Origin of the sequence: Amycolatopsis sp. CA-126428 (assembly GCF_002904335.1) — a bacterium.
Taxonomy (GTDB): Bacteria; Actinomycetota; Actinomycetes; order Mycobacteriales; family Pseudonocardiaceae; genus Amycolatopsis.
On sequence record NZ_PPHF01000019.1, the window covers coordinates 56140 to 113810 of the forward strand.

Genomic DNA, 57671 nt, shown 5'->3' on the forward strand with positions numbered 1-57671 from the left:
CGGAGCAGTTGAAGCCCTGGTAGTCGCGCCCGGGCGTGTTGACGTACACCTGGGCGCCCCAGGAGACGGTGGGCGCGGTGCTGCCGCCGACGATGTTCGGCTGGACGCCCGCGGTGGCGACCGCGCCGCCCGCGAGGGTGAGGGCGACGGCGGCCGCGGAGACGGCGCCGAGGGAGCGGAGGAAGCTCACGACGGTGATCCTTTCGGTGGGGGACCGGATCGCCGTCGGAAAGTAACCACCGGGTCACGGGTGCGGACACCGACGAAGGTCGGAAGCGGACGAACACCCTACTTCCGGCGGGCCAACCGGTCGTGAGTGTTCAGGGCGGTTCTAACCCCCCAAAACACTCACGACCGGCCGCGGCAGACCCGGGGGCGTGCGAGAACTGTCGGTGTCGCCAAATAGTCCATCCATGCCCCCGCCACCACCCTCAGCGGAGGCGCTTCGCGCCGCTGCATAGTCTGGGGGAGTGGCTGACCCGACCACCTACCGTCCCTCGCCGGGGAGCATCCCGGATGCCCCTGGCGTGTACAAATTCCGCGACGCGACCAAGCGGGTCATCTACGTCGGCAAGGCGAAAAGCCTCCGGAGCCGGCTGAACTCCTACTTCGCCGACCTCTCCGGCCTGCACCCGCGCACCCGGCAGATGGTCACCACGGCCGCGAGCGTCGAGTGGACCGTCGTCACCACCGAGGTCGAGGCGCTCCAGCTCGAGTACAACTGGATCAAGGAGTTCGACCCGCGGTTCAACGTCCGCTACCGCGACGACAAGAGCTACCCGATGCTCGCGGTGACGCTGAACGAACAGTTCCCGCGCCTGCACGTCTACCGCGGCGCGCGCAAGAAGGGCGTCCGGTACTTCGGCCCGTACGCGCACGCGTGGGCCATCCGCGAGACGCTCGACCTGCTGCTGCGCGTCTTCCCGGCCCGCACCTGCTCGGCCGGGGTGTTCCGGCGCCACGGCCAGATCGGCCGGCCCTGCCTGCTCGGCTACATCGACAAGTGCTCCGCGCCGTGCGTGGGCCGCGTCTCCGCCGGCGAGCACCGCGACATCGTCGAGGACTTCTGCGACTTCCTGGCGGGCAAGACCGACGTCATGATCAGGCGCCTCGAAGCCGAGATGGCCACCGCGTCCGAAGAGCTCGAGTTCGAGCGGGCCGCCCGGCTGCGCGACGACCTCGGCGCGCTGCGCCGCGCCATGGAGAAGCAGGCCGTGGTGCTCGGCGACGGCACGGACGCCGACGTCGTGGCGTTCGCCCACGACGATCTCGAGGCCGCGGTCCAGGTCTTCCACGTGCGCGGCGGGCGCGTCCGCGGCCAGCGCGGCTGGGTGATCGACAAGGCCGAGGAGATGGACGTCCCGGCGCTGGTCGACCACTTCCTCACCCAGTTCTACGGCGACGAGGCCGAACTCGACGCCCGCGACGACGTCGACGCGGGGCCGGTCGTCCCGCGCGAGGTGCTGGTCCCGGAGCTGCCCGCGGACGCCGAGGCGGTCGCGGAGTGGCTCACCGGGCTGCGCGGCTCGCGGGTCCAGCTGCGGGTGCCCCAGCGCGGCGACAAGAAGGCCCTCGCCGAGACCGTGCAGCGCAACGCGGGGGAGGCGTTCACCCAGCACAAGCTGCGCCGCGCCGGCGACCTCACGGCCCGCTCGGCGGCCCTCACCGAGCTGCAGGAGTTCCTCGCCCTCGACACCGCGCCGCTGCGCATCGAGTGCATCGACATCAGCCACATCCAGGGCAGCGACGTCGTCGCGTCGCTCGTCGTGTTCGAGGACGGGCTCGCGCGCAAGTCCGAGTACCGGCGCTTCGCGCTGCGGGAGGCGGCCACGGAGGGTGACGTCGCCTCGATCGCCGAGGTCGTCCGGCGCCGGTTCCACCGCTACCTCAAGGAAACCGCGGAAGAGTCGAGCACCCCCGGCCTCGACCCGGAGACCGGGCGGCCGAAGAAGTTCGCCTACCCGCCGAACCTGCTGGTCGTCGACGGCGCGGGCCCGCAGGCCACCGCGGCCGCCGACGTGCTGGCCGAGCTCGGCATCACCGACATCGCCGTGATCGGGCTGGCCAAGCGGCTCGAAGAGGTCTGGCTGCCCGCCGACCCCGATCCGGTCATCCTGCCCCGGACGTCGGAGGGGCTGTACCTGCTGCAGCGGCTGCGTGACGAAGCCCACCGCTTCGCCATCGCCTACCACCGCGAGAAGCGGTCCAAGCGGCTCGTGACGTCCGAATTGGACAGTGTGCCCGGGCTGGGGCAGGCTCGCCGCACCGCGCTGATCAAGCACTTCGGCTCGGTGAAGAAGCTCAAGCAGGCCAGGATCGAAGAGATCGAGGCGGTGCCCGGCTTCGGCAGGCGCACCGCGGAAGCCGTGGTCGCCGCGCTGGCCGGGGAGTCCGGCGCCGGCCACGGCACAGAAGCAGGGGAGTAGGGAAACACAGTGAGTGCGCAAGAGGAGATCCGCGGCTCCGGCATGGAGGTCGCGGTCGTGTCCGGGTTGTCGGGGGCGGGCCGCAGCACGGCGGCCAAGTGCCTGGAGGACCTGGGCTGGTTCGTCGTCGACAACCTGCCACCGGAGCTGATCGCCACCATGGTCGAGCTGGGCGCGCAGGCGCGCGGCGCGATCACGAAGGTGGCGGTGGTGATGGACGTGCGCTCGCGCGCGTTCACCGACGACCTGGCCTCGGTGATCAAGGACCTCGACGCCCGGGGCTACAAGCCGCGGGTGCTGTTCCTGGAGGCGACCGACGCGGTGCTGGTGCGGCGGTTCGAGGCCGTCCGCCGGGGCCACCCGATGCAGGGCGACGGCCGCCTGGCCGACGGCATCACGGCGGAGCGGACGCTGCTGGAGCCGCTGCGCGAAGAAGCCGACCTGGTGCTCGACACGTCGTCGCTGTCGGTGCACGACCTGCGCGCCAAGATCGAAGACGCGTTCGGCTCCGAGGCCAGCACCCAGACCCGCGTCACCGTGCTGTCCTTCGGCTACAAGTACGGCCTGCCGATGGACGCCGACCTGGTGATGGACGTCCGGTTCCTGCCGAACCCGTTCTGGATCCCGGAGCTGCGCGAGCACACCGGCCTCGACGGCGAGGTCCGCAACTACGTCCTCTCGCAGGAGGGCGCCGAGGAGTTCCTCGACCGCTACCACCAGCTGCTGCGGCTGATCGGCGCCGGCTACAAGCGCGAAGGCAAGCGGTACCTGACGCTGGCCGTCGGCTGCACCGGCGGCAAGCACCGCAGCGTGGCGCTGTCCGTCGAGCTCGCCGAGCGTCTGTCCAAAGAGGACGGGATGGCCGTGAAGGTGGTGCACCGCGACCTTGGTCGTGAATAACGTGCGCGCGGTCGCCCTCGGGGGCGGCCACGGACTGCACGCCACGTTGTCCGCGGTGCGGCGGGTGACCCCCGACGTGACCGCGGTCGTGACCGTGGCCGACGACGGCGGATCCTCCGGCCGGTTGCGGCGCGAACTCGGCCTGCTGCCGCCGGGCGACCTGCGGCAGGCGTTCGCCGCCTTCGCCGCCGAAGACGGCGGCACGCTGTGGGCCGAGGTCTTCCAGCACCGCTTCGGCGGCGACGGCGCACTGGCCGGGCACGCGGTGGGGAACCTGCTGCTGGCCGGGCTGTTCGAGGTGCTCGGCGATCCGGTCGCCGCGCTCGACGAGGCCTGCCGCCTGATGGGCGTCTCGGGCCGCGTGCTGCCGATGTCGCCGGAGCCGCTGGAAATCGAGGGGCGGGTCAGCGGCCTCGACAGCGAGGACCCGGCCGCGGTGCGCACGATCCGCGGCCAGGTCGCGGTGGCCTCGACGCCGGGGCAGGTGCAGCGCGTCAGCCTGCACACGCCGGGCCGGTCGGGGCGGCCGCCGCAGGCGTGCGCGGAGGCCGTCGAGGCGGTGCTCGCCGCCGACGTCGTGTTCCTCGGGCCGGGGTCGTGGTTCACGAGCGTTCTCCCGCACCTGCTCGTGCCGGGACTGCACGACGCGCTCGTGCACACGGCCGCGACGAAGGTGCTCGTGCTCAACCTTGTCCCCCAGCCGGGGGAAACCGCGGGATTCTCGCCGGAGCGTCACCTCGACGTACTCTTCGAACACGCCCCCGATCTGCGGGTCGACGCGGTGATCGCGGACCGCGATTCCGTCCCCGACCCGGCGAATCTCCGCCGCGCGGCGGAACGGCTGGGCGGCCGGGCGCACCTGGGGGCGGTGGCCGACCCCGGAGTGCCGGGACGGCATGATCCTGATGCGCTCGCGCGAACGATGCGGGAGGCTCTCGGTCTCGTCGGGGACGGGGAGCACGGGGGAGGAGCGAAAGGCAGGGAGGGGCAGTAATGGCGATGACCGCCGCGGTGAAGGACGAGCTGAGCCGGCTGGAGATCACGAAGATCGGGCCGCGCCGGGCGGAGGTCGCGTCGCTGCTTCGCTTCGCCGGCGGGCTGCACATCGTGGCCGGCCGGGTGGTCGTCGAGGCGGAGCTGGACACGGGCTCGGTCGCGCGACGGCTGCGCAAGGAGATCCACGAGCTGTACGGCCACCATTCGGACGTCCACGTCATCACCGCCAGCGGCGGGCTGCGCAAGGGCACCCGGTACGTCGTGCGCGTGGTGAAGGACGGCGAGGGCCTGGCCCGGCAGACCGGGCTGATCGACCAGCGCGGCCGCCCGGTGCGCGGGCTGCCCGCGGCCGTGGTGTCCGGGGGAGTGGCCGACGCGGAAGCGGCGTGGCGGGGCGCGTTCCTCGCCCACGGCTCGCTGACCGAACCGGGCCGCTCCTCGTCGCTCGAGGTGACCTGCCCGGGCCCGGAGGCGGCGCTCGCCCTGGTGGGCGCGGCGCGCCGGATGGGCATCCAGGCGAAGTCCCGCGAAGTCCGCGGAGCCGACCGCGTGGTGGTCCGCGACGGCGACGCGATCGGGGCGCTGCTGACCCGCCTGGGCGCGCACGCGAGCGTCCTGCAGTGGGAAGAGCGCCGGATGCGCCGCGAGGTCCGCGCGACGGCGAACCGCCTGGCCAACTTCGACGACGCGAACCTGCGGCGCTCGGCCCGCGCGGCGGTGGCGGCGGCGGCCCGGGTGGAGCGGGCGCTGGAGATCCTCGGCGAGACGGCCCCGGACCACCTGCTGGCGGCCGGCCGGCTCCGGCTGTCCAACCGCCAGGCGTCCCTGGAGGAGCTGGGTCAGCTGTCGGAGCCGCAGATGACGAAGGACGCGGTGGCGGGCCGGATCCGGCGGCTGCTGGCGATGGCGGACAAGCGGGCCAAGGACCTCGACATCCCGGACACCGAGTCGGCGGTCACGCCCGAGATGCTCGAGGAAGAAGAGGCCTGACCAGCTCGCACGGCCGGCGGTCGCCCGTTCGTGGTGCCGCCGGAGGTTAACGGGATCGGTGCCGTCCGGGCCATCTCGTAACACCCCGGTAGCACTCCGAAGAAGCCGAGGAAACGCGCAGCCCCCAGCCTCGGAGACGACCGAGGGAAGGGGAAGATCATGCGCAACGCACACCTGCAGGTGACGCCCGCGGTCGGCACCTGGCTGGCCCGGCGCAGCAGCAAGGCCGAGGACTGGACCACCGAAGAACTCGTCGCGGCCAAGCGCGGCACCACGGTCTCGGTCGTCATCCCGGCGCGCAACGAGGAAGCGACCGTCGGCGCGATCGTCGCCGCCATCCGCGAAGAACTGCAGGAACACCACGCACTCGTCGACGAGATCCTCGTCGTCGACAGCCACTCCACCGACGCCACCGCCGAGGTCGCGGCGGCCGCGGGGGCGGACGTCGTCGCGCAGGACGCCGTCTTCCCCGCCCTCGAAGGCCTGGCCGGGAAGGGCGAGGCGCTGTGGAAGGGCGTCGCGGCGACGACCGGTGACCTCGTCGTCTTCGTCGACGGCGACCTCCACGACTTCACCACGAGCTACGTCACCGGCCTGCTCGGCCCGCTGCTCACCGATCCGTCGGTGGCCTACGTCAAGGGCTTCTACCACCGGCCGCTCGGCGACCAGGCCGACGGCGGCGGCCGCGTCACCGAGCTCGTCGCACGGCCGCTGCTCAACATGTTCTGGCCGGAACTGTCGGGGTTCGTGCAGCCGCTGGCCGGCGAGTACGCGGGCCGCCGGGAAGTGCTGGAGAGCATCCCGTTCGTCGTCAACTACGGCGTCGAGATCGGGCACCTGATCGACCTCACCGAGCTGCGCGGTCTCGACGCGCTGGCCCAGGTCGACCTCGGCCACCGCGTCCACCGGCACCAGAGCACGCAGGCGCTGGGGCGGATGGCCGGGCAGATCATGCTGACGCTGTTCGACCGCCTGGAGCGCTACGACCGGCTGGTCACGGCGGTGCCGCCGGCGACGCTGCTCGCCCAGTTCCAGCGGGGCACGTCGGCCGACGGCGTCGAGCGCGAACTGGTGCTGACCGACCTGACCTCGCCGCAGCGCCCGCCGCTCGAGAGCCTGCCGGCGTCGATCCGGCCGGAGAACGCCCTGCAGGAAACGGCGTAGGTCTCACGCGGGCACGTGTTCGGGCTGCCAGCCGGGCGGCCCGAACACGTAGCCCGCGCGCTCTCGCCACGTCCGGGCCGTGCGGAGGTCGCGCAGGATCGAGCCGTACTCGTGGAAGCCGACGCTGAGCAGGTGGTACGTCCCGATGTTCTTCGTCAGCCCGTACGTCGGCCGCCGGCCCTCGGGGACGAAGCTGCCGAACATCCGATCCCAGATGATCAGGATGCCGCCGTAGTTCGCGTCGAGGTATTCGGCGTCGCTGCCGTGGTGGACGCGGTGGTGGGACGGGGTGTTGAAGACGTACTCGAACCAGCGCGGCAGCTTGCCGACCTTCTCGGTGTGCACGAAGAACTGGTAGACGAGGTCGATCGACAGGCCGGTCAGGATCAGCCACGGCGGGATGCCGGCCAGCGCCAGCACCGACCAGAACGGCAGCTGGAAGTACGGCGTCCACTTCTGGCGCAGCGCGGTCGAGAAGTTGTAGTGCTCGCTGGAGTGGTGCACCTGGTGCCCGGCCCAGAGCAGCCGCACGCGGTGGCTGGCCCGGTGGTAGGCGTAGAACACGAGTTCCTGGCCGAGCAGCATGAGCACCCACGTCCACCAGTCGCGCGGGTCGAACTTCACCGGCGCCAGCTCGAACAGCGCCGCGAACACGACCAGCATCACCAGCCGGAACAGGGCGTTGACGCCGACTGCGACCGTGCCCATCAGCATGCTCGTCCGGGTGTCGGCGACGCTGTAGCCGATGACGCCGTCGTCGTGGCCGAGCACGTGCACCGCGACGATTTCGATCGTGACGAACAGCAGGAACACCGGAATCGCGAACAGCACGGGGTCGCGCAGGTGCACCAGGAACTCGGCCACGTCGCCTCCTCTCATCTGACCATGCGGTAACTTACCCTTGGGTCACTTTACGCACGGTAGGCTCTGGCCTGTGACGGAGTCAAGGGCGGTCGGGACCAAGGGGATGCCCCGCGAAGAGCGCGAGGCCCAGCTCGTCGTGGCCGGCACCGAAGAGTTCGGCCGGGCGGGGTACGCGGGCGCGTCGATGGTCGAGATCGCGCGCCGGGTCGGGGTCACGAAACCGTTGCTGTACCAGTACTTCGGCTCGAAGGACGGCCTGTACCTGGCCTGCCTGCACCGCGCGGGCGGCCGCCTCACCGACGGCGTGGCGACCACCATGGCGGCCGGCGGCGAGCCCGACCAGATGCCGCTGAAGGTGCTCGCGGCGATCTTCACGACGTTCGACCACGACCGTTACGCGTGGCGCCTCCTGCGCGACGCGACGGTCCCGTCGAGGGGCGACATCGCCGCCGCGGCCGCGGACTACCGCCGCCGGCTGGACGCGTTCGCCGTGCTCGGCGCCACGCAGCTGCTGACCTCCCGCGGACTGGCCGACCCGGCGGACATCGAGGCCGTGGCGCAGGTGTGGACCGGGGTGGTCGACTCGTTGATCAGCTGGTGGATCGACCGGCCGGAGGAAGACGCCGACGCGATGACGGCCCGCTGCGCCCGCATCATGGGCGGCCTGTTCGGCTGGTGAGGTCCGGCTGCGGCCAGGGCGCCGATCGGGTCAGCCGCTCCCGCTCCCGCTCAGCTCGGCCAAGGCGGCACGTACCTCTGCGGCCGGTCGGCGGCGTGGGCAGATCCTGCGCGAAACCGTGCCAGTAAGCCGCGATCGCGCTCGATTCGCGGACGACGACGTCCGGAGCCGCCGGCGCGGGCCAGAACCGCACAGCCCGGTGATGAGGAACGAATGTCCGGGCAAGGCGGCGCCGCACAGCCTGTTGCGCTGGCCGGCGAAGCACGCCGCCAGGTCACCCTCGACCGGCTCCGCCTCGTCGTCGTGGACGTAGATCTGTCCATAGTGGACGTGAACGTCGCCGTGGACCACGGTTCGCATGGCGGCCAGCTTCGGGTGCGAAGCCCCAGAAGATACTGCCAGTTTCGGTTTGCCGCTTTTGCCCGCTTTTGTCGACACGGAGAGTGCTCTTCGAGAATTCGTTGCTCGAATGGCGTAGCGAAACCGCCCCGGTTCGCGATTAATCTGGGAAGCCGTCCCGTCGAGAGGTTGCCCCATGCCCGAACCAGCCGCATCCATCCCGGCCGATCCCCGGCTCGCCGCGCGGTTCACCGAGGACCTGCTCGACGGCTGCCGGGTGCTGGCCAAGGATTACGGCTACCGGCCCGCCCAGTTCGAACGCATGGTCCGCGAGCACGGCGGCGTCGAGGCGGCGCGGCTGCTGCTGCGCGGGGCCGGCACCGCGGGCGGGTTCACCGTGCTCTGGGAGAAGAACCAGCTCGGCCGCAGTTCCGAGGCGGTCATGCTCCGCGAGGAGTACGCCGAGCTGTTCACCCCCGACGAACTCCTGCTGGCCCGCCGCCGGCTGGAGGAACACGGCTTCGACGTCGACGCCCACCTGCGCCGGATTTCCGAGCCGGGCTGAGCGGGCGCGGCAGGGGTGACCGGCGCCGCTCCGGTCACCCCTGCCGCGGCTTCTAGGCGGCGGCGCTGGACTTGCCGCGCAGCACCACGTTCGCCGTCGACGCGCCCTTGATCGCCGTTTCGATCTGGGCCATCGTCGAGGACGACGTCAGGCCGGGGACCGTGGCGGTGTTCAGGGCGTAGAGCGTGAACGTGTACGGGTGGCTCGAGCCGCCCGGGCAGGGGCCGAAGAACTTCTGCGCGTTCGCCCCGCTGCCCATCGCCTTCTGTTTCGCGCCACCCTGGTCCGGCACGGTGTAGCCCGCGCCGAGGCCTTCCGGCAGCGACTTCGTGGCCGCCGGGACGTCCCAGATCGCCCAGTGCAGCTTGGTGCCGCTGTTGGCGACGTCGGCGAACACGACGGCGTAGCCCTTCGCACCCGTGGACTCGCCCCACGCGAGCGGCGGCGACGGGTCCTGGCCCGCCGTGCCGTCCCCGGCGCAGGTGTACTTGTCCGGGATGGTGGCGTTGTCGGCGAAGGCCGAGCTGGTCAGCTTGAAGCCGCCGGGGGTGCTGCCGCCCGGGAACTTCAACCGGACGATCACGTTGTCCAGCACCGACGGCGTGCCGCCGTTCTTGTCGTTGTTCGTCGAGGTCAGCCAGAGCCCGCCGTCCGGGGTCTTGGTGACCGAGCGCAGCCGGCCCCAGCGGCCCGAGAACAGCGTCGACACCGTGCCGACGCCGGTGCCCGCGGCGTTGATCTGCGTGGCGAACAGCTGCTCACCGGTGACGCCGGCGATGTAGATCCAGTCGTTGACGATCTCCACGCCGCTCGGCCCGGCCTGCGACGTCGACCAGGTCTTCTTCGGGGCGATGTAGCCGCTGCAGCTGCCCTGCGTGCCCTCGCAGCTGGGCCAGCCGAAGTTGCCGCCCTTCTGGATCAGGTTGAGCTCGTCCTGGCTGCTCTCGCCGAACTCCGCCGCCCACAGCTGGCCGCGGGAGTCCCAGGCCAGGCCCTGCGGGTTGCGGTGGCCGTAGCTCCAGACGTACCGGGCGTTGCCGCCGGTCGCGTAGAACGGGTTGTCGCTCGGGGCCGAGCCGTCGGGGTTGAGCCGCAGGATCTTCCCGTTGAGCGAGCTCTTGTTCTGCGCGTTGTCGCTGTTCTTGGCGTCGCCGACGGTGGCGTACAGCTTGCCGTCGGGACCGAACTTGATCCGGCCGCCGTTGTGGTAGCGGTTCTTCGCGATCCCGGTCAGCACCGGCGTCGACGTCGACGACAGCGTGCTGCCGTCGTAGGTCATCTTCACGATCCGGTTGTCGCCGGAAGCGGTGTGGTAGAGGTAGATCGCGTGGTCGGACGCCCAGTTCGGCGAGATCGCGAGGCCGAGGAGGCCGCCTTCGCCGTTGGTGCCGACCGCGCCCGGCACCTTGCCCAGGGTGGTCTTCTGGCCGGACGGCGTCACCAGCAGGACCTCGAAGCGGTCCCGCTCGGTCACCAGCGCGTTGCCGTTCGGGAGGAAGTCCACCGCCCAGCCGAGGTCGACCTTCGCGATGTCCTTGTCGTACTCCGGGATGCCCCCGGCGCCGCCCGGAGCGCTGGTCTTCGCCGTGACGGCGTTGCTGGCGGCCGAGGTGTTGCCGTCGGGGTCGCGGGCCTTGACGGTGAAGGTGTAGGACGTGCTGGGGTTGAGGTTCGTGATCGTCGTGCTCAGCGACGTCGTCGTGGCCACCTTGGTGGCGCCCTGGTAGACGTCGTAGCCCGAGATGGTGCCGCTGTTGTCCGTGGAAGCGTTCCACGCCAGGGAGACGCTGTTCGCGGTGACGCCGGTGGAGCGCAGGTTGCCCGGCACGCTGGGTGGGGTCGTGTCGTTGCTCGGCGGCGTGGTGAAGGTGACCACGTTGCTCTGCTGCGACGGGTTGCCGGCCGCGTCGTACGCGCCGACGGAGATGTCGTAGGCCGTGTTCGGGGTCAGGTTGTCCACGGTCGCGCTCGTGGTGTTCCCGTCGACGGTCTTGAGGATGTTGCCGCCGCGGTTGATCTCGTAGCGGACGACGCCGACGTTGTCCGTCGCGGCGGTCCAGGAGAAGGTGGCCGCGGTGGGGAGGATGTTGCTCGCCTTGAGGTTCGTCGGCGGCGTCGGCGGCTCGGGGTCGACCGGCGCGGTGAAGGTGTCGGTGAGCTTGTCGGCGTTCGGGCCGCCGTTGGCGGTGGTCGCGGTGGTCCGGACCTTGTTCACGCCCGCGGTGAGCTGCACGGTCGCGGTGACGGTCTTCCAGGTCGTCCACGCGCCGGTGGCGGGGAAGTCGACGGTGCCCTTGTCGCCGCCGTCGACGGTCAGCTTGACCGGCCGGTTGTCGGCGGTTCCGTTGGCGTAGCGGAAGGTCAGCGTGTGCGTGCCCGCCTGGGCCGCGTTCACGGAGTATTCGACGTAGCTGCCTACGACGTTGTCGAAGTTGACGAACCCGGTGCCTGAGTAGCCGGCGTGGTTCGATTCGACCGCGCCCTGGACGATGGTGGCGTTCTCGGACTCGTACTCGGTGTCCGCGGCGAAAGCGTTTACCGGGGTGAGCGCGGTGAGGCCGAGCGCCGCGACCGCGGTACCGGCCAGTACCGCACGCCACGGTGGACGGGGTGCCACTGGGAGCCTCCTGCGTTGTCGGGGGACAGGGGGTGACCGGGGCGGAATGGTCGGCGGACCACCGGCGGTAATAGTTAGGAAAGTTTCCTATCTATGGGTCAGATCACACACCCTCCGAGCGGGCCCTGTCAATACTCGACACGATGGGTTACCCACCGTGCCAATGGTTTCCCGCTGAGCGGGGCGTCCCCGGTTGCCTACCACCGAAGCCCACTCAGGGCCCACCACCCCGAAGCCCGATTGTCACTACGGACGGTGGTACCGCGTCAAGGCGGGAAAGATGCCTTGACCCGGCACCACCGTCCGCGTGCAGGCTTCGGATCGGGGTGGGGGAGGGGGTCTGGGTGGGGTGCCGGTTATGCGGCCGCCTGCCGTTTACGGGCGGTGAGGTACCTGGGGCGCTACTCCTTTGCCGGATCCCCGAGCTCAGCGGGGCGCCCCCCGTTTTCGACTCTACCGACGGGCACCGACAGTTTCGGCCGCCCAATCGCGCGGAACCAGGAACGACGCCAGTTCCGCCTCCGCGCTCCCCGGCTCGGGCGTGAACCCCGCTTCCCACCGCGCCAGCGGCGGCAGCGCCGAGAGGATCGCCTCGGCGTCGGCCTGCACCGCGGTCGCCGCGTCGTGGACCAGCGTGAACTCCACGTACCGGCCGCGGCGGTAGAGCTGCCACTGCCGCTCGCGCTCGCCGTGCGGCAGGTCCTTGCGCCGTCGCACGATCGGGACGTACGCCGGGACGATCGCGGCGATGCCCGCCGCCGTGAACGCCGCCGAGCGCCGCCAGCCGTCCGGGCCCGGCAGGTGCAGGTGGTCGAAGAGGATGCCGCCGATGCCGCGGGCTTCGTCGCGGTGCGGGAGCCGGAAACGGTCGTCGCACGCCCGCTTCGCCTGCGCGTGGAACGCCGGGTCGAGCGTGTCGCAGTGGTTCTTCAGCACCCGGTGGAAGTGCGTCGCGTCCGAGGCGAAGCCGTAGCAGGGGAGCAGGTCGACGCTGCCGCCGAACCACCACGCGTCCGCGGTTTCGCGGTAGCGGAAGTGGGCCTGGAACGCCGGGACGTACGGGTTGCGCGGGTGGAGCACGACCGACAGCCCGGCCGCGAAGAACTCGTCCGAGAAGGCCGCGCTGACGACGGCCCGTTCGAAGACGTCACCGTTCTCCAGCCGCCGCGTGCGGCCCGAGCGGCCGAAGCGCCCGCCGCCGTCGAGGCGTTCCAGCTCGGCCACCAGCTCCCGCTGGCCCGCGTTGACGATCGCCTGGACGGCGTCGCGTCTGTCCCCTGACGGCATACCCCCCACCCCCGGGGGCAGATTACCAGCGAACCGGGGTCAGCCGGCGATGTCGGCTCGCGCGATCACCCGGGTGATCTTCGCCCGGACGAGGGATTCCTCCGGGACGGCGTTGCGCTTGCCGTAGGCCTCGGCCTGCTCGTCACCCATGTACCGGCCGCCCAGCTTCGTCGCCCACTCGAGCATGTCGTCGTAGTCGTGGGTCAGCCGCGCCTCGGCGGTGAACTGGACGTAGGAGAACGGCGGCTTCTGGTCGTCGACGGCGAGCGAGATGCGCCCGTCGCGGGCGATGGCCTTGCCCTTGAGCGTCTCGGTGCCGGTGGTGAAGATCAGCTCGTCACCGTCCGGGCCCTCGTTCAGCAGGAACCAGATCGGCGTCACGATCGGGGCGCCGTTGGCCCTGACCAGGCCCAACATGCCGGTCCGGGTGCCTTCGGACGCGAACTTCCACCACTCGTCACGGCTCATCTCACGCATGAGGGGGACGTTAATACAAGCACTGCGGCGCGTCAGCGCCACCGTTGAGGGTGGTGGTGGGGGCATGGATGGAGTCACCCGCGCGTGCGCAGAGGGTGGCCGACTAGCCTGGCCTGCTGTGCGAGACGACGACAGGGCCGCGATGGGACTGGCCGACGAGGGGCTGACGCGCCGCCTCAAGGCGCTGGCCTGCACGGCGCCGCTGCACGACCTGGACGCGCGCAAGGCGAAGCTCGACTGGGCCGACGCCACGATCTACCAGATGGCCGAGATCGCGCTGCACACGATCGACCAGGTCACCATCGCGATGGACTTCGACACCGGCGCCGGCCACGACGAGGTCATCGACCGGCTGCTGCCGTTCATCGCCCAGCAGGCGCCGTCACGGATGCCCGAGGAACACGTCCGGGTGGCCAAGTGGGTCCTGGACAACCTGATCAACGTCGGCACCACCGAGCGCGGCTTCCGGCGCGTCTACGGCTCCGTGGGGCCGGGCGGCTACCAGCGCCGCCAGTTCGACTTCAAGCTGCTCGTCGAGCTGGCCGCCCGCGACGGCGAGGTCTACCTGCGTGCCACCGACGAGGCCATCAACGTCCTGGTCGGCGCCCTCGACACCGACGTCGAATCCGCGCAGATCGCCGCCGAGGTCAAGCTGGAGAACCTGATCGCGCGGGGTCGGTTGGCCGACGCGAAGCTGGCCGCCGAGCAGGCCCGCTACCGGACCGTCCAGTACGGCGAGACCCTGCGCGCGAAACTCGACGCCACCCGCCGCGACGTCCGCTCGGTCGACTGGGAACGCGAGGTCCCCGAGCTGCTGGACAGCGCGCTCAGCCACATCGAAGCCCGCTTCCGCGCCGAGAACGCCATCCTCAAGAACATCACCACCGCCCGCGACGAGACCGAGGACCTCGACCGCAAGCGCCGCGCCGCCGAGCTCGTCGACATCGTCGGCGACTGCATCCGGCGGCACACGCGCCTGCAGTCCCGGCTGGCCGACGCGGGCGCGGTCTTCCGCGCCGAGCAGGACCGCCAGCAGTTCTCCGGCCCGCCCCAGCGCGCGACCCTGGATCTCTTCGGCCAGCTCCTCGTGCCCACCCTGGGCCTTCCATTGGCCGACGCCGTCGCGCCGGCCGAGCACTTCTTCCACGCCGTCGCGGGCATCTCCGCCCCGGTCGTGCCGTCCCTGTCGTCGCTGGTCTCGCTGCTGCTGCGGCCGGCCCCGGAACGCGACCAGCTCGTCGGGGAGATCCCCGAAGCCGAGCTGATGCCCGCCGAGGTCACCGACAAGTTCGGCGACGACGTCTGGCGCGCCGCCGACGAACTCCTCGACCTTCCGGAGGTGCCGCGGCGGCTGTCGGGCCTGCTCGAAGAAGCCCGCCGCAGCCGCCAGCCCGGCCTCCCGGCCCTGGTCGCGCTGCGCGCGGTGCACGCCTACAGTCCCGGGGTCGGCGCCGCGCGGCGCCAGGGCGACCGGCAGGTGCTGGTGGCCGTCGACGACGGCACGCTCCTGGACGACCCGGACTTCGGCGGCGCCGACCTGCTGCTGTCCACCGCCGCCGTCGAGCGCGCCGACGAAGAAGAGAACGAGGAGGTCGCGTAATGGCGCTGTCCCACAGCAGCGTGGACGCCGAGGCCGCGGCCCGGCTGGTCGCCTTCGGCATGCGGCCGAAGCAGCTGCCCGCGCGTGACGTCGTCTACGGCGACCTCGTCCGCCGCTACGGCGAGGACAACGCGTTCAAGGCGCTCACCCACGCCGTCGCCGCCGGGCTCGGCCTGATGGTGCTCGAGGTCAACCAGCAGGCCGGCGCGGTCCTCGCGGCCACCGACGAATCCGTCTTCGAGATCAAGATGGACTCCTACGCCCGCCAGGCCAAGATCCGCGAGCGCCGCGAGACCGAGAAGGTGCTGCACGGCCTGATCCACCTGGCCACCGCGGCGCTCGGCTACCCGCGCCCGGACGACCTCGCCAACGACACCTACATCGGCCGCGTCAGCGTCGAGCAGGTCGACGCGATGGTCCGCGAAGCCGCCCGGATGCTCGACGAACGTGCGGCGGCGGCCGAGGCCAACAACGACCCGCTGGCCGACGCGCCCGAGCTGGAACAGGCCTGGCGCGCCTACACCCGGCGTCCGGCGGCGGCGGCCACCAAGGACGGCCGTCTCGCCGCCGACACCACCCGCGGCATGGTCAGCCGCGCCCTGCGCTTCCTCGCCGACCAGGGTTTCCTGGTCCCGGTGAGCGACGAGCAGGGCGGCACCTACCGGACCACGCCGCGCTACCAGATCCAGGTCCGCGAACTCGCCGCGGACGCCGCCTTCGACGACCTGCTCGCGCTCGACGTCGTGGCCGTCGCGACCGCCGGCGGCACGCTGCGCGCCGCGGCGTCCGACACGCTGTAGAGACACGCTGTAGAGGGGAATCGATGTACGAGCTTTCGCGGGTCCGCCTGCATTCGGTGGGCCCGGCGGGTGCCCGCTACCAGGACGTCGTGCTCGACTTCAGCGGCGTCGGCGCCAAGATCACCGCGCCCCAGCAGGACGCGCTGTTCAGCGCGGGCATCCACGCGACCGGCCCGGCCGAGCTGCGCCGCCCGTCCCCGGCGAGCGTGCTGTTCCTCGAGAACGGCGGCGGCAAGTCCGTGCTCATCAAGCTGATCTTCTCGGTGATGCTGCCCGGCCGCCGCCAGGTCGTCGGCACGACCAGCACCAAGGTGCTGGAGAAGTTCGTCGCCGCCAAGGACGTCTCGCACGTCGTGCTGGAGTGGCTGCACGTCGAGAGCGGGCACCGGATCATCACCGGCAAGGTCTCCGAATGGCGCGGGCACGTCGTGTCCGCCGACTCCGAGAACCTCGTCGACTCCTGGTACTGCTTCCGCCCGACCGCCGCGCTGGGGCTCGATGCCCTGCCGATGACGCAGGACGGCCGGCTGCTGACGATGTCCGGCTTCCACGACAAGCTCACCGCGGCCCAGCTGGCCGAGCCCGAGCTGGAGCTCTCCTGGACCCGCCGCCACCACGAGTGGACCGGCCGGCTCGACTCCCTCGGCCTCGACACCGAGCTGTTCCGCTACCAGCGCGCGATGAACGCGGGCGAAGGCGAAGCGGCGGACGCGTTCGCCTTCGGCACCGACGACGCGTTCGTCGAGTTCCTGTTGAAGGCGGTGATCTCCGAGGACGAGCCGAAGGACCTCGCCGAGGTCGTTTCGACGTATGCGCACAACCTCGCGCAGCGCGGGGACCTGCTGTCGGAACGCGATTTCGTCGCGGGTGCGCTCGACCTGCTGGGGCCGCTGGCCGCCGAAGAGGGTGTCGCCGCGGAGTCGCGGAAGATCGCGGAGTCGGCCAAGGCCGACATGGCCGGGCTGGCCGGCCGCGTCGTCGCGCGCAACGAACTCGAGAACGCGCGGCTGTCCGGCCTCGAAGACCACGTCACCGAGGTCAAGTCCGCGGAGAAGCTCGCCGAGGGCGACCACCGGCGGCTCGCCGCGGCCGTCACGGAACTGCGCCGCCTGGTCGCGGTGCTGCGCCTGGACGAGGCCCAGGAGGGCCGCAAGCGCGTCGACGCCGAGCTGGCCGAGGCGAAAACCGAGGCGGAGGCCTGGCGGGAGACGGCGACGGTCCTCAACCAGCTGAACGCCGCGCGCAAGGCGAAGGACCTGCGCGAACTCGTCGGCAGCCGGGAGGAAAAGGCACGGCCGGCCCTGAAGGCGCGCAACGACGCCGCTTCGGCGCTCGCCCGCGGGTTGCACGCGCTGGCGCAGGACGCCCAGCGCCAGGCGGACAAGGCCGAAGCGCACGCGGGCGCGTTGCGTGCCGAAGCCGAGAAGGCGCAGACCGAGCGCGACGAAGCCGCGAACCTCGCGGCCGCGCGCCGGGCCGAGGCGCGCGGGCTGACCACGCGGATCACCGAGCTGCGCGAAGAAGTCCAGGCCGCCGTCCGCGCGGGGTTGCTGCCTTCGGGCGCCGACGTCGCCGAAGCTTCGCGGGCCGCGCGTGCGGCCGCCGAGCAGGCCGCTGCGGAGCTGACCCGCCGTGAGCAGGAACTCGACCGCGTCGGCGCGGAGCTCCAGGCGGCGCAACGGGCCGTGAACGAGGCGCACCAGCTCGCGGGCACCACGCAGGACCGCCTCGAACGCGCCGCCGAGGACCTCGACCGCGCACACCGCCGGACCGACGCCCTCGCCGCCGAAAGCCGGCTGGTCGAGCTGCTCGGCGCCGACGACGTCAACCTGGAGAGCGACCTCCCGGTGCTGCTGGAACGGCTGCGCGAGGCGAGCGCGGCCGTCGAGAAGGAGCAGACCGCGCTGCGGATGGAGGAGTCCGCCGACGAGCGGGCGCTGGCCGCGCTGGGGTCCGGCGGGCTGCTGCCGCCCCCCGAGGACGTCCAGGCCGCGCTGGACGCTCTCGAAGAGGCCGGGATCACCGCGTGGTCCGGCTGGCGCTACCTGTCCAAACTGGACGCTGCCCGGCGCGCCGAGGTCCTGGAAAGCCTGCCGCAGCTGGTGTCCGGCGTGCTGCTGAACGACGCCGCGCACGCCGACCGCGCCCGCGAGGTGCTGACGACGCGGCGGCTGCTGCCGAGCGCGATCATCGCCGTCGGCACGACCGAGGCACTGCAGGCGCCGGCGCCTGCCGCGCCCGGTGTCGAGTTCCTCGTGCCGCCGAACCCGGCGATGTACGACGAAGAAGCCGCCGACGCCGAGCGGGAAGCCGTGGCGCGGCGGCACACCGAGCGGCAGCGGCGCCTCGAAGCGTTGTCCGCCAAGCTGGCCGCGGACGGCGCGTTGACGTGGAAGCTCACGACGTGGCGTGAGGACTACCCGGCCGGGGCGGTCGCCACCCTGGCCGAGCAGGCCCAGGCGGCCCGGACCGCGCGGGAGACCGCGCGGACCGCGCTGGTGCAGGCCGATGCGGAGTTCGCGCGGTTGAGCGAAAAGGCGGTCTCGCTGCGCGAGCGCGTCCCCGAGCTGAGGGCGGCCGCCGCCGAGGCGGAGGAGAAGGCGCGGCGGCTCGGTGAGCTGGGCGTCCGCAGCGCCCGGATCGCCCAGTGGTCCGAAGAGGCCGAGCGCGCCACCGAGATCGCCGAGCGCGCCGACCTCCAGGCGTCCGACGCGGCGGGCAAGGCCGCGCGGCTGCGCGAGCAGGCGGGGGAGGAGCAGCGCACCGCCGACGGGCACCGCCGGACCGCGAGCACGGCGCGCGCCGAACTGGCCGAGGTGCCCGGGGCGGCCGACGCCGCGGACGGCCCGGCGCCGGCCGAGCCGGTGGACGCGCTGCGGCGGACCTACCTGTCGGCGTCCGAGTCGTACGCGAAGGTCGAGGTCGGCAGCGACCTGCGCGGCGAGCTGGAGCAGGCGGAGTCCGCCGAAGCCGCCGCGGCCTCGGCGGTCGAGTCCATGGACGAGGCCGTCCGCGCCCGCGCGGCCGAGCTCCTGGAGACGCCCGACGGCTCCGACGCGTCGGCCAGGGCGGCCGCGCTGGCCCGCGCCCGCCGGGTCGTCGACGGCCTCGAAGACGAGCGCACCGAAGCGATCGGGCTCGTCTCGACGCGGCGCGCCGAGCTGGACGCGCTGCCGCTGCAGAACGGCGTCAACGGGGAGAAACCGCGGGACATCGAGCACGGCCTGGAGCTGATCGACGCGGCCGGGCTGGAGGCGTCGGCCGCCGCGCGCAAGTGGGAAGAGCTGCAGGAACGCCGGGCGGCCGCGGAAGCGACGCTGGACTCGGCGCGGACTTCGGCCTCGGGCTTCGCGCTGCTCGCCGAGTCGATGGGCCACCTGGTGACCGACACCGAGAAGGACACAGCCGCTGCCTACGACGGCGACGTCGACACCGCGCGCGCCCAGCACGCGCGGCTGAACGCCACCTTCAACCAGGCCCAGGACGCCGCCGACGCCGGCGACCGGCGGGTGCGCGCGGCCGCGGACCAGCTCGCGCAGTACGCGACCGAGAAGCGCTTCGAGAAGCTGAGCACCCCGGTGCGGCAGCAGGTCATCTCGGTCAAGCGCGACCAGCTCCCGGCGCACGCCGCCGAGTGGGCCGAAGCGCTGCGGCCGCGGCTGCGGTCGCTCACCGACGACCTCGCCCAGATCGACCGGCACCGCGGCGGCATCATCACGCGCCTGCAGGGCATGGTCGACGGCGCGCTGCGGACGTTGCGCTCGGCCCAACGCGTGTCCCGGCTGCCGGACGGCCTCGGCGACTGGTCCGGGCAGGAGTTCCTCCGCATCCGCTTCACCGAGCTGGAGGACAACGCGCTCACCGAGAAGCTCGGCGAGGTCGTCGACGAGGCCGCCGTCGGCAAGACGGCCGACGGCCGGGACGTCAAGCGCGACGGGCTTTCCCTGGTGCTGCGCGGCGTCCGGGCCGCGGCGCCCAAGGGGTTCCGCGTCGACATGCTGAAGCCGGACTCGGTGCTGCGGACCGAACGCCAGCGCGTCTCGGAGATCCGCGACGTGTTTTCGGGCGGCCAGCAGCTGACCGCGGCGATCATCCTGTACTGCACCCTGGCGGCGCTGCGGGCCAACAACCGCGGCAAGGTCCGCAACCGGCACTCGGGGGTGCTGTTCCTGGACAACCCGATCGGCCGCGCGTCGGCCGGCTACCTGCTGGAGCTGCAGCGGGCGGTGGCCGAAGCGCTCGGCGTGCAGCTGATCTACACGACGGGCCTGTTCGACGCGGGCGCGCTGTCGGAGTTCCCGCTCATCGTGCGGCTGCGCAACGACGCCGACCTGCGGGCGGGCCGCAAGTACCTGTCGGTGGACTCGACGATCCGCAACTCCCTGGACGACCTGGGCGAGCCGGACGGCGTCGCGCGGCTGTCGGCGACCCGGATGTTCACGCGAGCGGCTCTCGATGCCGCTGCCGATTCCGACGCCGATTCCGCCGAGGACGAACAAACGGCCTGACGGGAACAACGCCGCTTGCTTCCGGGTTCCTCCGCGCATGACGAAGCCGGGGCCGCTGGGCGCAACGCTGAACACGACCGGAGCGGAGGCCGTCGCGGCCGCCGCCGAACTCGAGGAACTGGGCTACGCCACGCTGTGGCTGCCGGGCGGCCAGGGGAACAACCTCCCGCTGATCGCCGAGGTGGTCCACGGGACCGCGACGATCCCGGTGGCCAGCGGGATCCTGCCGGTCGACCGCGTACCGGCGGCCGAGGTGGCGCGCGCGTACGCGGACCTGCCCGCCGGGCGGTTCGTCGTCGGCCTGGGCGGGGCGCACGGCCCGCGGCCGCTGGCGACGCTGAACGACTACCTCGACGAGATCGACGACACCGTGCCCGCGTCCGCGCGGATCCTTTCGGCACTCGGCCCGAGGATGCTGGAGCTGGCGCGGGACCGCGCGGCGGGCGCCTACCCGTACCTGGTGACGACGGACTACGTCGCTTCGGCACGCGAGATCCTGGGCGCCGACCGGCAGCTCGTGGTGCTGATGAACGTCGTCGCGGCGACCGACCAGGCCGAGGTGCGCGAAGTCGCGCGAGGTGGCTCGCTGAAGTTCCTGGCCGGGATGCCGGGCTACGCGGCCAACTTCCGGCGGATGGGCTTCACCGACGCGGACATCGCGGACCTGTCGGACCGGCTGGTCGACGGCCTGACCGTGGGGGGCGACCTCGATGCGGTCGTCGCGCGCCTGCGGGAGTACCGGGCCGCGGGAGCCGACCAGGTCGTCGTCCCGCTCGGCGCCCTCCCGCGCGAGTGGTGGCCGGAGCTGGTGAAGGCACTGGACTAGCCGCGGATCGCGGCCTGGTAGGCGGCGAGCGCCTCGGCGTCGTCGATGCTGCCGTGGTGGTGGACCTGCACCCAGCGGCCGTTCCCGTAGGCGAAGATCCGCGTCGTGCGGATGCTCAAGGGGACGGTTTCGGTCACGCGGTACTCGCCGGTTTCGCGACCGGCGAAAACCGCGTGGCCTTCGCCGGAGTACTCGACGATGTCGCCGAACTCGACGGTGACCCGGGCCGGGCCGTGGAACACCCGGCCGTACAACGCGGTGATCGCTTCGCCGCCGCGCAGGATGCCGCCCAGCGGGTTGTTCAGCTGGGCCAGCGGATCGGTCGTCCAGACGCGGCGCAACGCGTCGAGATCGCGCTGGTTGAAGGCGTAGTAGAACGATTCCAACGCGGCCAGGGCGCCTTCGCGGCCGGGGTCCGTGGCGGCGTCCAGGCGGTTCCGGGCGCCGGTGCCGAAGGTCGTGTCGAGGTGTGGCGGCACGGCTGCTCCTCAGTAGAGTGTTCGATGGAGGTCGACCAGATGAGTGTACGACAATCATCGAACACTGCGCGGGCGCGCGGGCTCACGCACGCGCTCCCGGCGGCGGTTTCGCTGCAGGACGCCCTGGCCGCGGTCGCCGACCCGGTGCGCCGCAGCATCCTGCGCGAGCTGGCCGCCGTGCCGGAATGGACGAAGGCGTGCGGCACGTTCGACCTGCCGGTGGCCAAGGCGACCCGCAGCCACCACTTCGCCGTGCTGCGCGCGGCGGGCCTGATCGAACAGCGCGACGAAGGCCCGCGGCGGCTGAACCGCTTGCGGCGCCCCGAATTCGACGCGGCTTTCCCGGGCCTGCTCGACCTGGTGCTCAGTCACCCCGGCCCGTGAAGGCGAGGGTGGTGCCCAGGCCGATCATGACGAGGCCGCCGGTGCCGCCGACCAGCTCCAGGCGCTTCGGCGAGCGGGCGAACCACGTGCGGGCGGTGCCGGCGACCAGCGCCCACGCGCTGTCGGTGGCCAGCGCGATCGCCGGCAGGCACAGCCCGAGGACCAGCATCTGCCCCGGCACCGACCCGGCGCCGGGGTCGACGAACTGGGGCAGCAGGGCCGCCAGGAACACGATCGACTTCGGGTTCGCGAAACCGACGACGAAGCCGTCGCGCAGCACGGTCCGGACCCGGCCGGGTGCGGCACGCACCTTCGCGGCCATCGCGTCGGTCAGCCTGCGGCGGTGGCGCAGAGCCTGGATCCCCAGGTACACCAGGTAGCACGCGCCGGCGATCTTGATCGCGGTGAACACGGCCGCGGACGTCGTCACCAGCGCGCCGAGACCGAACGCGACCGCGACCACCTGCGTGTACACGCCCACGGAGTTGCCCGCGACGGTGAGCAGCGCGTCACGCCGCCCGACGGTGAGCGCGCGGCTGATCGTGAACAGCACGCTCGGCCCGGGGACCACGACCATGAGGAACGTCAGCGCGGCGAAGGCCGCCAAGTGCGTGCCAGAGACCATCTCGCGAGGCTATCGCCTGGTCACCCGGCACGACCAGGAGTTTTTGTCGGTGCCGGGTGGTAGGAAAAACGGGTGCCTCCGAAGATCAGCACCCAGCAGCGCCGGGCCCGGCTCGCGGTCCGCCACCACCTCGCCGCGCCCGCGGCCTCGGTGGCGGACGCCGTCGCCGGGGTCGTCGCGCTGCACGCCACCGACCCGGCGACCGTCCACCTGTCCGCGTCCGCCCGCCTCGCGTCCCCGGCGGTCTCCGAGGTCGAGCGGGCGCTCTACGAAGAGCGTTCACTGCTGAGGCTGCTGGGCATGCGGCGCACGGTGTTCGTGACGGACCTGGACACGGCGGCGCTCGTGCAGGCGGGCTGCTCGGCGGACATCCTGGTGAAGCAGCGGAAACTCCTCGAGCAGCACCTCGGGCAGCAGGGGCACCCGGAGAACGTGCCGGAGCCGGCGAAGTGGCTGGCCGACGTCGAGATGTCGGTCGAGGCGGCCCTGCGCGCCCGCGGTTCGGCGACGGCGCAGCAGCTGAGCGAGGACGAACCCCGGCTGCGCCAGCAGCTGCTGATGGCGGCGGGCAAGCCGTACGAGGCGATCGGCAACGTGACGAGCCGGGTGCTGTTCCTGCTGGCGGCGGGCGGCCGGATCGTCCGCGGCCGGCCGCGCGGCAGCTGGCTCAGCACCCAGTACGTCTGGCACCCGCTGGACGAGTGGGTCCCGGGCGGGCTGCCGCCGTGGAGCGCGGACGAGGCCCGGGCGGAGCTGGCCCGGAGGTGGCTGCGCGCGTACGGCCCGGCCCCGGTGTCCGACCTGAGGTGGTGGACGGGCTGGACGGCGGGCCAGGCGAAGAAGGCGCTGGCGGCGGTGTCCCCGGTGGAGGTGGACCTCGGCGGCGTGCCCGGGGTGGTGCTGGCGGACGACGTGGCCCCGGTGCCGGAGCCGCCCCCGTGGGTGGCGTTCCTGCCGGCGCTGGACCCGACCCCGATGGGCTGGCAGGACCGCGACTGGTTCCTCGGCCCGCACCGCGCGGCCCTGTTCGACCGCAGCGGCAACGTCGGCCCGACGGTGTGGGCGTCCGGGCGGGTGGTCGGGGGCTGGGCCCAGCGAGCGTCGGGGGAGGTGGTGGTCAGGCTGCTGGAAGACGTGGGCGCGGAGACGCGCGCGAGGGTGGAAGCGGAGGCGGCGAAGTGCGCGGAGTGGTTCGGTGAGGTTCGTGCGGTGCCGCGGTTCCGAACTCCGCTGGAACGGGAGCTGACGGGCTGAGGGTGCGCAGGTGGCCGCTGAACCTCCGGCCGGAGGTTCCCGCCGTCTTCGTGGCGGCGATCCCCGCGGCCGGGCGGCCCACAGGGCGTCGCTGGATCGGTCGAGTCATCGACCTCACGTGCCGACCCGCGGACCGCTGCCGCGCCCGGCTGGAGACCACTTCGGGCTGAATCGGTCAAGCGGCGGTCTTCGGCTCGGCACCGGCGTTCGGCCCGGCTGTCGCACACCCGGCGCGATCAGCCGGAACCGGTCCCGGCGCCCGGATTTCCCGCCGCCGGTGGTCCGCCGTGGTCCGCTTCGGGACACCCGAGGTGACGCCCGCGCTTCTTAATCGATTCTTGACCCGTTCGCCAAGTGGTGGAAGTCTCGTCAGGGCAGTCAGGGACGCGCATGCCCGCACGCTAGGGTGGCCGCGAGCCCGCAAGTCACGGCCGGGGGTCCCGGCCGATCCTCAGAGGAGTGGCAGCAGTGACCGTTCGCGTAGGTGTCAACGGCTTCGGCCGCATCGGCCGCAACTTCTTCCGCGCCGTGCAGGCCAGCGGCCACGACATCGAGGTCGTCGCCTTCAACGACCTCGGCGACGTCGCCACCATGGCCCACCTGCTGAAGTACGACTCCATCCTGGGCCGGTTCCCGGGTGAGGTCAGCGTCAGCGACGAGGGCATCGTCGTCGACGGCAAGACCATCAAGGCCCTCGCCGAGCGCGACCCGGCCAACCTGCCCTGGGGCGACCTGGGCGTGGACGTCGTGGTCGAGTCGACCGGCTTCTTCACCAACGCCGACGCCGCCAAGGCGCACATCGCCGGCGGTGCCAAGAAGGTCATCATCTCCGCGCCCGCCAAGGGCGAGGACCTGACCATCGTGCTGGGCGTCAACGACGACAAGTACGACGGCTCGCAGAACATCATCTCGAACGCCTCCTGCACCACCAACTGCCTCGGCCCGCTGGCCAAGGTCCTGCAGGACGCCTTCGGCATCGAGCAGGGCCTGATGACCACGATCCACGCGTACACGCAGGACCAGAACCTGCAGGACGCGCCGCACAAGGACATGCGCCGCGCCCGCGCCGCCGCGCTGAACATCGTGCCGACCTCGACCGGCGCCGCGAAGGCCATCGGCCTGGTCCTGCCGGAGCTGCAGGGCAAGCTGGACGGTTACGCGCTGCGCGTCCCGGTGCCGACAGGCTCGGCCACCGACCTCACGGTCACCCTGACCAAGGCCGCGACCCTCGAAGAGGTCAACGCCGCGTACAAGGCCGCCGCCGAGGGCGCGCTGTCGGGCTACCTGCGCTACAACGAGGACCCGATCGTCTCCTCGGACATCGTCACCGACCCGGCGTCCTGCATCTACGACGCGCCGCTGACCAAGGTCATCGGCAACCAGGTCAAGGTCGTCGGCTGGTACGACAACGAGTGGGGCTACTCCAACCGCCTCGCGGACCTGGTCAAGCTCGTCGGTTCGAAGCTCTCCTGAACCGATGACCGTCAAGAACCTCGACGACCTGCTGGGCGAAGGCGTTCAGGGCCGCTACGTACTCGTGCGCAGCGACCTGAACGTCCCGCTCGACTCCGGTCGCATCACCGACGACGGCCGGGTCCGCGCCGCGCTGCCGACGATCAAGAAGCTCGCCGACGCGGGCGCGAAGGTCGTCGTCACCGCGCACCTCGGCCGCCCGAAGGGCGAGCCGGACCCGAAGTACACCCTCGCGCCCGTCGCGAAGCGGCTCTCGGAGCTGCTCGGCGCCGAGGTCGCGCTGGCCGGTGACGTGGTCGGCGAGTCCGCCAAGGCGCTGACCGCCGGCCTGGCCGACGGCGGCGTCGTCCTGCTGGAGAACGTGCGCTTCGACGCGCGCGAGACCAGCAAGGACGCCGTGGACCGCTCCGAGCTGGCCGCCGAGCTGGCCGCGCTCGTGCCGGGCGGTGCCTTCGTCTCCGACGGCTTCGGCGTGGTCCACCGCAAGCAGGCCTCGGTCTACGAGATCGCGTCGGTGCTCCCGGCCTACGCCGGCGGCCTGGTGCTGGCCGAGCTGGACGTGCTGAAGAAGCTGACCGACGACGTGAAGCGGCCGTACGTGGTCGTGCTCGGCGGCGCGAAGGTGTCCGACAAGCTCGGCGTCATCGCGAACCTGCTGACCAAGGTCGACCGGCTGCTCATCGGCGGCGGCATGGCGTACACCTTCCTCAAGGCCCAGGGCCACGAGGTCGGCAACTCGCTGCTGCAGGCCGACCAGCTCGACCAGGTGAAGGGCTTCCTCGCCGAGGCCGAGAAGCGCGGCGTCGAACTGGTGCTGCCGGTGGACGTCCTGGCCGCGACGGGCTTCGCGGCCGACGCCGAGCACGAGGTCGTCGCCGCGACCGCGATCCCGGCCGACCGCGAGGGCCTCGACATCGGCCCGGAGACCCGTGAACTCTTCGCGGGCAAGCTGGCCGACGCCGCGACCGTGTTCTGGAACGGCCCGATGGGCGTGTTCGAGTTCGAGGCGTTCTCGGGCGGCACGCGTGCCGTGGCCGAGGCGCTCGTGAAGAGCGACGCGTTCACCGTGGTCGGCGGCGGTGACTCGGCGGCCGCGGTGCGGCAGCTGGGCCTGCCCGAAGACGGCTTCTCGCACATCTCCACCGGCGGCGGTGCCTCCCTGGAGTACCTCGAAGGCAAGGAACTGCCGGGCGTGGTCGCCCTGGAGGAGAAGAACTAGTGGCACGCAAGCCGTTCATCGCCGGCAACTGGAAGATGAACCTGAACCACCTCGAGGCCATCGCGCTGGTGCAGAAGATCGCCTTCGCGCTGCCGGAGAAGTACTACGCGAAGGTCGACGTGGCGGTGCTGCCGCCGTTCACCGACATCCGCAGCGTGCAGACCCTGGTCGACGGCGACAAGCTGTCGCTCACCTACGGCGCGCAGGACCTCTCGCCGCACGACGCCGGGGCCTACACCGGCGACATCTCGGGCCCGATGCTGGCGAAGCTGGGCTGCAAGTTCGTCGCCGTCGGGCACTCGGAGCGGCGCGAATACCACGCCGAGACCGACGAGCTGGTCAACAAGAAGGTCAAGGCCGCGCTCAAGCACGGCATCACGCCGATCCTCTGCATCGGGGAGAAGCTCGAGGTCCGCGAGGCCGGCGAGCACATCCACCACACCACGACGCAGCTGATCGAGGGCCTGAAGGGCCTCAAGGCCGAGCAGGTCTCCGGCGTGGTGGTCGCGTACGAGCCGGTCTGGGCGATCGGCACCGGCAAGGTCGCGTCGTCCGCGGACGCCGAAGAGGTCTGCAAGGCCATCCGGGCGACCCTCCAGGAGAAGTACGGCGACGAGGTCGCTTCGTCCGTCCGGGTGCTCTACGGGGGATCGGTGAAGTCGGGCAACATCGGCGAACTGATGGCTTGCGAGAACATCGACGGTGCCCTGGTCGGCGGAGCGAGCCTGGATGGTGAGGAGTTCACGAAACTCTGCGCACTCGCTGCGGGCGGGCCGCTGCCCTGATCGAGGCCACGACCGGGTAGCCTGTGTATCCGGTCCGTCACACAGCAGTGGACGAGTCCAGGGGTACGGTGGTGGTCGGAAACGACCATGCCGTACCCCTGCATTCTCCTAGAGCCCAGAGGATGACATGAAGCTGTTCCTGCAAATCCTGTTGATCGTCACCAGCGTCTTCCTGGTGGTCGCGGTGCTGCTGCACCGGGGCCGGGGCGGTGGCCTGTCGTCGCTGTTCGGCGGTGGGATGCAGTCGAGCCTGGCCGGGTCGAGCGTGGCCGAGAAGAACCTCGACCGGATCACCCTGGGGCTGGGCGCGGTTTGGCTGATCAGCATCGTGGGCCTGGGTCTGCTGCTCAAGGTGTGAGGCGTCCGGCGTTCCGTCGTCGGCCGCGACCGGGTCCGGATGGCGGTGCGCAGCGATTCGGCGTGCCTATTGGGGGGCGCGCCGCCGATTCCTAGGTGTGAGGATTCATGGTTGGCGGTAACGCGATTCGAGGCACCCGGGTGGGTGCCGGTCCTACGGGCGAATCGGAACGGGGTGAGTCGGCGCCGCGACGCCGTATTTCCTACTGGTGTGCCAACGGGCACGAGGCCCGACCATCGTTCGCGCTCGACGCGGAAATCCCCGACGAGTGGGACTGCCCCCGCTGCGGGCTCCCGGGCGGGCAGGACGAAAAGAACCCACCGGCCGCGCCGCGGACCGAGCCGTACAAGACGCACCTGGCCTACGTGAAGGAGCGGCGCAGCGACGCCGACGGCGAGGCCATCCTGGCGGAGGCGCTCGACCGCCTGCGCAAGCGCCGGGAAATCATCTAGCGTCTGCAGCCGATAGCCACCCCGAGGGAAAGCGGACCCCTCGAGGTGGCTTTTCGCGCGCCCAACCACCCATCCGCCCCGGCTCCCGAGGCATCACTCGTGATCAGCAGGGCATCACGTGTGTCTGGCGGGGCATCGCCCGTGTCTAGCGGGGCATCGCCTGTATCTGGCGGGGCGGCATCGTGATGCCCCGCTGATCACGCGAGATGCCCGCCCGATCACGCGAGATGCCCCTCGGAACACGTGAGATGCCCCGCCGATCACGCCCCACCCGCCCGCAGGCGCGCACCGGCGATGTCGAGAACCGGACTTTTCCGGGGGCCGCAGGTCAGCGGTCCAGCGGATACCGGGCCCGGACGCGGAAGCCGCCGTCCTCCGTTCCCGATGTCTCGAAGCTTCCGCCCAGCAGGCGGGCTCGCTCGGCCAGGCCCGTCAGGCCGTGGCCGCCCGAGGGCAAGCCCTCCGTGGGGCGGCTGGCCCGCTCGTTGCGGACCTCGATCTTGAGCGCGCCGTGCTCACCCTGGATGCGGATGGTCGCCGTCGCGCCCGGGGCGTGCTTGTGGACGTTGGTCAAGCACTCCTGCACCGTCCGGTAGGCCGCCGCCGACACCTGGTTGGGCAGGGCCTCCGGGAGGTGCTCCACCGTCAGGTGCACCGGGACGTCGGACGTGCGGATCAGCCGGTCGAGCTCGTTGATGCCCGCCCGCGGGCCGTCGTCGTCCGAGCCGGCTCGCAGGACGCTGACCAGTGACCGCAGCTCCTCCAGCGTCCGCTTGGACAACGTGCGGATGACCTGCGCCGTCTCCAGCGCGCGGTCGTCGGTGGTCTGGGCCTGCAGCGCGCCGGCCTGCATGGCGATCAGGGTGATCTGGTGGGAGACGACGTCGTGCATCTCGCGGGCCAGCCGGGCGCGTTCCTCGGCGCGGACGGCGTCGGCGTGGAAGCGGCGCTCGCGGTCGCGGCTCGTGGCCAGCTCGGCGAGCTTGTTCGAAATCTCGGTGCGGGCGCCGATGAGCAGGCCGATCGCGATCGGCATGCCGGCGACGAGGACGCCGTAGATGCCGTCGAGGATGTGCTCGCGCCAGCTGAGCTCGGCGAAGTCCTCCAACGGCCACTGCACGAACCGGCACATCCACACCAGCGCGGCGCCGACCCAGGTCTGCCAGTGCAGCTGACGGCGGGTGGCGAGCATGCCGAGGGTGATCATCGACGCGAGCTGCGCCCAGCCGGCCAGGAAGCCGGGGACCGCGACGAGCACGGCGAGGAACGGGAACTTCCGCCGGAACACCACCGCGAGGCAGGCGGCGCCGGACAGGTAGATCGAGTACGGCTGGGCCTTCTCCGGAATGACCAGCCAGACGTCGAGCACGGCCAGGATGACCGCGGCCGCCTCGATGGCGAACGTGACCACAGCGGGGCGGGGCACCGAGCCGAACAGGCTCAGTCCGCGTTTGCGCACCCGCTCGGCGGCCGATGGCCCCGAGCCGGCGATCGAGATGCCTGGAATCGAGAGTCCCTCTGTACTCATCGCTGGCGACCCCATTCGTCTTGTGGACTTGATGGTGAGAGGCGCTCAGGGCCCGATCGGGACGCGCCGGGGCAGACAAATGTGCGGATGCTAACGAGGTCACGTACGGAGACGGTTAGTTTCACCCGCGGTCGATGCTCCGGCGTCCGGATTCCGTAATCGGCTGGGCCGTCCGGGGGAGAACCGGCGACGGGTGCTACCCAGGGTGGAAGTTCTGTTTCCCACCGTGCGCCAAGACGACCACATCGTGGGAATCATGTTACCCACGTGTGGTCGCCCGGCGGAAGTTCGCCGGCCCGCGGCCGGAAACCTCCGGCGACCTGCCAACGAGCGAAGGCCCCCTGCCGAAGCAGAGGGCCTTCACCGGAACACTCGAGCCGACAGGCTCAAACCGACACCGGCACACTCAAGCCGTGGGCGGCTGGTACACCTTCGTCAGCTTGCCCGCCGCGGCCCGGTCCAGCAGCCACAACGTCCGCCGGTGCCCGCGCGCCCCGGCCACCGGCAGCTGGACTTCGCCGGCTCCCGCCAGCGCCAGCGCCACCGCGTCCGCCTTCGCCTCGCCGGCCGTCAGCAGCCACACGTCCTGCGCCCGCCGGATGGCCGGCAGCGTCAGCGACACCCGGGTCGGCGGCGGCTTGGGGCAGTTGCGCACCGCCACCACCGAACGTTCGGTCTCGTACACCGCCGGGGACTCCGGGAACACCGAGGCGGTGTGCCCCTCCTCGCCGAGGCCGAGCAGCATGATGTCGAACGACGGCACGTCGCCGTGGTCCTCCGGGCCCGCCTGGGACGCCAGGACCTCCGCGTACGCCGCGGCCGCCGCGTCCACGTCGTCCCCGAACTCGCCGTCCGAGGCCGCGATGGGGTGGACCCGCTTCGGATCCAGCGGAACGTGGTCCAGCAGCGCCTGGCGGGCCTGCTTTTCGTTCCGCTCGTCCGAATCCGCCGGGACGAACCGCTCGTCACCCCAGTAGATGTCCAGGCGGGACCAGTCGATCGCGTCACGGGCCGACGAGGCCCGCAGCTCCGACAGCACCGCGATGCCCGTGCCGCCGCCCGTCAGCACCAGCGACGCCGACCCCTTGGCCGCCTGGACGTCCACCAGCCGGGTGACCAGGCGAGCCGCCGCGGCGGCCGCCAGGATGTCCTGGTTCGCGTAGACGACGACTTCCGTCTTGCTCATTTCTTGGCGCCCGAAGCCGCGCCCGAAGCCGCAGCCGAACCGGCGGCCGCGGCCGGGGACGTCACGTCCGCCTTGGCCGGCGCGCCCGTCTTGCCGTTCGTGCCCGACGTGATCTTGCCCAGGCCCTGCAGGGCCGCTTCGTAGACCTCGTCGGGGTCGAGCCGGCGGAGCTCCTCGACCAGGCAGTCCTGCGTGCTGCGCCGCTGCAGCGCGATCCGGCGGGTCGGCTGGCCCGGCTGGGTCAGCGTGCCCACGCGGCCGTCCGGGCGGTGCAGCTCCACCGGGCCCGACTTGCGGTCGAGCCGCACCGAGATGATCCCGGCCGCGCCCGAGCTCTTGACCCGCTTGACCGGCACCTTCAGGTACTCGGCCAGCCAGGCGGCCAGCAGCTCGGTCGACGGCGAGTCGGCCTCGCCCGTCACCGTCGCGGCGGTGATCTTCTCGTACGGCGGCAGGTCGAGCGCCGAAACGAGCTGGGCGCGCCAGTGCGTCAGGCGCGTCCAGGCCAGATCGGTGTCGCCCTCGGTGTACGCCTTCGCCCGCGTGGTCAGCGCCTTGACCGGGTTCTTCTCCGCGGCCGAGTCGGTGATCCGGCGCTGGGCCAGCTCGCCGAGCGGGTCCTTGTCCGGGTCCTTCGGCCCGGCCCCGGGCCACCAGCAGACGATCGGGGCGTCCGGCAGCAGCAGCGGCACCACCGCGCTCTGGCCCTGTCCGACCAGCTGGCCGTACAGGCGCAGCACGATGACCTCGCTCGCGCCGGCGTCGCCGCCGACCCGGATCTGGCCGTCGATGCGCGGCGCCGCGGTGCGGGCGCCCTTGGCCACCACGATCACCCGCGACGGGTGCTCGCGGCTCGCGCCGTTGGCCGCTTCGATCGCCTCTTCGAGCTTGGCGTCGTCGTCGGTCACGATCACCAGCGTCAGCACCCGCCCGAGCGCGACTTGCCCGCCCTGTTCGCGGATCTCCACCAGCTTCTTGTTGAGTGCCGAAGTCGTGGTGGACGGCAGGTCGATGATCACGGGCGCCTCCATTTCCGGCCGGTGCGCGCCAGCATTTCGTCGGCGGACTGCGGACCCCACGTGCCCGGCGGGTACTGCTCGGGCGCGCCTTCCTTCGCCCAGTTCTCGAGGATCGGGTCGAGGATCTTCCAGGAGAGCTCGACCTCTTCGTTCACCGGGAACAGCGACGGCTCGCCCAGCAGGACGTCCAGGATCAGCCGCTCGTAGGCCTCGGGGGAGGACTCGGTGAACGCGTGCCCGTAGCCGAAGTCCATCGTGACGTCGCGGACCTCCATCGTGGTCCCCGGCACCTTCGATCCGAACCGCAGCGTGATGCCCTCGTCCGGCTGGACCCGGATGACCAGGGCGTTCTGCCCCAGCTCCTCGGTGGACGTCGAATCGAACGGCAGGTGCGGCGCCCGCTTGAACACGACGGCGATCTCGGTGACCCGGCGGCCGAGCCGCTTGCCGGTGCGCAGGAAGAACGGCACCCCGGCCCAGCGGCGGCTCTGCACCTCGAGGGTCACCGCCGCGTAGGTTTCGGTCTTCGAGTCCTTCGCGAAGCCCTCTTCCTCCAGCAGGCCCGGCACCTTCATGCCGCCCTGCCAGCCGCCCGTGTACTGGCCGCGCGCGGTGGTCTTGCTCAGCGGCTCGACCGGTTTGGTGCCCGAGAGCACCTTGATCTTCTCCGCGCGCAGGGCCCGCGGTTCGAACGACAGCGGCTCCTCCATGGCGGTGAAGGCGAGCAGCTGCAGCAGGTGGTTCTGGATGACGTCGCGGGCCGCGCCGATGCCGTCGTAGTACCCCGCGCGGCCGCCGAGGCCGATGTCCTCGGCCATGGTGATCTGCACGTGGTCGACGAAGTTGGCGTTCCAGATCGGCTCGAACAGCTGGTTCGCGAAGCGCAGCGCCAGGATGTTCTGCACCGTCTCCTTGCCGAGGTAGTGGTCGATGCGGAACACCGACTCCTCGGGGAAGACGTCGTTGACGATCGCGTTCAGCTCTTCGGCGCTCTTCAGGTCGTGCCCGAAGGGCTTCTCGATGACGACGCGCCGCCAGCTGTTCTCGTCGGCGTGGGCCAGGCCCGAGCGGGCCAGTTGCTTGGTCACCACCGGGAACGCGCCTGGCGGGATCGACAGGTAGAACGCCGTGTTGCCGCCGGTGCCGCGTTCCTTGTCCAGCTCGCGGAGGGTGTCGGCGAGCCGGTCGAAGGCGTCGTCGTCGTCGAAGGTGCCCTGGACGAACCGGATGCCTTCGGCGAGCCGGTTCCACACCGACTCCTTGAACGGCGTCCGCGCGTGCTCCTTGACCGAGTCGTGCACGAGCTCGCCGAAGTCCTGGTGCTCCCAGTCCCGCCGGGCGAACCCGACGAGGGAGAAGCCGGCGGGCAGCAACCCGCGGTTGGCCAGGTCGTAGATGGCGGGCATCAGCTTCTTGCGGGCCAGGTCGCCGGTGACCCCGAAGATCACCAGGCTGGACGGCCCGGCGATCCGCGGGAGCCGCTTGTCCCGCGGATCGCGCAGCGGGTTGGTCCACGTCATGCGCCGACCTCCTGTACCGCGCGGGCGACCGCCGCGAGGCCCGCGGCCCGGTCGGTCAGGTGCAGGCGCAGCACCGGGCGGCCGTGCTCGGCGAGCACCTGCCCGTCGCCCAGGGCCTGGGCGTGCTGCAGCTGCCCCAGCGTGTACGGCCGGTCCGGCACGTCGAGGTCGTGCTCGACCGCGCCGGTCAGCTGCAGGAAGACGCCGTTCTGGTGGCCGCCCTTGTGGTACTGGCCGGTGGAGTGCAGGAACCGCGGGCCCCAGCCGAACGTCGTCTGCAGCCCGGTGCGCTTGGCGATCTCGCCGCGCAGCACCGCCGTCGAGGCGTCCTCGAGCCGGTCGAGGTAGGCCTGCACCGCGATGTAGCCCTTGTCCGGCGCCGAAGCGAAGAACGCGCGCAGCACGTCGGTGAGGCTGCCCTCGGTCGAAACCCCGTCGCTGCCGAAGATCTCGACCGATCCGTCCACATTGGACGGCTCCTCGCCGCCCTTCAGCTTCTCCGGGTCGTCCAGCAGCGCGCGGGCCGCCTTCTTCGCCGCTTCCACGTCGGGCTGGTCGAACGGGTTGATCCCGAGCAGCCGGCCGGCCAGCGCCGTGGCGAACTCCCAGAGCAGGAACTGCGCGCCCAGCGAGCCGGTGACGGCGAGCTTCGCCGCACCCTGCGGGCTGCCGATCGCGGTGGGCGTGGCGTCGGACTTGGCGTCGGCGAAGCCGGGCGCCTCCGGGCCCTCGACCGCGACCGGCAGCAGGCCGGTGCCCTGCTTGCCGGTGGACTCGGCGATCAGCTGCTCCGCCCAGTCCGGGAAACCCTTGATGCCGGAACCGCTGTCGGCCAGGACGACCTTCTCGGCGCCCGCTTCGTGCGCGGCGGCCCACGCGGCGGCCAGCTTGACCGCTGGGTTGTCCGCCGAGTCCGCGGCCAGCTCGTCGGCCACCGAAGCGGCCTGGTCGAGCAGCCGGGCGACGTCCGCGCCGGCGAGCCCGGACGGGACGAGCCCGAACGCGGTCAGCGCCGAGTAGCGGCCGCCGACGTGCGGGTCGGCGAGGAACACCTTGCGGTATCCCTCCTTTTCGGACAGTTCCTGGAACGGCGAGCCGGGGTCGGTGACGACCACGATCCGCCGTGCCGCGTCGATGCCCGCGTCAGCGAACGCTTTCGCGAAGATCCGCCGGTGGCTGTCGGTCTCGACGGTGCCGCCCGACTTCGACGACACCACGATCACCGTCCGCTCGAGATCGCCGGCCAGCGCGTCGGCCACCTGGCCGGGGTCGGTGGTGTCGAGGACGGTCAGCGGGACACCATCGGTCGCGGTGATCACCTCCGGCGCCAGCGACGAGCCGCCCATGCCGGCCAGCACGACGCGGTCGACGCCCTCGGACCGCAGTTCGGTGCGCAGCGCCTCGATCTCGCCGATCAGCGGCCGCGACGACTTGTGCAGCGTCGTCCACGACAGCCGGATCGACGCCTCGGCTTCGGCGTCCGGCCCCCAGAGCGTCGGGTCCTGCGCCGCCAGCTTCGAGGCGGCCTGGTCGGCGACCAGCTGCCCGGCCAGCGGCGCGGCGCGCTCCGCCAGTGCGGCGTCCACGATCTCGACGCCGGTCTTTTCGCCTGTCGTCATGTCGTGCGTCAGCCCTTCGCCTTTTCGAGCTGCCCTTGCACGGTCTCCAGAAGCTCGGTCCACGACTTCTCGAACTTCTCGACGCCCTCGTTCTCCAGCACCAGGAACACGTCGGTGATGTCGATGCCGACGGCCTCCAGCTTGTCGAAGACCTCCTGCGCCTCGGCGGCCCGGCCGGACACCTGGTCACCCTTGATCTCGGCGTGCTCGGCGACCGCGTCCAGGGTCTTCTCCGGCATCGTGTTGACGGTGTTCTTCACCACGAGCTGGTCGACGTACATCGTGGGGGAGTAGTCCGGGTTCTTCACCCCGGTCGACGCCCACAGCGGACGCTGCGCGTTGGCACCGTCGGCGGCCAGTGCCTTCCAGCGGTCCGTGGCGGACAGCTCCTCGAAGGCCGCGTAGGCGAGCCGCGCGTTGGCGATGGCCGCCTTCCCGCGCAGGGCCAGGGCCTCGTCGGTGCCGATGGCTTCCAGGCGCTTGTCGATCTCGGTGTCCACCCGGGACACGAAGAACGACGCCACCGAGTGGATGCCGCGCAGGTCGTGGCCGTTGGCCTTCGCCTGCTCCAGGCCGGCGTAGTAGGCCTCGATGACCTTCTTGTAGCGCTCGACGGAGAAGATCAGCGTGACGTTGACGCTGATGCCCTCAGCCAGGGTCTTGGTGATGGCCGGCAGGCCCTCTTCGGTGGCCGGGATCTTGATCAGCACGTTCGGCCGGTCGACGGTCTTCCACAGGTCCTGCGCCTCGGCCACCGTCCGGTCGGAGTCCTTGGCCAGGCGCGGGTCGACCTCGATGGAGACGCGGCCGTCGACGCCGTTGGTGGCGGTGTAGACGTCGCGGAACAGGTCGGCGGCGTTGCGCACGTCGGTCGTCGTCAGGTCGCGGATCGTGGCCTCGACGTCGGCGCCCTGGGCGGCGAGCTCCCGCGTCCGCTCGTCGTAGGCGTCACCCTTGGACATCGCGTTGGCGAAGATCGTCGGGTTGGTCGTCACGCCCACGACGTGCTTGTCGCGGATCAGGGCGGCCAGGTTGCCGGTGTTCAGGCGTTCACGCGAAAGGTCGTCGAGCCAGATGGACACACCGGCCTCGGACAGTGCCGCGAGCTTGTCGTTGCTCATTACTGTCATCCCCTTCAGGAATTCTTGGTGTTCTGGATCGAGCGGCGGGCGGCCTCGACGACTGCTTCCGCGGTGAACCCGAACTCACGGAACAGTGTGGCGGCATCGGCGGAGGCGCCGAAGTGCTCGATCGAAACGTTCACCCCGGCGTCACCGGTGAAGCGGTGCCACGACTGGGCGATGCCCGCCTCGACGGACACGCGGGCCTTCACCGACGGCGGGATGACCGAGTTGCGGTACTCCTGGTCCTGCGCGTCGAACCACTCGACGCACGGCATCGAGACCACGCGGGCGGCGATGCCCTCCTCGGCCAGCTTCTTGCCGGCCTCGACGGCCAGCTGGACCTCGGAGCCGGTGGCGATGAGCACCACGTGCTCGTCGTCCGCCTTGCCGAAGTCGGCCAGGACGTACCCGCCCTTGGCGACGCCCTCGGCGCTGGTGCCCTCGAGCACCGGCACGTTCTGGCGGGTCAGCGCCAGGCCGGACGGGTGGTGGATGTCCTCCAGCACGGCCTTCCACGCGTACGCGGTCTCGTTGGCGTCCGCCGGGCGGACGACGTTGAGGCCCGGGATCGCGCGCAGCGCGGAGAGCTGCTCGATCGGCTGGTGCGTCGGGCCGTCCTCGCCGAGGCCGATCGAGTCGTGCGTCCACACGTAGGTGACCGGCGCCTTCATCAGCGCGGCCAGCCGGACCGGCGGGCGCATGTAGTCGGAGAAGATGAGGAACGTCGCGCCGTACGGGCGGGTGCCGCCGTGCAGCGCGATCCCGTTGAGGATCGAGCCCATGGCGTGCTCGCGGACGCCGAAGTGCAGCGTCCGGCCGTACGGGTTGGCCTGCCACATTTCGGTGGCGGCCTTCTCGGGACCGAACGAGTCGGCGCCCTTCATCGTCGTGTTGTTGCTCTCGGCCAGGTCGGCCGAGCCGCCCCACAGCTCCGGCAGCGGGTCGGCCAGCGCGCTGAGGACCTCGCCGGAGGCCTTGCGGGTGGCGATGCCCTTGGCGTCCGGCTCCCAGTGCGGGAGGTGGTCGGCGAAGCCTTCCGGCAGCGTGCGGGTGGCCAGCCGGTCCGCGAGCTTCTTGCGCTCCGGGTTGGCGGCGGCCCAGGCCTCGAACTTCTCCTGCCACTCGGCGTGGGCGGCCTTGCCGCGCTCGAGCGCCTGGCGGGTGTGCTTGAGCACGTCGTCGTCGACCTGGAAGGACTGCTCCGGGTCGAAGCCGAGGATCTTCTTGACCGCGGCGACCTCTTCGGCGCCCAGCGCGGCGCCGTGCGCCTTGCCGGTGCCCATCTTCTTGGGGGCCGGGTAGCCGATCACCGTGCGCACCGCGATGAACGACGGCCGCTGCGTCTCGGCCTTCGCGGCCTTGATGGCCTCCTCGATCGCGACGACGTCCTCGCCGCCCTCGACGACCTGGGTGTGCCACCCGTAGGCGTCGTAGCGCTTCACGGTGTCCTCGGACAGCGCGATGTTGGTGTCGTCCTCGATCGAGATCTTGTTGTCGTCGTAGAAGACGATCAGGTTGCCCAGCTCCTGGCGGCCCGCGATGGACGAGGCCTCGGAGGTGACGCCCTCTTCGATGTCGCCGTCGGAGGCGATCACGAAGATGTGGTGGTCGAAGATGCTCTCACCGGGCGCCGCGTCCGGGTCCAGCAGGCCGCGTTCGCGGCGGGCGGCCATCGCCATGCCCACCCCGTTGGCCAGGCCCTGGCCGAGCGGGCCGGTGGTGGTCTCGACGCCGTCGGTGTGGCGGTACTCCGGGTGACCCGGGGTCTTGGAACCCCACTTGCGCAGCTGCTTGAGGTCCTCGAGCTCGAGGCCGTAGCCGGCGAGGAACAGCTGGATGTAGAGGGTGAGGCTCGAGTGGCCGGCCGAGAGGATGAACCGGTCGCGGCCCGGCCAGTGCTGGTCGTTCGGGTCGTGGCGCATGACCCGCTGGAACAGCGTGTAGGCCAGCGGCGCCAGGCTCATCGCGGTGCCGGGGTGGCCGCTGCCACAGTTCTCGACCGCGTCCGCGGCGAGCACCCGGACGGTGTCCACGGCGCGGGTGTCGGTGTCGGTCCAGTCGGCGGGCGTGTTGCGCCGGAGGAGTGGGTTGTTCTCGCTGGTAGTGGCGGTTTCGGACACTGAACTCCAACTCCCGGTCATGATGGTTGCGGCTGGTCTTCCTCGTTCCGGTTACCCGTACACGCGGCTGCTTATCTCAATCGATCCCGAAGGGACGATATTCCTGCTCGCGGCCATGCGCAGGGGCAATCGCGGCCCGTCGCGGCCAGCCTAGTGCTTGGGCCGGTCGAGGACCCGCGATCACCCACGGGATTCACCACGTCTAACATCGTTCGAGGGTTCAGACCGGCGTTCCACCACGGCCTTCCGGACGGACCCGCCCGAACCTGACGCAGGGAGTGAAATGTCGCCGGTGAACGCTGCGCACGGCCGCAGTGAAGACACCAGCGCCGTGCACCCGACCGGTGAACGACCGCACGGTGACCGGCGAAGCCTCCGCCGGGTCGTCGGTGCCTACGCCGCGCTGGCGAAGCCGCGGGTGATCGAGCTCCTGCTGGTGACCACCATCCCGGCGATGTTCCTCGCCGGCCGTCAGATCCCCTCGCCGTGGCTGGTCCTGGCCACGCTGGTCGGCGGGACGATGGCCGCGGGCAGCGCGAACGCGCTCAACTGCGTGATCGACGCGGACATCGACAAGGTGATGAACCGCACGAAACGCCGTCCGCTGGTCAAGGACTCGGTGCCCCGCCGCGGCGCGCTGATCTTCGGCTTGGTCATGGGCGTCGCCTCGGCGGTCGTGCTCTACCTCACGGTGAACCTGCTCTCGGCGATCCTGGCGATCGCGACGATCCTCTTCTACATCTTCGTCTACACGCTCGGCCTCAAGCGGCGCACGTCACAGAACGTGGTCTGGGGCGGCGCGGCGGGCTGCATGCCGGTGGTGATCGGCTGGGCCGCCGTCACCGGCACGGTCCAGTGGCCGGCGTTCGTCATGTTCGGCGTGATCTTCTTCTGGACCCCGCCGCACACGTGGGCGCTGGGCATGAAGTACCGCGACGACTACGAGCGCGCGGGCGTCCCGATGCTGCCGGTGGTCGCCACCGCCCAGCACGTCGCCCGCCAGATCGTCATCTACTCGTGGGTGATGGTGGCGTGGACGCTGCTGCTGCTCCCGGTGACGTCCTGGCTGTACGGCACGTTCGCGATCCTGGCGGGCGGCTGGTTCCTCTTCTACGCGCACAGCCTGCAGGCGGCGGTGCGGCGGGGCGAGGAGACGAAGCCGATGGCGCTGTTCCACCGGTCGAACACGTACCTGATGATCGTGTTCGTGGCCCTGGCCGTCGACTCGGCGATCGGCCTGCCGACCCTCGGCCTCCCGTTCTGAGACGGATCGGGACCGCGGTAGCCGCGGTCGTGGTCCTGGGCCTGCTCGTCCTCCTCGGCCGGGGCAAGCTGCCCGCCCTGGACGAATCCCTGCTCACCGGCGCCTGCGCGATCCCGTCCCGGGTGACCGCGGTCCCGGGCCCGGCCCCCGACGGCGGCACCGTCCGCGTCTCCGAAGCGGGACCGGGCGCCGCTGTGCTCGAGAACACCGGCACCCTCGCCGCCTACCGGATCGCCGTGACGGCCGGTTCCCGGACCGTCGAAGTGCCGGTGCTCACGCCGGGGCAGCGGATCGGCGTCGTCCTCGACCGGCCCGTGGCCGGCGCGGCCGGCTGGCTCCCCGCCGAGGCGCTGGGCGGCTTCACCCCGGTCACCGCCACCGTCGTGCCGGGCGGGGTCCGCTACCGCTCCGGGAACTGCCGCGCACTGACCAGCCGGGGTGCCGCCGTGCTCCACCGCGACGCCGCCGGGCGCATCACCGGCGGCGAACAGCTGCCCCCGGCGAGCGTGTCGTGCGCGGTGGGGGAGAAGGAGCTGCCGGCCGGCGTCGCTCCCGGCAGCGAGGTCTACCCGTACTGCGCCCTCGGCGCGGAATGATCGCGCGGCGGCCGCCGTTACACTTCGTTGGCTCTTTTTCCCTTGAGGCGAAAGCAGGATGCTCTTGTCCGTCTCCTCGGACGACTTCTCCGCCGAGCTCGCCCGCGAGCAGGCGTACGTCACCACCCTCTACTCGAAGCTCGACGCCGAGCGCCTCGAAGCCCAGCGCCGCCTCGACCAGACGCTGCGGCAGACCGGCGGCACCCCGCAGGCACGCACCGAGCGCGACGTCGCCACCACCCTCTACACCGACCGGCTCGCCCAGCTCGGCTCCGTCGAGCAGGGCCTCGCCTTCGGCCGGCTCGACTTCGTCCCCGGGAGCGCCGAGGAGACCACCTACATCGGCCGGCTCGGGCTGTTCGACGAAGACGACGACTACCAGCCGCTGCTGGTCGACTGGCGTGCTCCGGTCGCGCGGCCGTTCTACCTCGCCACCGCCGCGTCACCCGAAGGGGTGCGGCGGCGGCGGCACCTGCGGTCGCTGAGCCGCAAGGTCACCGGCTTCGACGACGAGATCCTCGACCTCACCGCCGCCGACCAGGGCCAGGACCTCGGGCTGGCCGGCGAAGCCGCGCTGCTGGCCGCGCTGGAGCAGCGGCGCACCGGCGAGATGAGCGACATCGTCGCGACCATCCAGGCCGAGCAGGACCGCATCATCCGCGCCCCGCTCGGCGGCGTCATGGTCGTGCAGGGCGGCCCGGGCACCGGCAAGACCGCCGTCGCGCTGCACCGCGCGGCCTACCTGCTCTACACGCACCGCCAGCAGCTCACCACCCGCGGCGTGCTCGTCGTCGGCCCGAACAGCACGTTCCTGCGCTACATCGGCCAGGTGCTGCCCTCGCTCGGCGAGACCGGCGTGCTGCTCGCCACCGTCGGCCAGCTCTACCCCGGCCTGACCGCCGACGGCGTCGAGCCGCGCGAAGCGACCGAGGTCAAGGGCCGGCTGGTGATGGCCGACGTGCTGGCCAACGCCGTCCGCGACCGCCAGCGCGTGCCCGAGCCGGTCCTGGAGATCGAGTACGAGCACGACGTCCTCAGGCTGGATCGCAAGACGTGCACCGACGCCCGCACCCGGGCCCGCCGCTCGCGGCGCCCGCACAACCCGGCGCGGCGCCTGTTCGTCTCCGACGTCCTCGACGCGCTGACCCGCCAGGCCGCCCGCAAGCTGGGGGAGGACCTCCTCGACGGGCAGGACCTGGCCGACATCCGCGCCGAGCTGGCCGCGGACGAGCGGGTCGCCGCCGCCATCGACTCGCTGTGGCCGGTGCTGAGCCCGGAAGGGGTGCTCGACGACCTGTTCGCCGACCGCGAACGGCTCGGCAGCGCCGCCCGCAAGCTGCTGCCGGAAGCGGATCTCGCGCTCCTGGAGAGCGGCCGCGACGCCCGCTGGACGCCGGCCGACGTGCCGCTGCTCGACGAGCTCGCCGAGCTGATCGGCGTCGACGACACCGAGGCCCGCGTCGAGCGCAAGCGCCGTGAGCGCGAGGATCGCGCGTACGCCGAGGGCGTGCTCGACATCCTGGAGCAGGACGAAGAGATCATCGACGAGGAGCTGCTGCGCGTCTCCGACGTCCTCGACGCCGAGCTGTTCGCCGAACGCCAGCAGGAGCGCAGCGAGCTGACCGCCGCCCAGCGGGCCTCGCAGGACCGGACCTGGACGTTCGGGCACGTGATCGTCGACGAGGCCCAGGAGCTGTCGGCGATGGACTGGCGGCTGCTGATGCGGCGCACGCCGAACCGGTCGATGACCCTGGTCGGGGACGTGGCCCAGACCGGCGCGGCGGGCGGGGCGCGGTCGTGGGGCGAGGTGCTCTCGCCGTACGTCGAGGACCGCTGGCGGCTGGAGCAGCTGACGGTGAACTACCGCACGCCCGCCGAGATCATGGCCGTCGCCGCGCGGGTCCTCGCCGAAGTGGATCCTTCCCTCTCGGCGCCGTCTTCGGTGCGGGAGACCGGGCTCCCGCCGTGGTCGGTGCGGACCGGGGACCTGGCCGCGGAGCTGCCCGGGCTGGCCGCCCGCGAACTGTCCGAAGTGGACGTGGGTACGGTGGCGGTCCTGGTGCCCGCGGCCCGCTTCGACGCGGTGTCGGCGCTGCTCGCCGACCACGACGAGCGGCTGAGCGTCCTGACGGTCGAGCGGTCGAAGGGCCTGGAGTTCGACTCCGTGGTGCTGGTCGCGCCGGACGAGGTCGTCGCGGGCTCGCCGAGGGGCCTCAACGACCTGTACGTGGCCTTGACGCGCGCGACCCGGCGGCTCGGCGTGGTCGCCACCGGTGACGACGTCCCGGCACTCTCCGTGCTTGGCTAGGGTGCCCGGCATGCAGAACATCGGGAAGATCGTGGTCGTCGCCGTGGCGGCGCTGTCGCTGGCCGCGTGCGGCCAGGCCCAACAGACCCAGACGGCGGCGCCGCCCTCGTCGGCCGCGCCGTCGCCGAGCGCCGCGCCGGCCACCCAGAGCAAGGGCCGCGAGTGCACCGCGGACGACATCAAGACGACGGGGAAGTTCGGCGAGAAGCCCGAAATCACCATCCCGGACGACTGCGACCCGCCGAAGAAGCTGATCACCAAGGACCTGTCCGAGGGCACCGGTGACGGCGCGAAGGCCGGGCAGCAGCTGCAGATGAACTACCACCTGGTGACCTGGTCGGACAAGCAGGTGCTCGACAGCTCGTTCGGCCAGAAGCCGTTCGACCTCGTCCTCGGCGCCGGCAAGGTCATCCCGGGCTGGGACCAGGGCCTGGTGGGCATCAAGCAGGGCGGCCGCCGGCTGCTGATCATCCCGCCGGACCTGGCCTACGGCGAAGGCGGCAACGGCATGAAGCCGAACGAGACGCTGGTGTTCGTCACCGACGCCGTCTCGGTCGCCGCCGCCTGACGTGCGTGAAGGCCGCCGCGGGGGTTCCCCGTGGCGGCCTTCGGCGCGTTAGGGGATGAGCAGGAGCTTGCCGGTGGTGCGGCGGGCCTGCAGGTCCTCGTGGGCCTGGCGGGCGTCGGCGAGGGCGTACTTGCCGCCGATGCGGACGTTCAGCTGGCCCGCGAGGATGGCGTCGAACAGCTCCTTCGACCGCCAGTCGATCTCCTCGCGCGTGCGCGTGTAGTGCACGGACGTCGGGCGGGTCAGGTACAGCGAGCCGCCCGAGTTGAGGCGTTGCGGGTCCAGGGGCGGCACCGGGCCGCTGGAGGCGCCGAACAGCGCGAGCAGGCCGCGGACCTTCAGGCTGGCCAGGCTGCCGTCGACGGTGTCCTTGCCGACGCCGTCGTAGACGACGTCGGCGCCCTCGCCGCCGGTCAGCTCCCGGGTGAGCTTCGCGAAGTCGTCGCGGTCGTAGCGGATGACCTCGTCGGCGCCGGCTTCGCGGGCGAGCTTCGCCTTCTCCTCGGTCGACACCGTGCCGATGACGCGGGCGCCGCGCGCCTTCGCCAGCTGCACCAGGAGCAGGCCGACACCGCCGGCGGCCGCGTGGACGAGCACGTCGTGGCCCGGCTTGACCTCGAAGGTGGAGGCGACCAGGTAGTGCGCGGTCATGCCCTGCAGCATGGTCGCGGCCGCGGTCTCCAGCGAGACGCCTTCGGGCACCCGCACCGCGACCGACGCCGGGACCAGCTTGCGGGCCGCGTAGCTGCCGATCGACCCCTGCCAGGCGACGCGGTCGCCGGGCGCGAAGCCGGTGTCGGCGCCGGCCTCCACGACCGTGCCGGCGCCCTCGAGGCCGAGCACGACCGGCAGCTCCATCGGGTAGATGCCCTGGCGCTGGTAGGTGTCGATGTAGTTGACCCCGGCCGCGGCGACGTCGACCAGGAGCTCGCCGGCCTCCGGGGCGCGGACGTCCACTTCGGCCGGTTCGAGCACTTCCGGGCCGCCGGTCTTCGTCACCTGCACTGCGGTGGGCATGGGTCCTCCTCGGATCGGGTTCTCCCGGTGCAACTATGGCCGAGGCCACGCTGTTCCGCGTTCCGGCGGGTTGTTGGTTATCGTTCGGAGCGTGGCTGATTCCGAAGAGACCGTCGTTTCGCCGACCAGCGCGCAGCTGGGCGCGGCCCGCAAGTTCGTGAAGGCGCACGGCAAGCCGTCCCGCGCGGTGGTGGAGAACATCGGCCGGGCGGGCGCCCGCGTGGTCCTGGTCGGCGCGGACGGCGCGCTCGGCGACGTCGTCGTACCGTCGGTGGCGACCGGCGAGGCCCTGGTCGAGGCGGTCGAGGACCTCGCGCCGGCGACGTGGGACGCGGAGACGGTCAACCAGGCGAAGATCGGCCCGGAGCACCGCCGCAAGATGGCGGGCAAGTGAGCCCCACAGCGATCCTGGCCGGCTGCGCGGAACTCCCTTCGGGTGACGGCGACGACGACGCTGTCGTGCCCGCGTTGACCGCGCTGGGCTTTTCGGTCTCGTCGGCGCCCTGGGACTCGCCGGCCGACTTCTCCTCGGCGGACGCGGTGGTCCTGCGCGCGACGTGGGACTACGCGGCCCGGCGGACGGAGTTCCTGGCGTGGTGCGAGTCGGTGCCGTCGCTGTTCAACGCCGCGGAGGTGGTGCGGTGGAACACGGACAAGTCGTACCTGGTGGAGCTGCTGGACGCGGGCGTGCCGGTGGTCCCGACTTCGCTGGTTTCACCCGGCTCACCGGCGTCCTTCCCGTCGTCGGACTTCGTGGTGAAGCCATCGGTGGGCGCGGGTTCCCGAGGTGTGGCCCGGTTCGCGGCGGGTGCTGATGCTTCTTCGCACGTGGCCGCGTTGCACGCGGAGGGGCACGGGGCACTGATCCAGCCGTATCAGTCCAGTGTGGATAGTTCGGGTGAGCTCGCGCTGGTGTACCTGGGCGGGATTTACTCCCACGCGTTCACGAAGGCCGCGATGCTCGAGTCCACAATGGATGAGTCGGGGCTGTACCGGTCGGAGAAGCTGGCGCCGGCCACGCCGCCTGTTGACGCGGTGGCGCTGGCGGAGGACGTCTTGGATGCGGCTTCGGCGTTGCTGGGGATCCTGCGGGCTGAGTTGTTGTACGCGCGGGTGGATCTGGTGCGCGGGGCGGACGGGAAGCCGTTGCTGCTGGAACTGGAGCTGACGGAGCCGTCGCTGGGCTTCCGCCAGACGGACCCGGCGGCGGCGCTGAGGTTCGCCTCGGCGGTGCGGCAGCAGCTGGCGTAGTCAGCGGCCGGCCCGCCGCGTGGCGGCCAGCGCCACGGCGACGATGGCACCGATCGTGGTGACGGTCGCCGATCCGGTGGTGAGATAGAGCGCACCGATTCCGGTCAGGCCTGCTTTGATCAATTCCCGCATGTCCCGTGAGACCGCTCGGTTGCGGGCGGGCTTTTTCGTGCCTTTCTCGGTCACTGTGTCACCTCGTTTGTGGTGTACTAGTACTCCTTGAGCAGATGATGGCCGATGAAGACCGGCGCCGGGGATGGTCATTCGTGTCCGGTCGATGTCTTTCGTCGTCACCTCGTTGTCCGCGTCGTCGTCTGCCCTTGTCGGGGATTGTCGATCATCGTCGGAGGCACGACGAAGTGGAGGGAGACTCCGTGATCATCCGGGAGGCCGAGGCATACGGAGACGGCACAGTGACGCAAGTGGAGATCGAAGCCGCTTTGCGCTGGCTGGCGATCCGCAAGGACGGAACCCCGCTGCGATTCCTCCGTTATGCGATCGAAGAACCGGCCAGCGAGTCGGCGCTCGCGCTCGGCTGCCTGGTCGAACCGACCGGGGTTCTGGTGGTGGCTACACCTGAATCGCGTGCTTTCGCGGTGTGGGGATTGATCGTCGATGAGATCCGAAAACTGGGGTCGGGCGACGCTTCGCGTCGCCGTAACACGTTGATGGCCGCTTTCCGGCTGTCATCGGTTCCCGCGGGGCACACCGCGTGGAAGGCCACTCTCAATGATCGGTTCCTCCAGTTGATCGATCTTCCCGGAGTCTTCGGCGATCCTCCGCCCATCACGGCGACGCCGATGCACAAAGCATGGCGGCGAGCGGTCGCCAAATTGGCGGACTGCGTGCTGCGGAAGCTGGAGCTGCTCCGGCGCGATGGCCGGGAATGGCTGGACTACATCGAGATCGGCCGGAGCGAGGCCGGCCAGCCGCCGCGCGGTCGCCTCGTCGGCGGGCAGTGCGGTGACACGGGATACCGGGCACCGTCGCCCGGCGCGCAACCGGTGTTCCTCGAGCGCATGGTCGTCAGGGTGGTCATGCACCGCCAGATGGTGCTGCGCCGAACGACGGAGCGCGACGTGGTCGCCCGCGAGGACGGAGTCGACGCGTTCGACACCCTGGCGTGGACGGGCTGGCCGGGCGACTCCTCCGAGTTGCCGGTGAAGGCGGTCTGGGCCTGCCGTGTCGTGGCGCGGCCTCCCGCGTGGCCCGGCGATCCGACCGTGGCCCGGTTGCGGTTCCGGAAGGTGCTTCGTCAAGGCGAGCGGTACTACTTCGTGTCCGAAACTTGGGACGGCAACCTCGAAGACTGGCACAGCTGGATCGCCGTGGACGTCGACCACCACGGCATCGCGCGGGGAATCCGCGACGAGGCCGGCCGGCCGGTCGCCGGGCTGACCATCCAGGTGACCTTTGATCCGCATTGCCTGCCGGAGGCCTGCTGGTGGTATGCGGAGCAAACCGAAATCGAAAGGCTGAGGCGACCGCCGGCCGGAGATCCCCGCCTCCTCGAGATCGGTGACGGCTTCGTGGAGCACACTTTCCCCGAACAATGCCAGCCGCGGGGGAACTATGGGATCGCGTTCCGCTGGCCGTGAGTCAGCTCCGGCGTCCGATTGCCGCCTCGGAGCGGGGCAGCGCGTTACTGGTTCGTGGTCCCCACTCGCTTCGCGGCCAGCCGATCGGCCCGCGGCCACCGAACATCGGTCGCCCACCCGAACTTCTCGAACGCCCAGATCACCCGCGCCGAAACATCCACCTGCCCTCGCAGCACCCCGTGCCGGGCACAAGTCGGGTCCGCGTGGTGGGAGTTGTGCCAGGACTCGCCCATCGACAGCAACGCCAGCGGCCAGAAGTTCGCCGCCTTGTCGCGGCTGGCGAAGGGCCTCTCGCCGATCAGGTGGCAGACCGAGTTCACCGACCACGTCACGTGGTGCAGGAACGCGATCCGGACCAGGCCGGCCCAGAAGAACGCCGTCACGACGCCCCACCAGGACCAGGAGATCAGGCCGCCGAGGATGGCCGGGAGGGCCAGGCTCAACGTGATCCACAGCCAGAAGTAGCGGTTCACCCAGCGCAGGTCCGAGTCCGCCACCAGGTCCGGGGCGAAGCGGTCGGCGTTGGTCACCTCGCGGCCGAACATCCAGCCCATGTGCGCGTGCCAGAAGCCGCGCAGCAGGGCCGACGGGGAGGTGCCGAACAGCCACGGCGAATGGGGGTCGCCCTCGCGGTCGGCGAACGCGTGGTGGCGGCGGTGACTGGACACCCAGAAGATCACCGAGCCCTGCACCGCCATGCTGCCCGCGATGGCCAGGAGCACCCGCAGGGGCCGCGATGCCTTGAACGCGCCGTGGGTGAAGTACCGGTGGAAGCCGACCGTCACGCCGAGCGTCGCGAACGTGTAGAACGCGGCCGCGAGGATGAGGTCGATCCAGCTCATGCCCCAGCCCCACACCAGCGGGACCGCGATGAGCAGTGCCGCGAACGGCACCAGGAGGAAGGTCTTGAGCACGATCATCTCGCCGGTGCCGCGGCGGTGGGAGATCAGCGGCTTGGGCGCGGTGCGCGACGTCATGGCGCGAACATTAATACACGGCCGGGGACGCGCACGCTGACGCGGAATGAAGGCCGCGTTGACGTCAGGCGGCTGTGAGCTCCCGGGGCGCCGCTGTCAGCGAGGTCACCGGGCCGCGATCGCGGCTGCCGGTCCACAGGGACGCCGTCGCGATGATGACCGCCATCGCGCCCAGGACGTGGAACGACACCATCGCCTCCGGCACGCCCAGCGCGTACTGCAGCGAGCCGAGACCCCCCTGCGCGACGGCGACCACCCACACCACCGTGTAGCGCCGCCAGAGGCTCTTCGGGGCGCCGACACGCAGCAGCTGGAGGCCGAACACGGCGAGCAGCAGCAGGTAGAGCACCAGCAGTCCGCCGTGGACCTGGGCGAGCGCCTCCACCGGGGCGTCGAGGCGGTGGGTGTTGATGTCACCGCTGTGCGGGCCGGCGCCGGTCACCGTGGTGCCCGCCGCCAGCACGAGCCACATCACGGCGGCCAGCAGGACCAGGATCGTGCGGCCGGCCGCCGGGACCAGCGGGCGGGCGGGTTCGTCGCCTTCGCGGAACGCGCGCAGCAGCAGGACGGCCAGCCAGACGAGCGGGGTCGTCGCGAGGAAGTGGATCGCGACGGTCCACCACTCCAGCTTCGCGAGCACGGTGAGCCCGCCGACGACGGCCTGCAGCACGACGCCGCCGGGCATCGTCCAGGCCAGCTTGACCAGGCGCTTGCGGCCCGGGTGGTCGATCTGCACGCGCCACGCCGTGACGACCGCGACGGCGGCGACCAGGATGACGACGCCGGTGAGCAGCCGGTTGCCGAACTCGATCCACTGGTTGAGCGCGTCGATCCCGGAGTCGTGCTTCGGCACGAGGCTGCCGGCGACGCACTCGGGCCAGGTCGGGCAGCCGAGCCCGGACCCGGTGACGCGCACGATGGACCCGGTGACGCCGATCAGCGCCTGCGCGAGGACCGCGGCGATCCCGACGGCCCGCTGCACGGCGGCGGAGGGGTACGGCAGGCGGGCGACGAGGCTGGTGAACGGCACGGCATCGATGGTAGAGCGCGCGGAAAACGCGCTTTCGGCAGGTCCGGGCGCCCAGAACGGCGCAGCCGCCACAAGGGACCTAGGTCACGCGAGGACCGGGACTCAGGTGAGTTTCGTCGTCCGCGAAGCCAGCGCCCCCGCGAGCACCGCCCACACCGCCAGCACCGCCATCGGTCCGGGCGCGAACGACCCGTCCACCAGCGCTGCGCGCATCCCCTCCGCCAGCGCGCCCGACGGCAGCAACTCCACCACTTGGGCCAGCCCCGAAGGCAGGGAAGCCGGCGCCAGCAGGATCCCGCCCGCGAGCAGGAGCGCGAACCACACGATGTTCGCCAGCGCCAGTACGGCTTCCGCGCGCAACGCGCCACCCAAGAGCACGCCGAGCGCCCCGAACGCCAACGTCCCGAGCACCAGCAGCAGCACCGCCGACAGCAGCCCGGACAGCGACGGCGACCAGCCCAGGAACGCCGCCACCACGCCGATGATCACCGACTGCAGGGCCACGACCACCAGCGCCGCCGCCAGCCGGCCCGCCACCAGCAGCCAGCGCGGCAACGCCGTGGCCGAGAGGCGCTTCAACACGCCGTAGCGCCGGTCGAAGCCGAGGGCGATCGCCTGGCCGGTGAACGCCGACGACATCACCGCCAGCGCCAGGACCCGGGGGGTGATCCAGTCCACTTTGGACGTCGAGCCGAGCGAGGACGCCGGCAGGATGTCCAGCAGGGACAGCCCGATCAGCAGCGCCAGCGGGATCAGCAGCGTCAGCAGCACCTGCTCGCCGTGGCGCAACGTCAGGCTCACCTCGACGCGTGCGTGCGTGCGCAGCATCCGGCCCAGGGATCCCCGGCCGGGTGCCGGTGTGAAGACGCCGGGCTCGAAGACGCTCATGCCCGCAGCTCCCGTCCGGTCAGCTCCAGGAAGACCTCTTCCAGGGTCCGCTTGCCGACCTGCAGTTCTTCCGGCAGCACGCCCTGCTGGGCGCACCACGCCGTCACCGTCGACACCACCTGCGGGTCGACCGAGCCCACCACCGTGTACGTCCCCGGGGTCGACTCGCGCACCGCGTAGCCCTCCGGCAGCGCCGCGGCCAGCAGGGCCGTGTCGAGCCGCGTGCGGGCCTTGAAGCGCAGCCCCGCGTTGCCCGTCTCGTCCGTCGTCAGCGACTGCGGTGCGCCGGACACGACGACCTTGCCGTGGTCCACGATCACCACCGTGTCGGCCAGCGCCTCGGCCTCCTCCATCAGGTGCGTGGTCAGCAGCACCGAGACGCCGTCGGCGCGCAGCGCGCCCAGCAGGTCCCACACCAGGTGCCGGGCCTGCGGGTCCATGCCCGCCGTCGGCTCGTCGAGGAACACCAGCTCCGGGCGCCCGACCAGGGCGCACGCCAGCGAAAGCCGCTGCTGCTGGCCGCCGGAGAGGCGCTTGAACGGCGTCCGCCGCACCGCGGCCAGCCCGAGGACGTCCAGCAGCCACGCCGGGTCCAGCGGGGTGGCGGCGCAGGACGCCACCAGGCGCAGCATCTCGTCGGCGCGGACGCCGGGGTACGCGCCGCCGCCCTGGGGCATGATGCCGACGCGGGGACGCAGCGCCGAAGACTCGCGGACCGGGTCGAGGCCGAGCACGCGCACCGTGCCCGCGTCAGGCTTGAGGAAGCCCTCGCAGATCTCGACGGTGGTGGTCTTGCCGGCCCCGTTCGGGCCGAGCAGGGCGAGCAGGCTGCCGCGCTCCATCCGCAGGTCGAGGCCGTCGACCGCGCGGGTGGAGCCGTAGCTTTTGACCAGCCCGGTGATCTCGACGGCGGGGACACTCACATCGGGTCACGATACGGCGTCGACCGGCTCGGGCACCCGCGGGGACGGCTTGGCGAGCAACGCGGGAGCGAGCCGCCGCACGATCAGCATCCCGCCACCGCAGACGACGATCGCCGCGACGTAGGCGAACGGCAGCACGTACGGGCGGCCGTCGAAGGTGCTGCCGGTGGGCGGGAGGAGGAACGGCAGGGCGGCCGAGAGCACCGCCGCCGCCACCCGGAACCGCGACGTCCCGGCCGCGGCGGCGAGCGGGATCACCGCCCAGAGCACGTACCAGGGCTGGAGGTTGATCTGCAGGATCATCACCGCGCCCATCGAGACGCCGAGCCCGATGATCGGCCGGTAGCGCCACTTGAAGCTGTCCCACAGGAACTTGAAGGTGATCCCGACGGCGACGAGGTAGCCGAGCGCGCCGAGGATCGGTACCAGCGCGTTCGTGTGGTTGCCGAGCCCGAGCGCGATGCCGAGGACACCGGAGAGGTTGGCCAGCTCGGCGGTGGGGGAGATCCAGGAGCGGACCAGGCCGGGGGTGTTGAACGTCGCCCCGAACCAGCCGAAGCCGAGCCCGGTGCCGAAGCAGACGGCCACCAGGACCACGCCGAACCACAGCGCCATCGGCACGCCGGCCACGAACAGGTCCTTGAGCCGGCCGTGCCGGCGCCGGGCCACCATCACCGCGAAGAACGGCAGCGCGAACACCGCGGGCAGCTTCACCGCGACGCCGAGGGTGATGATCGCGACGCCGAGCCCGATGTACAGCAGCTCCCCGCGCGCGAGCGGGGGCGGGGTGTCGCCCTTCACCCGGATCGGCAGCCGCCGGATGCCCACCTCCAGCCCGGCGAGCATCAGGCCGACGGCGAGCGCGTCGTTGTGGGCGCCGGCCACGAAGTGGAAGATCAGCAGCGGGTTCAGGGCACCGAGCCACAACGCGGTCGCGGGCTGGACGCCGAACCGCCGCGCCAGCCGCGGCAGCGCCCAGACGATGAGGACCACGCCGGCCAGCGCGAGCACGCGCTGCAGCAGCACGCCGACCGCGATGCTGTTGCCGGCCAGCGGGGCGAGCCAGCCGCCGAGGCGCAGCACGACCGGCCCGTACGGCGCCGGCGTCTCCCGCCACATGTTCGACACGCCCGCGGTGAACTTGTCCGCGACGCCGAGGGCCTGCGCCGGGCCGAGGGTGTAGGGGTCCATCCCGCGGTGCACGATCTCGCTCTGCGCCAGGTAGCTGTAGACGTCCCGGGAGAACAGCGGCGGGATGACCAGCAGCGGCAGCACCCACAGCGCGATGGTGCGCGCCAGCTGGCCCTGCGACGCCAGGCGCGTGCGGCTGGGCTGGGCGAACCGGCCGAGCATCAGCCAGCTCAGCACCAGGATGCCCATCCCGGAGATGGCGATGGCCAGCGACACCGTCGGGATCCGGGTGAACAGCCGCAGCACCGGGATCTCCTGCACCGGGTTGATCACCGGGGCGGCGCCGGCGCCGAGGGACCCCAGCGCGAGGAAGAGCGACCCGACCGTGCCGAAGCGGCGGACGACGTTCAGCCCGCGCTGCTCACCGGCCTCCAGGGGGAGCGGTTCCCGGGGGCGGACCGGGGAGAGCGTCACCGGGTGGGCACTCCCGGCTTCGAGCCGTGCCACTTGCTGCTCCTGTTCGCCCACTGCCACGCGTGCAGGGTATCGGTCCGCCCCCGAGTGAGTCGGGTCACTGCCGGACACCCCGCCTTTGCGGGTCCCCAGGAAATAAGACACACTTGTGTTGTGAAAAAGACGGCGGCGGGCGAGCAGGCGGGCGGCGATCTGCCGCGTGCCGCGCACCCGCACGTTCCGTCGCAGGTCAGCGCCGAGGGCAAGACCCGCCAGGAGGTCGCCCGGCTGCTGCTGGAACAGGGTCCCATGACCGCCGTCGTGGTCGCCGAGCAGCTCGGGATCAGCCCCACCGCCGTCCGCCGGCACCTGGACGCGCTTCTCGCGGATGGCGAAGCCGAGACGCGGGACGCGCCGCGGCGAGGGCCCCGGGGCCGGGGCCGCCCGGCGAAGCTCTTCCTGCTGACCGAGCCCGGCCGCGCCCGCTTCGGGCACGCTTACGACGACCTGGCCGTCTCCGCCATCCGCTTCCTGGCCGAGCACGCCGGTGAAGACGCCGTTCGCGCCTTCGCCGAGCAGCGCATCGAGAAGCTGGTCGGCCCGCACCGCTCCGCGATCACCGGACCGGGTGATCCGGCGGCCCGCGCGGAGGCCCTCGCGACCGCGCTGAGCAGGGAAGGCTACGCTGCGTCGACCCGCCAGATCGGCGCTGGTGCGCTCGAAAAGCCGGGACCCGGCCAGAACACCGGCGCCCAGCTCTGCCAGCACCACTGTCCGGTCGCCCACGTGGCCGCGGAGTTCCCGCAGCTGTGCGAGGCCGAGACGGAGGCGTTCGCCAAGCTGCTGGGCACCCACGTCCAGCGGCTGGCGACCATCGCGCGCGGTGACTCCGCGTGCACCACCCACGTACCCGTCACGGCGGGTCAGCCGGCCCATCCCGAGCCGGTAAGCACAGAGCCTCCGAGGGCGGCCCAGCTGCGGTCCCCGGAGGAAGCACGGATCCCGAATGGAGGGAAACCCGCATGACTGCCGCTGCCGAGCAGCGCACTCCCACCACCGCGCCACTGAGCCAGGAAGAGACCATCGAGTCCCTTGGCAAGTACGCGTTCGGCTGGGCCGACTCCGACGAGGCGGGCGCCAGCGCCCGTCGCGGGCTGAACGAGGACGTCGTCACCGACATCTCCTCGAAGAAGTCCGAGCCGGAGTGGATGCGCGAAGCGCGACTGAAGGCGCTCAAGCTCTTCGAGAAGAAGCCCATGCCCAACTGGGGGGCCGACCTCTCCGGGATCGACTTCGAGAACATCAAGTACTTCGTGCGGTCCACGGAGAAGCAGGCCACCTCCTGGGAGGAACTGCCCGAGGACATCAAGAACACGTACGACCGGCTCGGCATCCCCGAGGCGGAGAAGCAGCGCCTGGTCGCCGGGGTCGCCGCGCAGTACGAGTCCGAGGTCGTCTACCACCAGATCCGCGAGGACCTGGAGGAGCAGGGCGTCCTGTTCCTGGACACCGACTCCGCGCTCAAGGAGCACCCGGAGCTGTTCCAGGAGTACTTCGGCTCGGTCATCCCGGCCGGCGACAACAAGTTCTCCGCGCTGAACACGGCGGTGTGGTCCGGCGGCTCGTTCATCTACGTGCCGAAGGGCGTGCACGTCGAGATCCCGCTGCAGGCCTACTTCCGGATCAACACCGAGAACATGGGCCAGTTCGAGCGCACCCTGATCATCGTCGACGAAGACGCCTACGTGCACTACGTCGAGGGTTGCACGGCGCCGATCTACCAGTCCGACTCGCTGCACTCGGCGGTCGTGGAGATCATCGTCAAGAAGGGCGCCCGCTGCCGCTACACGACCATCCAGAACTGGTCGAACAACGTCTACAACCTCGTCACCAAGCGCGCCAAGTGCGAAGCGGGCGCGACCATGGAATGGATCGACGGCAACATCGGTTCCAAGGTGACGATGAAGTACCCGTCGGTCTTCCTCATGGGCGAGCACGCCAAGGGTGAGGTCCTCTCGGTCGCGTTCGCGGGCGAGGGCCAGCACCAGGACGCGGGCGCCAAGATGGAGCACCTCGCGCCGTACACCTCCTCGACGATCGTGTCGAAGTCGGTGGCGCGCGGCGGTGGCCGCACCTCGTACCGCGGCCTGGTCCGCGTCGCGAAGCGCGCGCACCACTCGCGCTCCAGCGTGGTCTGCGACGCGCTGCTGGTGGACACGATCTCGCGCTCGGACACGTACCCGTACGTGGACATCCGCAACGACGAGGTGTCCATGGGCCACGAGGCCACCGTGTCGAAGGTCAGCGAAGAGCAGCTGTTCTACCTGATGTCGCGCGGTCTCGACGAGGCCGAGGCCATGGCGATGATCGTGCGCGGGTTCGTCGAGCCGATCGCGCGTGAGCTGCCGATGGAGTACGCGCTCGAGCTGAACCGCCTGATCGAGCTCCAGATGGAAGGGTCCGTCGGCTAGTCATGTCGGTTACCGAGAACAACGTTTCGGAGTCGCTCCGCGAGGGTGCCGTCATTCCGGCGGCCTCCCGCGCGGAGCGCTTCACCTCCTACGACGTCGAGGCCTTCGAGGTCCCGAGCGGCCGTGAGGAGAACTGGCGCTTCACGCCGATGAAGCGGCTGCGCGGCCTGCACGACGGCAGCGCGGTCGCCACCGGCGAGATCACCCTCGAAGCCGACGCCGCGCCCGAGCTGGGCGTCGTGACCGTCGGCCGCGACGACCCGCGGCTGGGCCAGGCCGGCGTCCCGAGCGACCGGATCGCCGCCCAGGCGTACTCCTCGTTCACCAAGGCCACCATCGTGACGGTGCCCAAGGAGACGAAGGCGTCCAAGCCGTCGGTGCTGCGCATCCACGGCCCGGGCGAGGGCCAGGTCGCCTATGGGCACCTGCAGGTCCGCGCCGAGCCGTTCGCCGAGGCCGTCATCGTGCTCGACCACGTCGGCTCCGGCACCTACGCCGACAACGTCGAGTTCGTCATCGGTGACGGCGCCAAGGTCACCGTGGTCAGCGTCCAGGACTGGGCCGACGACGCGGTGCACGTCTCCGAGCAGCACCTGAAGCTGGGCCGCGACGCCGCGCTGCGGCACACCGTGATCACCCTGGGCGGTGACCTGGTCCGCGTCTCGCCGACGGCGACCTTCACCGACAAGGGCGGCGACGTCGACATGCTCGGCGTCTACTTCGCCGACGGCGGCCAGCACCAGGAGCACCGCCTCTTCGTCGACCACGCGGTGCCGAACTGCAAGTCCCGCGTGGGCTACAAGGGCGCGCTGCAGGGCGAGGGCGCGCACACGGTCTGGATCGGCGACGTGCTGATCCGCGCCGCGGCCGAGGCCACCGACACCTACGAGTTCAACCGCAACCTGGTGCTCACGCCCGGGGCCCGCGCGGACTCGGTGCCGAACCTCGAGATCGAGACCGGCGAGATCGAAGGCGCCGGCCACGCGAGCGCGACGGGAAGGTTCGACGACGAGCAGTTGTTCTACCTGCAGTCGCGTGGGATCGCCGAAGAAGCCGCCCGCCGGCTGGTCGTGCGCGGGTTCTTCCACGAGATCCTGGTGAAGATCGACGTCCCCGAGGTGCGCGAGCGCCTCGAAGCCGCGATCGAGGCCGAGCTCGAAGCCGTTGGCGCCTGACCGCTCTCTGACTTAGGAAACGAAGAAATGGCTACCCTGGAAATCAAGGACCTGCACGCCTCGGTCGACACCGACGAAGGCGCCAAGGAGATCCTCAAGGGCGTGAACCTGACGATCAAGTCGGGCGAAACCCACGCGATCATGGGCCCCAACGGCTCCGGCAAGTCCACCCTGTCCTACGCGATCGCCGGTCACCCGAAGTACCAGGTGACCTCCGGCGAGGTGCTGCTCGACGGCGAGAACGTGCTCGAGATGAGCGTCGACGAGCGCGCCCGCGCCGGCCTGTTCCTGGCCATGCAGTACCCGGTCGAGGTCCCCGGCGTGTCCATGTCCAACTTCCTCCGCACCGCGGCCACCGCGGTCCGTGGCGAGGCTCCCAAGCTGCGCCACTGGGTCAAGGAGGTCAAGGAGGAGATGGGCAAGCTCGAGATCTCGCAGGAGTTCGCCGAGCGCTCGGTCAACGAGGGCTTCTCCGGCGGCGAGAAGAAGCGCCACGAGATCCTGCAGCTGGCGCTGCTCAAGCCGAAGTTCGCCATCCTCGACGAGACCGACTCCGGTCTCGACGTCGACGCCCTGCGCGTCGTGTCCGAGGGTGTCAACGCCTACAAGGCTTCGAGCGAGGTCGGCGTCATGCTGATCACGCACTACACCCGGATCCTGCGGCACATCACGCCGGACTTCGTGCACGTCTTCGCCGGCGGCAAGATCGTCGAGTCGGGCGGCAAGGAGCTGGCGGACGAGCTGGAGGAGAACGGCTACGTCAAGTACGTCGGCAAGCCCGAGCCGGCCGCGCTCTGACTTTCGCCAGTACACACCGAGAATGAGAGGAGTCGGCCCGATGACCACCACCTCGGCCAGCAGTGCTGATGCCGCCTCAGCTGAGAAGCGCGCTTCGGCGGTTGTGCCACTCGACGTGGCGGCCCTGAGGGCCGACTTCCCCATCCTGTCGCGCACCGTTCGTGACGGGAAACCCTTGGTGTACCTGGACTCCGGGGCGACCTCGCAACGCCCGACCGCGGTGTTCGAGGCCGAACGCGAGTACGTGTTCACCTCGAACGCCGCCGTCCACCGCGGTGCCCACCAGCTCTCCGAAGAGGCCACCGACGCCTACGAGTCCGCGCGCGCGAAGATCGCGGAGTTCGTCGGCGCCGACCCCGAAGAGCTGGTGTTCACCAAGAACGCGACCGAGGGCATCAACCTCGTCGCGTACTCGATGAGCAACGCCGCCACGGCCGGGCCCGAAGCTTCGCGTTTCGTGGTCGGCCCGGGCGACGAGATCGTCATCACCGAGATGGAGCACCACGCGAACCTCGTGCCGTGGCAGCAGCTGTGCCAGCGCACCGGGGCGACGCTGAAGTGGTTCAAGGTGACCGCGGACGGCCGCCTCGACCTGTCCGATGTGGACGAACTGATCACCGAGCGCACCAAGGTGGTCGCGTTCGCGCACCAGTCGAACGTGCTCGGCACGGTCAACCCGGTGTCGTTCCTGGTCGAGAAGGCTCGCGCGGTGGGTGCGCTGACCGTGCTCGACGCCTGTCAGTCCGTTCCGCACTTCCCGGTCGACTTCCACGCCCTCGGCGTCGACTTCGCCGTCTTCTCCGGGCACAAGATGCTCGGCCCGTCCGGCATCGGCGTCCTCTACGGGCGCACCGAGCTGCTCGAAGCGATGCCGCCGTTCCTCACCGGCGGGTCGATGATCGAGATGGTCCGGATGGAGGGCTCGACCTTCGCGCCGCCGCCGCAGCGGTTCGAGGCCGGTGTCCCGATGACGTCGCAGGCCATCGGCCTCGGCGCGGCCGTCGACTACCTCTCGGCCATCGGCATGGACCGTGTCGCGG

The 57671-nt window shown here is 71.2% G+C and carries 51 protein-coding genes (2 of these 51 only partly in view); 30 read left to right on the forward strand and 21 right to left on the reverse strand.

All coding sequences use genetic code 11. The features are described from left to right. Positions 1 to 190: the 5' end (the start) of a S1 family peptidase gene (locus tag C2L58_RS04505; protein ID WP_103336071.1), read on the reverse strand. It extends 533 nt beyond the left edge of the window; only the first 190 of its 723 coding nucleotides appear in the window; it begins with the start codon at positions 188 to 190; its stop codon lies off the left edge, out of view. A gap of 280 nt (positions 191 to 470) precedes the next feature. On the opposite strand from C2L58_RS04505, the gene uvrC reads away from it, so the two are divergent. The 5 genes from uvrC to C2L58_RS04530 all read left to right on the forward strand — a co-directional run bounded on the left by uvrC (position 471) and on the right by C2L58_RS04530 (position 6476). Further along, positions 471 to 2426 (forward strand): excinuclease ABC subunit UvrC, encoded by a 1956-nt coding sequence (uvrC, locus tag C2L58_RS04510; RefSeq protein WP_103336073.1) that lies wholly within the window; start codon positions 471 to 473, stop codon positions 2424 to 2426. Between the two features lie 42 nt (positions 2427 to 2468). Further along, positions 2469 to 3326, forward strand: coding sequence for an RNase adapter RapZ (rapZ, locus tag C2L58_RS04515; RefSeq protein ID WP_014466867.1), 858 nt, complete (start codon positions 2469 to 2471; stop codon positions 3324 to 3326). 1 nt (position 3327) lies between these two features. Next, positions 3328 to 4320, forward strand: a complete 993-nt coding sequence (locus C2L58_RS04520) for a gluconeogenesis factor YvcK family protein (RefSeq protein ID WP_103336075.1) — start codon at positions 3328 to 3330, stop codon at positions 4318 to 4320. Beyond that, on the forward strand, positions 4320 to 5312 hold the full coding sequence (gene whiA / locus C2L58_RS04525; RefSeq protein WP_103336077.1) for a DNA-binding protein WhiA: 993 nt from the start codon (positions 4320 to 4322) through the stop codon (positions 5310 to 5312). The genes C2L58_RS04520 and whiA overlap by 1 nt, the downstream gene beginning before the upstream one ends. Positions 5313 to 5471: 159 nt before the next feature. After that, complete coding sequence (locus C2L58_RS04530; RefSeq protein ID WP_103336079.1) at positions 5472 to 6476, forward strand: glucosyl-3-phosphoglycerate synthase; 1005 nt, start codon at positions 5472 to 5474, stop codon at positions 6474 to 6476. 3 nt (positions 6477 to 6479) lie between these two features. Here the strand turns inward: C2L58_RS04530 and C2L58_RS04535 are convergent, their stop codons facing one another. Further along, positions 6480 to 7340: a sterol desaturase family protein gene (locus tag C2L58_RS04535; protein WP_103336081.1), complete on the reverse strand. Its 861-nt coding sequence runs from the start codon at positions 7338 to 7340 to the stop codon at positions 6480 to 6482. A 70-nt stretch (positions 7341 to 7410) separates the two neighbouring features. Here C2L58_RS04535 and C2L58_RS04540 point away from each other — a divergent pair, with 70 nt between their 5' ends. Further along, on the forward strand, positions 7411 to 8019 hold the full coding sequence (locus tag C2L58_RS04540) for a TetR/AcrR family transcriptional regulator (protein WP_233225546.1): 609 nt from the start codon (positions 7411 to 7413) through the stop codon (positions 8017 to 8019). A gap of 535 nt (positions 8020 to 8554) precedes the next feature. Beyond that, positions 8555 to 8923, forward strand: coding sequence for a hypothetical protein (locus C2L58_RS04550; RefSeq protein ID WP_013224654.1), 369 nt, complete (start codon positions 8555 to 8557; stop codon positions 8921 to 8923). 52 nt (positions 8924 to 8975) lie between these two features. On the opposite strand, the gene C2L58_RS04555 is transcribed toward C2L58_RS04550, so the two are convergent. The 3 genes from C2L58_RS04555 to C2L58_RS04565 form a co-directional block, all read right to left on the reverse strand. Continuing rightward, entirely contained in the window at positions 8976 to 11540 is a 2565-nt protein-coding gene (locus tag C2L58_RS04555; RefSeq protein WP_103336085.1) for a PQQ-dependent sugar dehydrogenase, read from the reverse strand. Positions 11541 to 11993: 453 nt separating this feature from the next. Further along, positions 11994 to 12827, reverse strand: coding sequence for a coproporphyrinogen III oxidase (locus tag C2L58_RS04560; RefSeq protein WP_103336087.1), 834 nt, complete (start codon positions 12825 to 12827; stop codon positions 11994 to 11996). A gap of 39 nt (positions 12828 to 12866) precedes the next feature. Beyond that, positions 12867 to 13304: a PPOX class F420-dependent oxidoreductase gene (locus C2L58_RS04565; protein ID WP_103336088.1), complete on the reverse strand. Its 438-nt coding sequence runs from the start codon at positions 13302 to 13304 to the stop codon at positions 12867 to 12869. A 142-nt stretch (positions 13305 to 13446) separates the two neighbouring features. Between C2L58_RS04565 and C2L58_RS04570 the strand changes: the two genes are divergently transcribed. From C2L58_RS04570 to C2L58_RS04585, 4 genes are read left to right on the forward strand one after another with little or no spacing between them, the layout of a single operon-like run. Beyond that, positions 13447 to 14904 carry a hypothetical protein gene (locus C2L58_RS04570; RefSeq protein WP_103336090.1) on the forward strand — a complete coding sequence of 486 codons (1458 nt, stop codon included), beginning with the start codon at positions 13447 to 13449 and terminating at the stop codon, positions 14902 to 14904. Beyond that, a complete protein-coding gene (locus C2L58_RS04575) occupies positions 14904 to 15704 on the forward strand; it encodes a hypothetical protein (protein WP_043788290.1) in 801 nt (266 codons plus the stop codon). Before C2L58_RS04570 ends, C2L58_RS04575 begins: the two co-directional genes overlap by 1 nt. A 23-nt stretch (positions 15705 to 15727) precedes the next feature. Continuing rightward, on the forward strand, positions 15728 to 20212 hold the full coding sequence (locus tag C2L58_RS04580; protein WP_103336091.1) for a hypothetical protein: 4485 nt from the start codon (positions 15728 to 15730) through the stop codon (positions 20210 to 20212). Between the two features lie 37 nt (positions 20213 to 20249). Further along, positions 20250 to 21038 (forward strand): TIGR03620 family F420-dependent LLM class oxidoreductase, encoded by a 789-nt coding sequence (locus tag C2L58_RS04585; protein WP_103336093.1) that lies wholly within the window; start codon positions 20250 to 20252, stop codon positions 21036 to 21038. On the opposite strand, the gene C2L58_RS04590 is transcribed toward C2L58_RS04585, so the two are convergent. Further along, positions 21035 to 21517: a YybH family protein gene (locus tag C2L58_RS04590; protein ID WP_103336094.1), complete on the reverse strand. Its 483-nt coding sequence runs from the start codon at positions 21515 to 21517 to the stop codon at positions 21035 to 21037. The two genes, C2L58_RS04585 and C2L58_RS04590, sit on opposite strands and share 4 nt — an antisense overlap. Positions 21518 to 21556: 39 nt before the next feature. Here C2L58_RS04590 and C2L58_RS04595 point away from each other — a divergent pair, with 39 nt between their 5' ends. Further along, the gene (locus C2L58_RS04595) at positions 21557 to 21901 is read left to right on the forward strand and encodes an ArsR/SmtB family transcription factor (RefSeq protein WP_103336278.1); all 345 of its coding nucleotides are present in this window, start codon (positions 21557 to 21559) and stop codon (positions 21899 to 21901) included. Here C2L58_RS04595 and C2L58_RS04600 read toward each other — a convergent pair. Beyond that, positions 21882 to 22526, reverse strand: a complete 645-nt coding sequence (locus C2L58_RS04600; protein WP_103336096.1) for a LysE family translocator — start codon at positions 22524 to 22526, stop codon at positions 21882 to 21884. The genes C2L58_RS04595 and C2L58_RS04600 overlap by 20 nt on opposite strands. Before the next feature lie 72 nt (positions 22527 to 22598). Here C2L58_RS04600 and C2L58_RS04605 point away from each other — a divergent pair, with 72 nt between their 5' ends. From C2L58_RS04605 to C2L58_RS04630, 6 genes are all read left to right on the forward strand, one after another. Next, entirely contained in the window at positions 22599 to 23780 is a 1182-nt protein-coding gene (locus C2L58_RS04605; RefSeq protein WP_103336097.1) for a winged helix DNA-binding domain-containing protein, read from the forward strand. 468 nt (positions 23781 to 24248) lie between these two features. Then, complete coding sequence (gene gap, locus C2L58_RS04610; RefSeq protein ID WP_103336099.1) at positions 24249 to 25253, forward strand: type I glyceraldehyde-3-phosphate dehydrogenase; 1005 nt, start codon at positions 24249 to 24251, stop codon at positions 25251 to 25253. Positions 25254 to 25257: 4 nt separating this feature from the next. Then, entirely contained in the window at positions 25258 to 26472 is a 1215-nt protein-coding gene (locus tag C2L58_RS04615; RefSeq protein WP_103336101.1) for a phosphoglycerate kinase, read from the forward strand. Continuing rightward, complete coding sequence (gene tpiA, locus C2L58_RS04620; RefSeq protein WP_103336102.1) at positions 26472 to 27257, forward strand: triose-phosphate isomerase; 786 nt, start codon at positions 26472 to 26474, stop codon at positions 27255 to 27257. The genes C2L58_RS04615 and tpiA overlap by 1 nt, the downstream gene beginning before the upstream one ends. 127 nt (positions 27258 to 27384) lie before the next feature. Beyond that, a complete protein-coding gene (gene secG, locus C2L58_RS04625; RefSeq protein ID WP_013224669.1) occupies positions 27385 to 27615 on the forward strand; it encodes a preprotein translocase subunit SecG in 231 nt (76 codons plus the stop codon). Between the two features lie 107 nt (positions 27616 to 27722). Then, on the forward strand, positions 27723 to 28067 hold the full coding sequence (locus C2L58_RS04630) for an RNA polymerase-binding protein RbpA (protein ID WP_033262808.1): 345 nt from the start codon (positions 27723 to 27725) through the stop codon (positions 28065 to 28067). 328 nt (positions 28068 to 28395) lie between these two features. On the opposite strand, the gene C2L58_RS04635 is transcribed toward C2L58_RS04630, so the two are convergent. From C2L58_RS04635 to tkt, 7 genes are all read right to left on the reverse strand, one after another. After that, a complete protein-coding gene (locus C2L58_RS04635; protein WP_233225547.1) occupies positions 28396 to 29595 on the reverse strand; it encodes a sensor histidine kinase in 1200 nt (399 codons plus the stop codon). Between the two features lie 406 nt (positions 29596 to 30001). Beyond that, a complete protein-coding gene (gene pgl / locus C2L58_RS04640; protein WP_103336105.1) occupies positions 30002 to 30781 on the reverse strand; it encodes a 6-phosphogluconolactonase in 780 nt (259 codons plus the stop codon). Then, a complete protein-coding gene (opcA, locus tag C2L58_RS04645; protein ID WP_103336279.1) occupies positions 30778 to 31800 on the reverse strand; it encodes a glucose-6-phosphate dehydrogenase assembly protein OpcA in 1023 nt (340 codons plus the stop codon). Before opcA ends, pgl begins: the two co-directional genes overlap by 4 nt. Beyond that, the gene (zwf, locus tag C2L58_RS04650; RefSeq protein WP_103336107.1) at positions 31797 to 33320 is read right to left on the reverse strand and encodes a glucose-6-phosphate dehydrogenase; all 1524 of its coding nucleotides are present in this window, start codon (positions 33318 to 33320) and stop codon (positions 31797 to 31799) included. The genes opcA and zwf overlap by 4 nt, the downstream gene beginning before the upstream one ends. Further along, positions 33317 to 34939 carry a glucose-6-phosphate isomerase gene (locus C2L58_RS04655; RefSeq protein ID WP_103336108.1) on the reverse strand — a complete coding sequence of 541 codons (1623 nt, stop codon included), beginning with the start codon at positions 34937 to 34939 and terminating at the stop codon, positions 33317 to 33319. The genes zwf and C2L58_RS04655 overlap by 4 nt, the downstream gene beginning before the upstream one ends. A gap of 8 nt (positions 34940 to 34947) precedes the next feature. Continuing rightward, positions 34948 to 36060 carry a transaldolase gene (gene tal / locus C2L58_RS04660; protein ID WP_103336110.1) on the reverse strand — a complete coding sequence of 371 codons (1113 nt, stop codon included), beginning with the start codon at positions 36058 to 36060 and terminating at the stop codon, positions 34948 to 34950. A gap of 14 nt (positions 36061 to 36074) precedes the next feature. After that, positions 36075 to 38183, reverse strand: coding sequence for a transketolase (gene tkt / locus C2L58_RS04665; protein ID WP_103336111.1), 2109 nt, complete (start codon positions 38181 to 38183; stop codon positions 36075 to 36077). A gap of 283 nt (positions 38184 to 38466) precedes the next feature. Here tkt and C2L58_RS04670 point away from each other — a divergent pair, with 283 nt between their 5' ends. Genes C2L58_RS04670 through C2L58_RS04685 form a run of 4 tightly spaced genes read left to right on the forward strand, consistent with a single transcriptional unit; the run spans position 38467 to position 42919 of the window. Further along, positions 38467 to 39447 (forward strand): heme o synthase, encoded by a 981-nt coding sequence (locus C2L58_RS04670; RefSeq protein ID WP_103336113.1) that lies wholly within the window; start codon positions 38467 to 38469, stop codon positions 39445 to 39447. Positions 39448 to 39476: 29 nt separating this feature from the next. After that, the gene (locus C2L58_RS04675; protein ID WP_233225548.1) at positions 39477 to 40043 is read left to right on the forward strand and encodes a hypothetical protein; all 567 of its coding nucleotides are present in this window, start codon (positions 39477 to 39479) and stop codon (positions 40041 to 40043) included. A 58-nt stretch (positions 40044 to 40101) separates the two neighbouring features. After that, the gene (locus tag C2L58_RS04680; RefSeq protein ID WP_199191098.1) at positions 40102 to 42351 is read left to right on the forward strand and encodes a HelD family protein; all 2250 of its coding nucleotides are present in this window, start codon (positions 40102 to 40104) and stop codon (positions 42349 to 42351) included. Between the two features lie 10 nt (positions 42352 to 42361). After that, positions 42362 to 42919 (forward strand): FKBP-type peptidyl-prolyl cis-trans isomerase, encoded by a 558-nt coding sequence (locus C2L58_RS04685; protein WP_103336284.1) that lies wholly within the window; start codon positions 42362 to 42364, stop codon positions 42917 to 42919. A 48-nt stretch (positions 42920 to 42967) separates the two neighbouring features. Here C2L58_RS04685 and C2L58_RS04690 read toward each other — a convergent pair whose 3' ends face one another. Then, positions 42968 to 43936 carry a quinone oxidoreductase family protein gene (locus tag C2L58_RS04690; protein WP_103336114.1) on the reverse strand — a complete coding sequence of 323 codons (969 nt, stop codon included), beginning with the start codon at positions 43934 to 43936 and terminating at the stop codon, positions 42968 to 42970. Positions 43937 to 44027: 91 nt separating this feature from the next. On the opposite strand from C2L58_RS04690, the gene C2L58_RS04695 reads away from it, so the two are divergent. Together C2L58_RS04695 and C2L58_RS04700 are read left to right on the forward strand one after the other, a co-directional pair. Continuing rightward, positions 44028 to 44330, forward strand: a complete 303-nt coding sequence (locus tag C2L58_RS04695; protein WP_103336116.1) for a hypothetical protein — start codon at positions 44028 to 44030, stop codon at positions 44328 to 44330. Beyond that, positions 44327 to 45187 (forward strand): ATP-grasp domain-containing protein, encoded by an 861-nt coding sequence (locus C2L58_RS04700; protein ID WP_103336117.1) that lies wholly within the window; start codon positions 44327 to 44329, stop codon positions 45185 to 45187. Before C2L58_RS04695 ends, C2L58_RS04700 begins: the two co-directional genes overlap by 4 nt. Here the strand turns inward: C2L58_RS04700 and C2L58_RS04705 are convergent, their stop codons facing one another. Continuing rightward, the gene (locus tag C2L58_RS04705) at positions 45188 to 45373 is read right to left on the reverse strand and encodes a hypothetical protein (RefSeq protein WP_103336119.1); all 186 of its coding nucleotides are present in this window, start codon (positions 45371 to 45373) and stop codon (positions 45188 to 45190) included. Positions 45374 to 45609: 236 nt separating this feature from the next. On the opposite strand from C2L58_RS04705, the gene C2L58_RS04710 reads away from it, so the two are divergent. Next, complete coding sequence (locus C2L58_RS04710) at positions 45610 to 46785, forward strand: hypothetical protein (protein ID WP_233225549.1); 1176 nt, start codon at positions 45610 to 45612, stop codon at positions 46783 to 46785. Between the two features lie 44 nt (positions 46786 to 46829). Here the strand turns inward: C2L58_RS04710 and C2L58_RS04715 are convergent, their stop codons facing one another. From C2L58_RS04715 to mptB, 5 genes are all read right to left on the reverse strand, one after another. Further along, a complete protein-coding gene (locus tag C2L58_RS04715) occupies positions 46830 to 47762 on the reverse strand; it encodes an acyl-CoA desaturase (protein WP_103336120.1) in 933 nt (310 codons plus the stop codon). A 64-nt stretch (positions 47763 to 47826) separates the two neighbouring features. Then, positions 47827 to 48792: a COX15/CtaA family protein gene (locus tag C2L58_RS04720; protein ID WP_103336122.1), complete on the reverse strand. Its 966-nt coding sequence runs from the start codon at positions 48790 to 48792 to the stop codon at positions 47827 to 47829. Positions 48793 to 48894: 102 nt separating this feature from the next. Beyond that, positions 48895 to 49680 (reverse strand): ABC transporter permease, encoded by a 786-nt coding sequence (locus C2L58_RS04725; RefSeq protein ID WP_103336123.1) that lies wholly within the window; start codon positions 49678 to 49680, stop codon positions 48895 to 48897. Beyond that, complete coding sequence (locus tag C2L58_RS04730; protein ID WP_103336125.1) at positions 49677 to 50603, reverse strand: ABC transporter ATP-binding protein; 927 nt, start codon at positions 50601 to 50603, stop codon at positions 49677 to 49679. The genes C2L58_RS04725 and C2L58_RS04730 overlap by 4 nt, the downstream gene beginning before the upstream one ends. 6 nt (positions 50604 to 50609) lie before the next feature. Further along, positions 50610 to 52241 carry a polyprenol phosphomannose-dependent alpha 1,6 mannosyltransferase MptB gene (mptB, locus tag C2L58_RS04735; RefSeq protein WP_103336126.1) on the reverse strand — a complete coding sequence of 544 codons (1632 nt, stop codon included), beginning with the start codon at positions 52239 to 52241 and terminating at the stop codon, positions 50610 to 50612. A 120-nt stretch (positions 52242 to 52361) separates the two neighbouring features. Here mptB and C2L58_RS04740 point away from each other — a divergent pair, with 120 nt between their 5' ends. The 5 genes in view from C2L58_RS04740 to C2L58_RS04760 are tightly spaced (at most 40 nt apart) and all read left to right on the forward strand, a layout consistent with a single transcriptional unit that may run on beyond the window. Further along, positions 52362 to 53213, forward strand: coding sequence for a helix-turn-helix transcriptional regulator (locus tag C2L58_RS04740; protein WP_199191099.1), 852 nt, complete (start codon positions 52362 to 52364; stop codon positions 53211 to 53213). Next, positions 53210 to 54658 carry a Fe-S cluster assembly protein SufB gene (gene sufB, locus C2L58_RS04745; RefSeq protein WP_103336130.1) on the forward strand — a complete coding sequence of 483 codons (1449 nt, stop codon included), beginning with the start codon at positions 53210 to 53212 and terminating at the stop codon, positions 54656 to 54658. Before C2L58_RS04740 ends, sufB begins: the two co-directional genes overlap by 4 nt. A 2-nt stretch (positions 54659 to 54660) precedes the next feature. Beyond that, on the forward strand, positions 54661 to 55833 hold the full coding sequence (sufD, locus tag C2L58_RS04750) for a Fe-S cluster assembly protein SufD (protein WP_103336131.1): 1173 nt from the start codon (positions 54661 to 54663) through the stop codon (positions 55831 to 55833). 27 nt (positions 55834 to 55860) lie between these two features. After that, positions 55861 to 56631: a Fe-S cluster assembly ATPase SufC gene (sufC, locus tag C2L58_RS04755; protein ID WP_103336133.1), complete on the forward strand. Its 771-nt coding sequence runs from the start codon at positions 55861 to 55863 to the stop codon at positions 56629 to 56631. Between the two features lie 40 nt (positions 56632 to 56671). Further along, positions 56672 to 57671, forward strand: the 5' portion of a protein-coding gene (locus C2L58_RS04760) for a cysteine desulfurase (RefSeq protein WP_233225550.1). It continues 329 nt past the right edge of the window; only the first 1000 of its 1329 coding nucleotides appear in the window; its start codon is at positions 56672 to 56674; the stop codon falls past the right edge of the window.

Coding starts and splice junctions, on each gene's coding strand:
- rapZ (WP_014466867.1), top strand. CDS start 2,469: ATGGAGGTCGCGGTCGTGTCCGGGTTGTCGGGGGCGGGCCGCAGCACG.
- whiA (WP_103336077.1), top strand. CDS start 4,320: ATGGCGATGACCGCCGCGGTGAAGGACGAGCTGAGCCGGCTGGAGATC.
- C2L58_RS04530 (WP_103336079.1), top strand. CDS start 5,472: ATGCGCAACGCACACCTGCAGGTGACGCCCGCGGTCGGCACCTGGCTG.
- C2L58_RS04550 (WP_013224654.1), top strand. CDS start 8,555: ATGCCCGAACCAGCCGCATCCATCCCGGCCGATCCCCGGCTCGCCGCG.
- C2L58_RS04560 (WP_103336087.1), bottom strand. CDS start 12,827: ATGCCGTCAGGGGACAGACGCGACGCCGTCCAGGCGATCGTCAACGCG.
- C2L58_RS04565 (WP_103336088.1), bottom strand. CDS start 13,304: ATGCGTGAGATGAGCCGTGACGAGTGGTGGAAGTTCGCGTCCGAAGGC.
- C2L58_RS04570 (WP_103336090.1), top strand. CDS start 13,447: ATGGGACTGGCCGACGAGGGGCTGACGCGCCGCCTCAAGGCGCTGGCC.
- C2L58_RS04575 (WP_043788290.1), top strand. CDS start 14,904: ATGGCGCTGTCCCACAGCAGCGTGGACGCCGAGGCCGCGGCCCGGCTG.
- C2L58_RS04580 (WP_103336091.1), top strand. CDS start 15,728: ATGTACGAGCTTTCGCGGGTCCGCCTGCATTCGGTGGGCCCGGCGGGT.
- C2L58_RS04585 (WP_103336093.1), top strand. CDS start 20,250: ATGACGAAGCCGGGGCCGCTGGGCGCAACGCTGAACACGACCGGAGCG.
- C2L58_RS04595 (WP_103336278.1), top strand. CDS start 21,557: ATGAGTGTACGACAATCATCGAACACTGCGCGGGCGCGCGGGCTCACG.
- C2L58_RS04600 (WP_103336096.1), bottom strand. CDS start 22,526: ATGGTCTCTGGCACGCACTTGGCGGCCTTCGCCGCGCTGACGTTCCTC.
- C2L58_RS04615 (WP_103336101.1), top strand. CDS start 25,258: ATGACCGTCAAGAACCTCGACGACCTGCTGGGCGAAGGCGTTCAGGGC.
- secG (WP_013224669.1), top strand. CDS start 27,385: ATGAAGCTGTTCCTGCAAATCCTGTTGATCGTCACCAGCGTCTTCCTG.
- C2L58_RS04630 (WP_033262808.1), top strand. CDS start 27,723: ATGGTTGGCGGTAACGCGATTCGAGGCACCCGGGTGGGTGCCGGTCCT.
- C2L58_RS04635 (WP_233225547.1), bottom strand. CDS start 29,595: ATGAGTACAGAGGGACTCTCGATTCCAGGCATCTCGATCGCCGGCTCG.
- pgl (WP_103336105.1), bottom strand. CDS start 30,781: ATGAGCAAGACGGAAGTCGTCGTCTACGCGAACCAGGACATCCTGGCG.
- zwf (WP_103336107.1), bottom strand. CDS start 33,320: ATGACGTGGACCAACCCGCTGCGCGATCCGCGGGACAAGCGGCTCCCG.
- C2L58_RS04655 (WP_103336108.1), bottom strand. CDS start 34,939: ATGACGACAGGCGAAAAGACCGGCGTCGAGATCGTGGACGCCGCACTG.
- tal (WP_103336110.1), bottom strand. CDS start 36,060: ATGAGCAACGACAAGCTCGCGGCACTGTCCGAGGCCGGTGTGTCCATC.
- C2L58_RS04670 (WP_103336113.1), top strand. CDS start 38,467: ATGTCGCCGGTGAACGCTGCGCACGGCCGCAGTGAAGACACCAGCGCC.
- C2L58_RS04680 (WP_199191098.1), top strand. CDS start 40,102: ATGCTCTTGTCCGTCTCCTCGGACGACTTCTCCGCCGAGCTCGCCCGC.
- C2L58_RS04685 (WP_103336284.1), top strand. CDS start 42,362: ATGCAGAACATCGGGAAGATCGTGGTCGTCGCCGTGGCGGCGCTGTCG.
- C2L58_RS04690 (WP_103336114.1), bottom strand. CDS start 43,936: ATGCCCACCGCAGTGCAGGTGACGAAGACCGGCGGCCCGGAAGTGCTC.
- C2L58_RS04715 (WP_103336120.1), bottom strand. CDS start 47,762: ATGACGTCGCGCACCGCGCCCAAGCCGCTGATCTCCCACCGCCGCGGC.
- C2L58_RS04725 (WP_103336123.1), bottom strand. CDS start 49,680: ATGAGCGTCTTCGAGCCCGGCGTCTTCACACCGGCACCCGGCCGGGGA.
- sufB (WP_103336130.1), top strand. CDS start 53,210: ATGACTGCCGCTGCCGAGCAGCGCACTCCCACCACCGCGCCACTGAGC.
- sufD (WP_103336131.1), top strand. CDS start 54,661: ATGTCGGTTACCGAGAACAACGTTTCGGAGTCGCTCCGCGAGGGTGCC.
- sufC (WP_103336133.1), top strand. CDS start 55,861: ATGGCTACCCTGGAAATCAAGGACCTGCACGCCTCGGTCGACACCGAC.